49 protein-coding genes (1 of these 49 only partly in view) are annotated in these 55,572 nt (G+C 68.9%); 25 read left to right on the top strand and 24 right to left on the bottom strand.

Going from position 1 to position 55,572, the window contains the following annotated elements; translation table 11 throughout:
• A protein-coding gene (locus BM133_RS10855; protein WP_093433609.1) for a xanthine dehydrogenase family protein molybdopterin-binding subunit crosses the window boundary here: on the top strand, positions 1-526 show its 3' portion. It extends 1,709 nt beyond the left edge of the window; only the last 526 of its 2,235 coding nucleotides appear in the window; the start codon falls outside the window, past its left edge; its stop codon occupies positions 524-526.
• A 6-nt stretch (positions 527-532) separates the two neighbouring features.
• Here the strand turns inward: BM133_RS10855 and BM133_RS10850 are convergent, their stop codons facing one another.
• The 3 genes from BM133_RS10850 to BM133_RS10840 form a co-directional block, all read right to left on the bottom strand.
• Positions 533-892: a hypothetical protein gene (locus tag BM133_RS10850; protein WP_093435253.1), complete on the bottom strand. Its 360-nt coding sequence runs from the start codon at positions 890-892 to the stop codon at positions 533-535.
• 106 nt (positions 893-998) lie between these two features.
• Complete coding sequence (locus BM133_RS10845; protein ID WP_093433608.1) at positions 999-2,408, bottom strand: GTPase/DUF3482 domain-containing protein; 1,410 nt, start codon at positions 2,406-2,408, stop codon at positions 999-1,001.
• Entirely contained in the window at positions 2,405-3,805 is a 1,401-nt protein-coding gene (locus BM133_RS10840; RefSeq protein ID WP_093433606.1) for a DUF2868 domain-containing protein, read from the bottom strand. Before BM133_RS10840 ends, BM133_RS10845 begins: the two co-directional genes overlap by 4 nt.
• Positions 3,806-4,243: 438 nt before the next feature.
• Here BM133_RS10840 and tssE point away from each other — a divergent pair, with 438 nt between their 5' ends.
• Together tssE and tssF are read left to right on the top strand one after the other, a co-directional pair.
• A complete protein-coding gene (gene tssE, locus BM133_RS10830; RefSeq protein WP_093433603.1) occupies positions 4,244-4,831 on the top strand; it encodes a type VI secretion system baseplate subunit TssE in 588 nt (195 codons plus the stop codon).
• Between the two features lie 45 nt (positions 4,832-4,876).
• Positions 4,877-6,757 carry a type VI secretion system baseplate subunit TssF gene (gene tssF / locus BM133_RS10825; RefSeq protein ID WP_093433602.1) on the top strand — a complete coding sequence of 627 codons (1,881 nt, stop codon included), beginning with the start codon at positions 4,877-4,879 and terminating at the stop codon, positions 6,755-6,757.
• Positions 6,758-6,764: 7 nt separating this feature from the next.
• Here tssF and BM133_RS10820 read toward each other — a convergent pair whose 3' ends face one another.
• On the bottom strand, positions 6,765-7,346 hold the full coding sequence (locus BM133_RS10820; RefSeq protein WP_093433600.1) for a TetR/AcrR family transcriptional regulator: 582 nt from the start codon (positions 7,344-7,346) through the stop codon (positions 6,765-6,767).
• A 92-nt stretch (positions 7,347-7,438) separates the two neighbouring features.
• Between BM133_RS10820 and BM133_RS10815 the strand changes: the two genes are divergently transcribed.
• Entirely contained in the window at positions 7,439-7,867 is a 429-nt protein-coding gene (locus tag BM133_RS10815; RefSeq protein WP_093433599.1) for a VOC family protein, read from the top strand.
• A gap of 16 nt (positions 7,868-7,883) precedes the next feature.
• On the opposite strand, the gene BM133_RS10810 is transcribed toward BM133_RS10815, so the two are convergent.
• Positions 7,884-8,849, bottom strand: coding sequence for a GlxA family transcriptional regulator (locus BM133_RS10810; RefSeq protein ID WP_093433597.1), 966 nt, complete (start codon positions 8,847-8,849; stop codon positions 7,884-7,886).
• Positions 8,850-8,919: 70 nt separating this feature from the next.
• On the opposite strand from BM133_RS10810, the gene BM133_RS10805 reads away from it, so the two are divergent.
• Complete coding sequence (locus tag BM133_RS10805) at positions 8,920-9,612, top strand: GNAT family N-acetyltransferase (protein ID WP_093433596.1); 693 nt, start codon at positions 8,920-8,922, stop codon at positions 9,610-9,612.
• Here the strand turns inward: BM133_RS10805 and BM133_RS10800 are convergent.
• Entirely contained in the window at positions 9,609-11,465 is a 1,857-nt protein-coding gene (locus BM133_RS10800) for an ABC transporter ATP-binding protein (RefSeq protein WP_093433594.1), read from the bottom strand. The genes BM133_RS10805 and BM133_RS10800 overlap by 4 nt on opposite strands.
• Before the next feature lie 72 nt (positions 11,466-11,537).
• Positions 11,538-12,473, bottom strand: coding sequence for a LysR family transcriptional regulator (locus tag BM133_RS10795; protein ID WP_093433593.1), 936 nt, complete (start codon positions 12,471-12,473; stop codon positions 11,538-11,540).
• Between the two features lie 100 nt (positions 12,474-12,573).
• On the opposite strand from BM133_RS10795, the gene BM133_RS10790 reads away from it, so the two are divergent.
• Complete coding sequence (locus tag BM133_RS10790; protein WP_093433591.1) at positions 12,574-13,407, top strand: DODA-type extradiol aromatic ring-opening family dioxygenase; 834 nt, start codon at positions 12,574-12,576, stop codon at positions 13,405-13,407.
• Between the two features lie 10 nt (positions 13,408-13,417).
• Here the strand turns inward: BM133_RS10790 and BM133_RS10785 are convergent, their stop codons facing one another.
• Positions 13,418-15,562, bottom strand: a complete 2,145-nt coding sequence (locus BM133_RS10785; protein ID WP_177224780.1) for a prolyl oligopeptidase family serine peptidase — start codon at positions 15,560-15,562, stop codon at positions 13,418-13,420.
• A gap of 164 nt (positions 15,563-15,726) precedes the next feature.
• Here BM133_RS10785 and BM133_RS10780 point away from each other — a divergent pair, with 164 nt between their 5' ends.
• Positions 15,727-16,617 carry an alpha/beta fold hydrolase gene (locus tag BM133_RS10780; RefSeq protein WP_093433588.1) on the top strand — a complete coding sequence of 297 codons (891 nt, stop codon included), beginning with the start codon at positions 15,727-15,729 and terminating at the stop codon, positions 16,615-16,617.
• A gap of 12 nt (positions 16,618-16,629) precedes the next feature.
• Here the strand turns inward: BM133_RS10780 and BM133_RS10775 are convergent, their stop codons facing one another.
• Positions 16,630-17,643: a Bug family tripartite tricarboxylate transporter substrate binding protein gene (locus BM133_RS10775; protein ID WP_093433587.1), complete on the bottom strand. Its 1,014-nt coding sequence runs from the start codon at positions 17,641-17,643 to the stop codon at positions 16,630-16,632.
• A complete protein-coding gene (locus BM133_RS10770; protein WP_093433585.1) occupies positions 17,640-18,635 on the bottom strand; it encodes a Bug family tripartite tricarboxylate transporter substrate binding protein in 996 nt (331 codons plus the stop codon). Before BM133_RS10770 ends, BM133_RS10775 begins: the two co-directional genes overlap by 4 nt.
• Positions 18,636-18,802: 167 nt before the next feature.
• Between BM133_RS10770 and BM133_RS10765 the strand changes: the two genes are divergently transcribed.
• From BM133_RS10765 to BM133_RS10735, 7 genes are all read left to right on the top strand, one after another.
• The gene (locus BM133_RS10765) at positions 18,803-20,260 is read left to right on the top strand and encodes an FAD-dependent oxidoreductase (protein WP_093433584.1); all 1,458 of its coding nucleotides are present in this window, start codon (positions 18,803-18,805) and stop codon (positions 20,258-20,260) included.
• Between the two features lie 82 nt (positions 20,261-20,342).
• Positions 20,343-21,197, top strand: a complete 855-nt coding sequence (locus BM133_RS10760) for an IclR family transcriptional regulator (protein WP_093433582.1) — start codon at positions 20,343-20,345, stop codon at positions 21,195-21,197.
• Positions 21,198-21,249: 52 nt separating this feature from the next.
• Positions 21,250-22,545, top strand: a complete 1,296-nt coding sequence (locus BM133_RS10755) for an aconitase X (RefSeq protein WP_093433581.1) — start codon at positions 21,250-21,252, stop codon at positions 22,543-22,545.
• A 61-nt stretch (positions 22,546-22,606) separates the two neighbouring features.
• Positions 22,607-23,068 carry an aconitase X swivel domain-containing protein gene (locus tag BM133_RS10750; protein ID WP_093433579.1) on the top strand — a complete coding sequence of 154 codons (462 nt, stop codon included), beginning with the start codon at positions 22,607-22,609 and terminating at the stop codon, positions 23,066-23,068.
• Positions 23,065-24,765: a dihydroxy-acid dehydratase gene (locus BM133_RS10745; protein ID WP_093433578.1), complete on the top strand. Its 1,701-nt coding sequence runs from the start codon at positions 23,065-23,067 to the stop codon at positions 24,763-24,765. The genes BM133_RS10750 and BM133_RS10745 overlap by 4 nt, the downstream gene beginning before the upstream one ends.
• 114 nt (positions 24,766-24,879) lie before the next feature.
• Positions 24,880-26,007 (top strand): porin, encoded by a 1,128-nt coding sequence (locus BM133_RS10740; RefSeq protein ID WP_093433576.1) that lies wholly within the window; start codon positions 24,880-24,882, stop codon positions 26,005-26,007.
• A gap of 23 nt (positions 26,008-26,030) precedes the next feature.
• Entirely contained in the window at positions 26,031-27,002 is a 972-nt protein-coding gene (locus BM133_RS10735) for a Bug family tripartite tricarboxylate transporter substrate binding protein (RefSeq protein WP_093433575.1), read from the top strand.
• On the opposite strand, the gene BM133_RS10730 is transcribed toward BM133_RS10735, so the two are convergent.
• Positions 26,989-27,927 carry an aldo/keto reductase gene (locus BM133_RS10730; RefSeq protein ID WP_093433573.1) on the bottom strand — a complete coding sequence of 313 codons (939 nt, stop codon included), beginning with the start codon at positions 27,925-27,927 and terminating at the stop codon, positions 26,989-26,991. The genes BM133_RS10735 and BM133_RS10730 overlap by 14 nt on opposite strands.
• 56 nt (positions 27,928-27,983) lie before the next feature.
• A complete protein-coding gene (locus tag BM133_RS10725) occupies positions 27,984-29,111 on the bottom strand; it encodes an ABC transporter substrate-binding protein (RefSeq protein ID WP_093433572.1) in 1,128 nt (375 codons plus the stop codon).
• A 116-nt stretch (positions 29,112-29,227) separates the two neighbouring features.
• Here BM133_RS10725 and BM133_RS10720 point away from each other — a divergent pair, with 116 nt between their 5' ends.
• A complete protein-coding gene (locus BM133_RS10720; protein ID WP_093433570.1) occupies positions 29,228-30,157 on the top strand; it encodes a LysR substrate-binding domain-containing protein in 930 nt (309 codons plus the stop codon).
• Here BM133_RS10720 and BM133_RS10715 read toward each other — a convergent pair.
• A complete protein-coding gene (locus BM133_RS10715; protein WP_093433569.1) occupies positions 30,128-30,754 on the bottom strand; it encodes a 2-hydroxychromene-2-carboxylate isomerase in 627 nt (208 codons plus the stop codon). The genes BM133_RS10720 and BM133_RS10715 overlap by 30 nt on opposite strands.
• Complete coding sequence (locus tag BM133_RS10710; protein WP_093433567.1) at positions 30,751-31,584, bottom strand: CmcJ/NvfI family oxidoreductase; 834 nt, start codon at positions 31,582-31,584, stop codon at positions 30,751-30,753. The genes BM133_RS10715 and BM133_RS10710 overlap by 4 nt, the downstream gene beginning before the upstream one ends.
• Before the next feature lie 173 nt (positions 31,585-31,757).
• On the opposite strand from BM133_RS10710, the gene imuA reads away from it, so the two are divergent.
• From imuA to BM133_RS10690, 4 genes are all read left to right on the top strand, one after another.
• On the top strand, positions 31,758-32,564 hold the full coding sequence (imuA, locus tag BM133_RS10705; RefSeq protein WP_093433566.1) for a translesion DNA synthesis-associated protein ImuA: 807 nt from the start codon (positions 31,758-31,760) through the stop codon (positions 32,562-32,564).
• A complete protein-coding gene (locus BM133_RS10700; RefSeq protein WP_093433564.1) occupies positions 32,533-33,900 on the top strand; it encodes a Y-family DNA polymerase in 1,368 nt (455 codons plus the stop codon). Before imuA ends, BM133_RS10700 begins: the two co-directional genes overlap by 32 nt.
• Positions 33,893-37,249, top strand: coding sequence for an error-prone DNA polymerase (locus BM133_RS10695; RefSeq protein ID WP_093433563.1), 3,357 nt, complete (start codon positions 33,893-33,895; stop codon positions 37,247-37,249). Before BM133_RS10700 ends, BM133_RS10695 begins: the two co-directional genes overlap by 8 nt.
• 82 nt (positions 37,250-37,331) lie before the next feature.
• Positions 37,332-38,288 carry a hypothetical protein gene (locus BM133_RS10690; RefSeq protein ID WP_093433561.1) on the top strand — a complete coding sequence of 319 codons (957 nt, stop codon included), beginning with the start codon at positions 37,332-37,334 and terminating at the stop codon, positions 38,286-38,288.
• A 4-nt stretch (positions 38,289-38,292) separates the two neighbouring features.
• On the opposite strand, the gene BM133_RS10685 is transcribed toward BM133_RS10690, so the two are convergent.
• From BM133_RS10685 to BM133_RS10670, 4 genes are all read right to left on the bottom strand, one after another.
• Positions 38,293-39,306, bottom strand: a complete 1,014-nt coding sequence (locus BM133_RS10685) for a phosphotransferase (protein ID WP_093433560.1) — start codon at positions 39,304-39,306, stop codon at positions 38,293-38,295.
• Positions 39,307-39,383: 77 nt separating this feature from the next.
• Entirely contained in the window at positions 39,384-39,980 is a 597-nt protein-coding gene (gene thpR, locus BM133_RS10680; RefSeq protein WP_093433558.1) for an RNA 2',3'-cyclic phosphodiesterase, read from the bottom strand.
• 39 nt (positions 39,981-40,019) lie between these two features.
• The gene (locus BM133_RS10675; RefSeq protein WP_093433557.1) at positions 40,020-40,247 is read right to left on the bottom strand and encodes a hypothetical protein; all 228 of its coding nucleotides are present in this window, start codon (positions 40,245-40,247) and stop codon (positions 40,020-40,022) included.
• Between the two features lie 76 nt (positions 40,248-40,323).
• Positions 40,324-41,589: an SGNH/GDSL hydrolase family protein gene (locus BM133_RS10670; protein WP_093433555.1), complete on the bottom strand. Its 1,266-nt coding sequence runs from the start codon at positions 41,587-41,589 to the stop codon at positions 40,324-40,326.
• 104 nt (positions 41,590-41,693) lie between these two features.
• On the opposite strand from BM133_RS10670, the gene BM133_RS10665 reads away from it, so the two are divergent.
• Complete coding sequence (locus BM133_RS10665) at positions 41,694-42,620, top strand: LysR family transcriptional regulator (protein ID WP_093435251.1); 927 nt, start codon at positions 41,694-41,696, stop codon at positions 42,618-42,620.
• Here the strand turns inward: BM133_RS10665 and BM133_RS10660 are convergent.
• A complete protein-coding gene (locus tag BM133_RS10660) occupies positions 42,596-44,839 on the bottom strand; it encodes a DUF6351 family protein (protein WP_143100113.1) in 2,244 nt (747 codons plus the stop codon). The genes BM133_RS10665 and BM133_RS10660 overlap by 25 nt on opposite strands.
• 133 nt (positions 44,840-44,972) lie before the next feature.
• Between BM133_RS10660 and BM133_RS10655 the strand changes: the two genes are divergently transcribed.
• Positions 44,973-45,671, top strand: coding sequence for a Crp/Fnr family transcriptional regulator (locus BM133_RS10655; RefSeq protein WP_256219134.1), 699 nt, complete (start codon positions 44,973-44,975; stop codon positions 45,669-45,671).
• Between the two features lie 18 nt (positions 45,672-45,689).
• Here BM133_RS10655 and BM133_RS10650 read toward each other — a convergent pair whose 3' ends face one another.
• The 4 genes from BM133_RS10650 to BM133_RS10635 are packed head-to-tail and all read right to left on the bottom strand — an operon-like array spanning position 45,690 to position 50,076.
• Positions 45,690-45,974, bottom strand: a complete 285-nt coding sequence (locus BM133_RS10650) for a hypothetical protein (protein ID WP_093433551.1) — start codon at positions 45,972-45,974, stop codon at positions 45,690-45,692.
• 57 nt (positions 45,975-46,031) lie between these two features.
• Entirely contained in the window at positions 46,032-48,302 is a 2,271-nt protein-coding gene (locus BM133_RS10645) for a xanthine dehydrogenase family protein molybdopterin-binding subunit (RefSeq protein WP_093433549.1), read from the bottom strand.
• Positions 48,299-48,775 carry a (2Fe-2S)-binding protein gene (locus tag BM133_RS10640; RefSeq protein WP_093433548.1) on the bottom strand — a complete coding sequence of 159 codons (477 nt, stop codon included), beginning with the start codon at positions 48,773-48,775 and terminating at the stop codon, positions 48,299-48,301. Before BM133_RS10640 ends, BM133_RS10645 begins: the two co-directional genes overlap by 4 nt.
• On the bottom strand, positions 48,772-50,076 hold the full coding sequence (locus BM133_RS10635) for a c-type cytochrome (RefSeq protein ID WP_093433546.1): 1,305 nt from the start codon (positions 50,074-50,076) through the stop codon (positions 48,772-48,774). The genes BM133_RS10640 and BM133_RS10635 overlap by 4 nt, the downstream gene beginning before the upstream one ends.
• Positions 50,077-50,292: 216 nt before the next feature.
• Here BM133_RS10635 and BM133_RS10630 point away from each other — a divergent pair, with 216 nt between their 5' ends.
• From BM133_RS10630 to BM133_RS10615, 4 genes are all read left to right on the top strand, one after another.
• Complete coding sequence (locus BM133_RS10630; protein ID WP_093433545.1) at positions 50,293-51,186, top strand: LysR substrate-binding domain-containing protein; 894 nt, start codon at positions 50,293-50,295, stop codon at positions 51,184-51,186.
• Positions 51,187-51,316: 130 nt separating this feature from the next.
• Entirely contained in the window at positions 51,317-52,525 is a 1,209-nt protein-coding gene (locus BM133_RS10625) for a CaiB/BaiF CoA transferase family protein (RefSeq protein ID WP_093433543.1), read from the top strand.
• The gene (locus BM133_RS10620) at positions 52,522-53,514 is read left to right on the top strand and encodes a hydroxymethylglutaryl-CoA lyase (RefSeq protein ID WP_093433542.1); all 993 of its coding nucleotides are present in this window, start codon (positions 52,522-52,524) and stop codon (positions 53,512-53,514) included. The genes BM133_RS10625 and BM133_RS10620 overlap by 4 nt, the downstream gene beginning before the upstream one ends.
• Positions 53,515-53,557: 43 nt before the next feature.
• Positions 53,558-54,550 (top strand): Bug family tripartite tricarboxylate transporter substrate binding protein, encoded by a 993-nt coding sequence (locus BM133_RS10615; protein WP_093433540.1) that lies wholly within the window; start codon positions 53,558-53,560, stop codon positions 54,548-54,550.
• Between the two features lie 33 nt (positions 54,551-54,583).
• Here BM133_RS10615 and BM133_RS10610 read toward each other — a convergent pair whose 3' ends face one another.
• Positions 54,584-55,540 (bottom strand): LysR family transcriptional regulator, encoded by a 957-nt coding sequence (locus tag BM133_RS10610; RefSeq protein WP_093433539.1) that lies wholly within the window; start codon positions 55,538-55,540, stop codon positions 54,584-54,586.
• Positions 55,541-55,572: the final 32 nt, after the last annotated feature.

Below are 55,572 nucleotides of genomic sequence, written 5' to 3'. Positions count from 1 at the left end.
CCGCGCGCCAGGACAGCCCGAGCAGGTGTTCGGTCGCTTGACCGGCGGGCTGCCGGCAGCGGCGGGGCCGGTGTACCCGGACTTCGTCGGCTTCAGCTTCATCGCCCATTTCGTCGAAGTGCGCATCGAGCCGACCACGCGCCGCATCCGCGTGCCGCGCGTGGTGAGCGTGGCGGACTGCGGTGCCGTGGCGAGCCCGCGCACGGCGCGCAGCCAGGTCGAGGGCGGTGTGGTCTGGGGCATCGGCGCGGCGCTGCGCGAGGTGAGCGAGGTCGATCCGCGCTACGGCGGCTTCCTGAACGCCGACCTCGCGGAGTACGTGATGCCGGTGGCGGCGGACATCGGCCGCATCGAGGTCGATTTCGTCGGCAAGCCCGACCTGCGGCTCAACGCGCTGGGCGTCAAGGGCCTGGGCGAAGTCGCGATGGTGGGCGTGGCGCCGGCCATCGTGAACGCGGTGTTCCACGCAACCGGCAAGCGGCTGCGTCGGCTGCCGCTGATGCTCGAAGACCTGCTGGACAGTTGAGCTTTTTCAGCGGTTGCTGCCGAACGCGTTGACGTGCACCTCCACGAGGTCCACGAACTCGGGCAGCTCCAGCAGGAACTCGGGGTCGCGTGCCAGCGGCGCCACGCGCAGCGGATCGCCGCGGCTGGCGTGCATCGCCTGCATCTCGTCGATCGAGCGCCAGAACGACACGGTGCGGAATTGCGCCACGTTGCCGTTCAGCTTGCGGAAGTACTGCACGCCGAGGCAGTCGGGCTTCTTCGCGATCTCCGCGATGCCGTGCTCGACGCTGTAGCGCAGGTACTCGTCCGCCCGCGCAATCGGCGTGCGGCCTTCCCAGATGCGCCCGATCAACGGGGTGGACAGGAGCTTGCATTCGACGGCCATGAGGTCTCCTTTCGATGTGCCGGTGAACATGCTTGGAACGCTGGACCGCTTGCGGCGGCCGGCGCGTAGGAGCCGGCCAACGCCGGCTGCAAGCCAAGCCCGGGCGTCAGGCCTCGAAGGCGGGTTGCAGGGCGCGCGCGAGGTCGGCAACCAGCGCTTCGCGCTGCGGCGAAGGGCGCCAGAAGCTGCGCGTCGCGATGCCGGTCGATTCCCACTCGGGGTGGTTGCGCGCGGGCTGCGCGCCGCGCACCGCAGCGGCCGCGGCGCGCGTGGGCGCGTCGCCGTCCTGGGGTGTCTCGGCGGCGATGCGCTGCGTCGCCGCATGGCCGCGCCGCTCCAGCGCCTGCGTGAGCTTGAGCTGCCAGGCGACCAGCGTGAAGAGCACGCCGTCTTCGACCGTGACCTCGTGCACGTCGCGCAGCTTGTTGGCCAGCTTGCGGCCCAGCGGCCCCCAGCCCTGCGACACCGCACCGCCGATGGCACCGCCCAGCGCCGCGCCCGCGCCGAGCGAAATGCCCGCCACGGCGAGGTCGGCCACCACGCCCACGGCAGCGCCGATGACGGCGCCCTTGCCCAGACGCAGGCCCGCGTCCTTCATCGCTTCGGGGCTGAAGAAATCGAGCGTCCAGCGGCCTTCGATCGCCTGCAGTGGTGCCTCGTCGGCATCGCCTTGGCGAAAGCCGTACAGCGCGAGCAGGTCGTCGGTGCAGCGCTGGGCCTTGTCGAACACGGTCTTGCGAAGGGCCGAGACGAGGGCTTCGCGCCGCGCGGCGTCGGCGAATTCGGTGGCCGACACGGTGCGGCGGATCGCGGCTGCATCGACCAGCAATCCGGCGATGCGCGTGCAGGCGGCACGGCGGCGCTCGGCGGCCTCGGTGTCCAGGAAATCGGCCACGCCCCGCAGCTGGTCGCGGCGTTCACGCAGCAGCGTGGCAAGGTCGTCGTACAGGTCGCGCTCGGCGCCGACGAAAGGCGCAGCCGCATCGAAGCGCACCTGCACGTGCAGGCCGTAGGCCGAGAGCAGTTCTTTCCACGCGGGCTCGCGGCTGGCTGCATCGCGCACGAAGTTCAGCACCGGCAGCACGGGACGCGCGCAGGAATTGAGCAGCTCGATTTCGTCGCGGAATTTCGGCAGCACCGGCTCGCGCACGTCGATGACGAGAAAGGCCGCATCGATGTCCAGCATGGTGCGCAGCACCTTGGCCTCCTGCTCGAACACGCCGTGGGCTTCGGGCCCTTGAAGGAAGTGGCGGATGCGCTCGGGCGGCGTGGCCTGCGTGTCGAAGCCCGCCAGGTGCTCGCGCAGCGCCACCGCGTCTTCCAGGCCCGGCGTGTCGAAGAAGCGCACGGCGGCTTCGCCGTTCACGTCGAGATCGGCCGATTCGACATGGCGCGTGGTGCCGGGGCGCTGCGAGACCTCGCCGAAGTCGACGCGCCGCGTGAGCGTGCGCAGGAGCGAGGTCTTGCCCGCGTTGGTGTGGCCGACGACGGCGATGCGGATGGCGTCTTGCGTCATGGCGTCGATGTGGAGACCAGTCCCTGCAAGGCGGTGTCGAGCCGGTCGCTGGCGGCGATGCGTTCGAGGCCCGTATCGCGCAGCCAGTCGATCCAGCGGGTGGATGCGCCATCGCCGGCCGCCTCGGCCAGCCAGACGCGGCATTCGCCGCAATGCGCGAGCACTTCGCGCAGGAACCGTTCGGTGCCGCGGTCGGGGCTCGATGCGGCGTGGCACACCAGCAGCACGGCGCGCGGGCGGGCCTGCGCCAGCTGGTCGAGCAGCGTGCGGCGGGCGGGGGCGCTGCCGTCGATGCGCAGCACCTGTGCGGCATCGGGGGGCATGCCGGTGGGCGGCCACGGCGTGTCCGGCGGCAGTTCGAAGCCGATGATGAAGAGCGCGTCCTGCAGTTCGGAGGGCGCCAGCCGGGCGGGCGTGGCGCCGCGGGTGCGCCCCGGGTCCGCATCGACGATGGCGGCCGGCGCGAGCGCGGCGAAGCGTGTCAGCAGCTTGCGGTAGTAGGGCTCGCTCCAGTCGGGCTGCAGCGCCTTGCGGCGGGCGCGCCAGACGGCGGCGCTCAACAGCACCAATGCCAGGCGTGGCAGCAATCCGTAGACCACGATGCAGCCGGTCAGCCACATCGCCCAGGTGCGCTGGCCCGCGGCGCCCGGGGCTGCCGAGAGAACCGTGGCTGCGTCAGGCACCGGAAAGCCCAGCTGCGCCGGCGCCCAGCCCAGCACCTGCACCGCGTGCACGAAGAAGGCCGGATCGAGGATCGTCGTCTCCCAGCTCAGCGTGTAGCTGCGAAAGGCCAGCGCGAACAGCATCGCGGCCAGCACCACGGCGAACGACAGCGACCAGATGCCGTGGCTCACGAGTCCGAAGGCCCAGGGCAGCAACCGGGCGCGGGTCAGCAAGCCGGTGGTCGCACGCACCAGCAACGGCGCCTGGCCGCGCTTGCCGCCCGCCACGCGCGCGGTGAGCGACAGCCAGATCCAGCCGAGCGAGGCCGTGCCGAACGATCCCGCCGGCAGCCACAGGCCGATGAGCCAGAGCAGCAGCGTGAGCGCATGCAGCCCCAGGAGGCTCACGAGCGCGACGATCACGTTGATGTGGCGCTCGCCACCGCCCACCACGTTGCCCGCGAGGCCCAGCCCGGCCATGACGATCAGCGCCACCAGTGCGAGCAAAACCCAGGGCGCCCACTGGCGGGCGCGTGTCATTTCAGATTGAAGCCCGAGGCGCTCGCCGAGGTGAAGGGCGCGTTCGGTGATGCGGCCATGGCCGTCGTTCGCACGCGAGGCGGCGGTGCGCAGGGCCTGCGCGTCGTCGAGCGGACCGGCCTGTTCGGTCCATCGGATCGCCTCGGTGATCACCGCATCCGGAAAGGCAGGTTCGCGCAACGCGGTGTTGATCAACAGGGTCCCTTCGCTTGTCAGGCCCTGCGGAGTGCCGGGGCGCCGGAATTATGCCCGGCGCCTTGCGAGCGCCCATGAGAAACGGGGCCGCGTGCGGCCCCGTTCTCGACGGGATGTCGGATCGAAAAGCGCGGTGCGTTCTCAGCGCAGGCCGAAGAACGACAGCACGGCGACAACGACCACGACCAGACCGACGATATAGATGATGGAATTCACGCGAGGACTCCTCGTTGATTGGGATGAATCAAGGATCGGGCTTAGGCGCGGCGGGCGATGTCGGCGGGAGGCGGTGGGTGCTGTAGGACTCGCAAAGCGCGCTGTCCATGACAAATCCCCGGTTTGGACGGCTTTGTCAGCGTGTGCCGGCAGATGTGACCATTGTTTGCAATGCGCGGCCCGCATCCACGCAAGACTCTGGCCCTTCCAGAAAGGCCAGCCATGCGACCTGCCGAGCAGTCTTCCTTCACAGGCACCCACCCCGCGCACCCTGGCGCCCGTTCGCCCCGACCGGCCGATGCCCCGGCCATGCATCCCAATGCGCAACTGCTCCCCACGCTGTTCGACCGCCTGCGCGACGAAGCCCCGAGCCGCGAGAGCGAACTGCCCGCCGAGTACGCGGTGACGCCCGCGCAGATGCGCGGCATCGTGCAGCGCGACCTGGCCTACCTGCTCAACACCACCAACGCCGAAGACCTGATCGACCGCACGCGCCATGCCGAGGCGGCGTCCTCGACCATCAACTTCGGCGTGCCGCCGCTGGCGGGCAGCTACCTGTCGGAGCGCAAGTGGGCCGACATCGAACGCATCATCCGCCGCGCCATCCAGGACTACGAGCCGCGGCTGATTCCGGAGACGGTGACGGTCGTGCCGCTCATGAAAGAGGGCGGCGCGGCCGGTGACTACAACGTGCTGCTGTTCGAGATTCGCGCGCTGATCCACCTGAGCCCCTACCCGCTGGCATTCACCGTGCAGAGCGCGGTCGATCTGGAAACCAATCGCATGCGCGTGATCTCTTCCGCGCGCTGATCTTCATCACGACAACAAGACTTCATTCAGGGAAAAGACATCGCCATGGACCCGCAACTTCTCGACTACTACAACAAAGAGCTGGTCTACATGCGCGAGGCCGCGAGCGAGTTCGCCGCCTCGCACCCCAAGATCGCGCGGCGCCTGGGCATGCACGGCATCGAGGTGGCCGACCCGTACGTGGAGCGGCTGATCGAGTCGTTCAGCTTTCTCTCGGCGCGCATGCAGATCAAGCTGGACGCGGAGTTCCCGCGCTTCACGCAGCGGCTGCTCGAAGTGCTGTACCCCAATTACCTGAGCCCCACGCCGTCGATGGCGGTGGCGCAGCTGCACCCGAGCGTGAAGGAGGGCGACTTCACCCGCGGCTTCAAGGTGCCGCGCGGCACGGCCTTTCATGCGCGCGTGCCGGCGGGCGAGGAAACGCCGTGCGAGTTCCGCTCCAGCCAGGACGTGACGCTGTGGCCCATCGAGATCGTCGATGCGAAGCTCACCGGCGCGCCGCCCGACATTCCCGCGCTGGAGCGCTACCTGCCGCCGCATGTGCAGGTGACGGGTGCGCTGCGCCTGCGGCTGCGCACCGTGGGCGCAATGGGCTTCGGCGCGCTGGCCGGGCTCGACCGGCTGCCCATCTACCTGCGCGGCAACGAGCACGTGGCCTCGCATCTGTTCGAGCTGCTGCACACCTCGGCGGTCGCCACCTTCGTGGGCGAGCCGGGCACGCTGATGGCGCGGCCGCACGTGGTGACCGAGGGGGCGCTGGTGCATGAAGGGCTGGCGCCGGGGCAAGGGCTTTTGCCGCTGGCATGGAACACCTTTCATGGCCACAACCTGCTGCACGAATACTTCGCGTGTCCCGAGCGCTTCTACTTCTTCACATTGACCCAGCTGGCGCCGGGCCTTGCGCGGGCACAGGGCAAGGAGGTCGAGATCCTCGTGCTGTTGAGCAAACCGCCGGGGCCGTTGGGCGCGCTGGTCGATGCGGGGCAGTTCGCGCTCTTCAGCACGCCGGTGGTCAACCTCTTCGAGCGGCGCACCGACCGCGTCGAACTCAACGCGGCGCAGCCCGAGTTCCACCTGGTGCCCGACCGCTCGCGGCCGCTCGACTTCGAGGTCTATTCGGTCCAGCGCATCGCGGGCCAGCAGGCGCAGACCACCGCCGAGATGGAGTTCCGCCCGCTCTACCAGACGCTGAACGACGACGAGGGCAACCACGGCCGCTATTTCTCGGTGCGCCGCGAGCCGCGGCTCGTGTCCGGCACGGCGCGCAAATACGGCACGCGCACGCCGTACATCGGCACCGAGGTGTTTCTCTCGCTGGTCGACCAGCACGAGGCGCCGTATCCGGAGAGCCTGCGCTACCTGTCGGTGAAGGCGATGCTCACGAACCGCGACCTGCCGTGCCTGGTGCCGCGCAACGGGCATTCCGATCTCGCGGTGTCCGATTCGATCCCGGTGTCGGCGGTGGGCCTGATCCGCCCGCCGAGCACGCCGAAGTCGCCGTTCGCGCAGCGCGAAATCGCCTGGCGGCTGATCCGCCAGCTGGGCTTCAACCACCTGCCGCTGGCCGACATGCCGCACCGCGAGGGCGCGCAGGCGCTGCGCGACATGCTGCGGCTGTTCGTGTCGGCCGACAGCGACGTGCTGCGCCGGCAGATCGACAGCCTCGTGGGCTCGCGCATCGAGCCGGTGACGCGGCGCCTGCCGGGCTCGGGCCCGTTGATCTACGGGCGCGGCGTGCAGTGCACCCTGAGCGTGGACGAAGAGGGCTTCTCGGGCACGAGCCCGTACCTGCTGGGCGTGGTGCTGGAGCACTACCTTGCGCGGCACGTGAGCATCAACGTGTTCACGCAGACGACGCTCGAATCGATGCAGCGCGGCACGGTCGCCAAGTGGCCCGTGCGTATGGGCGGGCGCGGGATCGTCTGAGGGCCGGTCAGCGTTTCCTGACGGGTCCCAGCGCCTGCTCGACCAGCCAGCGCATGGCCGCGCGGACCTCCCTGGGGTCTGCGCCCGCGTCGATCTCCAGCGCGGCGCGGTCGAAGGCGGCCGACAGCAGTTGCGACAGCGCATCGACGGAGACTTCGCCGCGCCCCATGCCGGCGCGCCTGAGGCCCTCGCGCAGCGACTGCGCCGCGTTGGCATCGTCGATCGCCATGGCCTCGGCCATGCCCAGCACGGCCGGGCCGTCGACCAGCAGGAGCCGCGTGCGGCCCGGCACGGTCATGGCGTCCAGGTAGGCCTCGCTGCCCTGGAGCAGCGCCGCGCGCGGGCCGAGCCGCTCGGGCGTGGCGGCCTCGATGTCGGCCGCGACCGCCATCGCCTCGCGTGCCAGCACCTGGCGGAACAGGTCGCGCTTGTCCGCGAAGTGGTGGTACAGCGCGCCACGGGTGATGCCCGCGGCCAGCGCGATTTCGGGGGTGGAGGTGTCGCCGTAGCCCTTGCTGACGAAGAGCGCGCGGGCGGCTTCGATCAGTGCGAGCTGGGTGCTTTCGGTGCGTTCGCGATTGGTGGCCATGGGAGGTAATTTACATGCAGGCTGTCTGTAGGTTAATATTTGATTTGCATGCAGTCTGTATGTTTTATGAAAGGACCTGTCCCATGCTTCCCATGAAAGTCACGAGCTACTACCCCGTCGTCATGACCGAAGACGTGGCCGGCACCGCCGCCTTCTACCAATCGCACTTCGGTTTCGTGCCGCTCTTCACCAGCGACTGGTACGTGCACCTGCAGCTGGAGGGCGAGCCTTCGGTGAACCTGGCCGTGCTCGACGGCCGCCACGAGACCATTCCCGCGCCGGCGCGCAGCCAGGTGGTGGGCGGGCTGCTGCTGAACTTCGAGGTGGACGACCCCGACGCCGTTCACGACCGGCTGAAGGCGGCGGGCCTGCCGATTCTTCTGCCGCTGCGCGACGAGGCCTTCGGCCAACGCCACTTCATCACGCGCGACCCGAACGGGGTGCTGATCGACATCATCAAGCCGATCCCGCCGAGCGGGGAGTTCGCAGCGCAGTACGAGGCCGGCGCGCTGCCCGCGTGATGCGCAAGCGCGGGCGCTACCTCATCATCTCCGCGCGAAGCTCCCGCACGCCGCGCCCGAGCTTGCGGCGCAGGAGGTTCCTCAAGGTCGAGGCATCGGCATAGCCGACCTCCTGCGCAATGCCGTCCAGGTCGCCGCCGGACGACACGAGCTGCTTGGCGTGCTCGATCCTCAGGTCCTGGAAGAACGCGAGGGGCGACTTGCCCAGCACCGCTTCCATCCGGCGCTGCAGGGTGCGCGGGTGAACATGCAATGCATCCGCCGAAGCCTGCAGCGAGAACCCTTGCGCGAGATGTTCGCGCGACCAGCGTTCGAACCTTGCGATCAACGGATCGGCGTGGGCCACGAAGTCCGGGATGATGTACTGCGCTTGCGACGAGCGGCTGTCCACGAGCATCAGCCGCGCCACGCGCGCCGCCAGCTCGGGGCTGGCCTGCCGCACCAGCCAGAGCGCCAGGTCGAGGTGGCCCATCATGGCGCCCGCCGTCACCACGCCTCGCGATGTGATGACCATGCGCGAATCGTCCAGCTTCACCGCCGGATAACGCTGGCGAAAGAGGGGGGCGAGCGACCATGTCGTGGTCGCTTCCCCGTGGTCCAGCAGCCCCGCGTCCGCGAGCAGGAACGTGCCGATGCAGGCCGCCGCGATGCCGATGCCTTCCGCATGCCAGGCACGAAGGTGGTCCTTGGCTTCGCACACATCGCGGCGCCCCAATGCTTCTACGAGGCTCGCGGGCTGCTTGGCATTCAGGGCCGGTACCACGACCCAGTCGGGCCGTCCGAGCGCGCTCGCCGGCTCGACCGTGGTGGAGAACCCCATGGCCGTGCGGATGCGCCTTCTGACGCCGACGAGCCGCACGTCGAACGGCTGTGACGCCGCGCCCTGGAGCAGGGCCAGTTCGTTCGCCGTGGCAAAGGTGTCCAACAGGGCGGTGATGCCGGTGTCGAACGCGCCGTCGAGGGCAAGGACGCAAAGCTTCATGTCGTGAATCGCATCAAAGATGTCGTTTGCGACTGTAGCCCAGCGCGGGCCCGCTGCCTAAACTGAGCGCATGACCAAACATCCCGACGAAAACCGGCTCGACAACCCGCCATGGTTCGCCCTCGCCACGAAGCAGGCGCATCTGGGACAGCGCGGAGAACTCGCCGCCCGCTACCACCCCGATGTCGCCGCGTTCGCCGGCGTGGCGAACACGACGCCCGAGGCCTTCCGGCAGCTCGGCCTGCTCCTCGCGGCGGGCGAGCATGTGCTTCTCACGGCCGTCGAGCCGCTGCCGCCAGTGGAAGGGATGCACGCGGAGCGCCTGTTCGCGGTGTGCCAGATGGTGGACACCGCCGAGGCGGCGAGCGCCCCGCAAGAGGACGTGCGCCGGCTGGGCGCCGTCGACGCCCCCGCGATGCTGGCACTGGCCCTGGAGACCAAGCCCGGCCCCTTCGGCACGCGGACGCACGAGATGGGCAACTACATCGGCATCCGGGACGGCGGGCGCCTCGTCGCGATGGCCGGCGAACGGATGCGGTTCGACGGATACACCGAGATCAGCGCGGTCTGCGTGAACGATGCGAACCGCGGCAAGGGGATCGCAGGCCGCCTCATGAACGTCCTTCGCCGCGAGATACGCGGGCGCGGCGAAACGCCGTTCCTGCACGTCCGCGACGACAACGCGACGGCCATCGGGCTCTACGAACGCCTCGGGTTCCGGACCCGGCAGACGTTTCATCTGTACCGGGTCGGGTTCGGCTAGGCCCTGAGCGCTTCTTCTCCGTCGAGCGAATCGCCCAGGAAGCCGCCGCTCTGGTGCGCCCACAGCCGCGCATAGAGGCCGCCCTGCGCCATCAGCGTGCGGTGGTCGCCTTCTTCCACCACGCGGCCTTCGTCCAGCACGATGAGCCGGTCCATCGCCGCGATGGTCGAGAGCCGGTGCGCGATGGCGATCACGGTCTTGCCTTCCATCAGCGTGTACAGGCTCTGCTGGATCGCGGCTTCCACTTCGGAGTCGAGCGCGCTGGTCGCCTCGTCGAGCAAGAGGATCGGCGCGTCCTTGAGCATCACGCGCGCAATGGCCACGCGCTGGCGCTGGCCGCCCGAGAGCTTCACGCCGCGTTCGCCCACGTGCGCCTCGTAGCCGCGCCGGCCGCTCGCGTCGCCCAGCGTCTGGATGAAGTCGTGCGCTTCGGCGCGCTTGGCCGCCGCCTCGATCTGCGCGTGCGTCGCATCGGGCCGGCCGTAGGCGATGTTGTCGGCCACCGAGCGGTGCATGAGCGAGGTGTCCTGCGTGACCATGCCGATGTGGCTGCGCAGCGAATCCTGCGTGACGTGCGCGATGTCCTGCCCGTCGATGAGGATGCGGCCGCTCTCCAGGTCATGAAAGCGCAGCAGCAGGTTCACCAGCGTCGACTTGCCCGCGCCCGATCGGCCGACCAGGCCGATCTTCTCGCCGGGCTTGACGACGAGGTTCAGGTCGTCGATCACGCGGCGGCCCGCGTCGGCGTAGCGAAAGCTCGCATGGTCGAAGCGCACTTCGCCGCGCGGCACGTCGAGCACGCTGGCGTCGGCCGCATCCAGCACCGTGCGCGGGCGCGACAGCGTCTTCATGCCGTCCTGCACCGTGCCGATGTTCTCGAACAGGCTGGTCATCTCCCACATGATCCAGTGCGACATGCCCTGCAGCCGCAGCGCCATCGCGGTGGCGGCGGCCACCGTGCCCACGCCCACCGTGCCGTTCGACCAGAGCCACAGCGCCGTGCCCGCCATGCCGGCCGTGAGGCCCATGCTCAGCGTGTGGTTGACGATCTCGAAGGCGCTTACCAGGCGCATCTGGCCGTAGCCCGTGTGCATGAAGTCGCGCATCGCATCGCGCGCGAAGCCCGCCTCGCGCTGCGTGTGCGAGAAGAGCTTGACGGTCGCGATGTTGGTATAGGCATCGGTCACGCGGCCGGTCATGAGCGCGCGCGCATCGGCCTGCGCCTTGCCGACCTTGCCCAGGCGCGGCACGAAGTACACGAGCGAGCCGACGTACAGCGCCAGCCAGATGACGAAGGGCCACACCAGCTGCGCGTCGAGCACGCCCACCAGGATGATCATGGTCGCGACGTACACGCCCATGGCCACCAGCACGTCGGCCAGCACGAAGATGGTGTCGCGCACCGCAAGCGCGGTCTGCATCACCTTGGCCGTGATGCGGCCCGCGAACTCGTCCTGGTAGAAGGCCATGCTCTGGCCCAGCATCAGCCGGTGGAAGTTCCAGCGCAGGCGCATCGGCAGGTTCACCGCCAGCGTCTGGTGCTTGACGATGGTCTGCAGCGCCACCACCAGGATGCTGGCCACCAGCACCGCGGACATCCACAGCAGCATGTCGCCGCGCTCGGCCCACAACCGCGACGGCACCTGGCCGCCGAGCCAGTCGACGATGCGCCCGAGGATCGCGAACAGGGCCGCCTCGAAGATCGACATGACGGCCGTGAGCGCCGCCATGACGGCGATCTTGCCGCGCACGCCGTGCGTGCAGGCCCACAGGAAGGCGAAGAAGCCTTGGGGCGGCAGCGGCGGTTCGGCGGCGGGGTAGGGGTGGAGGAGTTTTTCGAAGAAGCGGAACAAGGACACGGTCTCCCAGAGAGCCTTGGACTTTAGCCGCGCCCGCAAACCCTTGCCCTGAAAAGGTGCGTTGTTCTAGCGCTTGCGTGGCTTCGCGCCGACGTGCGCCGTTGCCTTTGGTTCCAGCGCGCCGAGCCGCTCGCCGAGGAAGTCGATGAAAGTACGCAGCTTGGGCGCCATGTACTGGCGGCTGGTGTACACCGCGAAGAGCGTGACGGGCTCGGCCGCGTACTCCGGCAGCAGCCGCACGAGCCGGCCCTCGGCGAGGTCGTCGTCGATGAGCCACAGCGGCATGAACGCGATGCCCATGCCCGCATGCACCGCGTGCAGCGTGAGCGTGGTGTCGTCCGAGCGCATCGCCGGCGTGAGGCGCAGCGGCAGCATCCGCCCGCCAGGTCCCTTGAGCGCGAGGTTGTCCAGGTTCACATAGCTCGGCACGATCGCGCCGAGCCGCGACAGGTCGGCGGGCAGCGCGGGGCAGCCGCCCATGCGCTTCAGATAGTCGGGCGTGCCCGCGAGGTGAAAGGGCACGCGGCACAGTGGCCGCGCGATCAGCGCGGGCGAGGGCTCCTGCGTGGCGCGCAACGCGAGGTCGTAGCCGTCGGCCGCGAGATCGACCTTGCGGTTCTCCAGGTGCATGTCGATCAGCACTTCGGGAAAGCGCTCGCGGTAATCGGCGAGCACGCGCGCAAAACGCGGCGTGGCACACCACACCGGCGCGCTCACCTTGAGCTGGCCGCGCGGCGCTTCGCTGGTCTGGCCGATCGCGGCCTCGGCCGCATCGAGCAGGTCGAGCGCGCGGCGGCTCTGCTCGTACCAGGCGGTGCCGGCTTCGGTCAGGCTCAGGTGGCGGCTGGAGCGGTGCAGAAGGCGCGCGCCGAGCGACTTCTCCAGCTGCGCCACGTGCTTGCTCGCCATGGGCGGCGACATCGAAAGCCGCCCGGCCGCGGCCGTGAAGCTGCCGGCCTCGACGACCTCGCGGAACACGCGCAGGCTGGTCATGCGGTCCATCGATGGTTTCCTCCGGAGAAATGATTCGATGCATCGTAGCCTGTCGATTTCTTTTCAGGAAATGTCTACAGTCGGTCCAACGCTTTCAAGGAGCATCGACTTGACCCACGACAACAACGCATCCGCCACTTCGCGCCTCCCCACGTACTTCATCTCCCACGGCGGCGGCCCGTGGCCCTGGATGAAGAAGGAGATGGGCCCCACCTACGACCAGCTGGCCGCCTCGCTCGCCGACATGCCGCGCCAGATCGGCCGCACGCCCAAGGCCATCCTCATGGTGTCGGCGCATTGGGAAGCCCCGGCTTTCACGGTGCAGGGCAATCCCAAGCCGCCCATGATCTACGACTACGGCGGCTTCCCGCCCCACACCTACGAAGTGCGCTACGACGCGCCCGGTTCGCCCGAGCTCGCGCAGCGCGTGCAGTCGCTCATCGCGGCGGCGGGCCTTCCGGTGCAGATCGACCCCGAGCGCGGCTACGACCACGGCATGTTCTCGCCGATGGCCGCGATCTATCCGAAGGCCGACGTGCCGGTGGTGCAGCTGTCGCTGCGCCGCGGACTCGATCCGGCGGAGCACCTGGCGCTGGGCCGTGCGCTCGCACCGCTGCGGGACGAAGACGTGCTGATCGTCGGCAGCGGATTGAGCTATCACAACCTGCGCAACTTCGGCCCGCAGGCGCATGGCGTGTCGAAGGCCTTCGACGACTGGCTCGATGCGGCGGTGGTGAAGGGCGCTCCGGCCGAGCGCGCCGCGCATCTGCAGAACTGGGAAACGGCGCCCGCCGCGCGCATCGCGCACCCGCGCGAGGAGCACCTGATTCCGCTGATGGTCGCGGTCGGCGCGGCCGAGGCGGATGCCGGCGAGCGCGTCTACCACGAGGACGCCTTCATGGGCGGGCTCGTGGTGTCGAGCTACCGCTTCGGCGGCGCCTGAGCGAGGCGGTTCAGGCCGCCGGCTCGTCCGCCTTGCGCTGCAGCATGCCCATGAGGAAGGTGTGCAGCAGCGCCTCGCGCGTGGCGAGCAGCTGCGGCGTCGCACGGCCCAGGTGGCCGCCGCTGGTTTCCTCGTACAGCCACGCCTGTGCATGGCCCAGCGCCCGCATGCGCGCCACCATCTTGCGTGCATGCGACGGGTGCACGCGGTCGTCGTTGCGGTTGCCGATGAACAGCGTGGGCGGGTAGGCCGCGCCGTCACGCGCGCTCTTCAGGTTCTGCAGCGGCGACCAGCGCGCGAGCACCGCGCGGTCCGCCGCCACCGCCGGGTCGCCGTACTCCTCGATCCAGGAGGGCCCCGCCGTGAAGCGCGTGAACTCGAGCATGTCGGTCAGCGGCACGCGCGCGACCGCGGCGCCGAAGAGCTCGGGCCGCTGCACCAGCACGGCCGACACCAGCGCGCCGCCGTTGCTCGCGCCGTAGATGCCGAGCCGCCGGGGGCGCGTGATGCCGCGCCGCACCAGGTCTTCGGCGACCGCGATGAAGTCGTCGAACGCGGCCTGCCGGCGCGCTCCCTTCGCCGCTTCGTACCAACTGGAGCCGAACTCGCCGCCGCCGCGGATGTGCGCCAGCACGTAGACGCCGCCGTAGCGCAGCCAGTTGATGCCGGGCATGCGCTGGTAGTCCAGTTCGAGCGCGATGCCGAAGCCGCCGTATCCGTAGAGCAGCGTCGGCGCATGGCCGTCCGTGGCCAGCGCGGCGGGCGCGATCACCGTGTAGGGGATGAGCGTTCCGTCGGCCGAGCGCGCCTCCAGCCGCTGCGCCTTGAGGCCCGCGGCATCGAAGAAGGTGGCCTGCCGCTTGAGGGGCGCCCAGGGCTTGGGCTCGGCGACATCCATCAGCCCGAAGGTCTGGGGCACGAGCGGTGCCTGCGTGGTGAGCCACACCAGGTCGTTCTGGTCGGAGCGGTCGGCGCGGATGCCGACCACGCCGGTGTCGGGCAGCGTCACTTCGCGGGGCTCGAAGGTCTCGCCGGTCCAGCGCAGGTACAGCAGGCGCGGCTGCAGATTGTCGGACCAGGCAATGGCGAAGCCGTCGCGCACGCGTTCCCATCGGATCAGGCGCTGGCGCGATGCCGTGGACAGCAGCACGTGGAAGCGGCGCTGCGGTTGCGTGGCGGTGGCGATGGGCGTGGCGAGCACGCTGCCCGCGGCGTGGCGCGCGGTGCCGTCGTCGAAGTCGCTGCGCAGCCAGAGCACCAGCCAGCCTTCGCTCAGCCAGGTGGTCGCATCGAGCGGGAGGTCCAGCAGCGGCGAGAGCGTGTCGCCCTGCAAGAGCTGGTAGCGGTTCTGGAAGAAGCTCAGGCGCCGTCCGACCAGCGCGGCGGCGGGCCGTCCGTCCTTGGGGTCGAGGGTGTCGATCGACATGCTCATGTCGGCCGCTTCGCCGCGCACCAGCTCGGGCGCTTCGGCCAGCGCGCTGCCGCGGCGCCAGCGGCGGATCGTCAGGGGGTAGCCGCTGCGGCTGAGCGCGCCGCCGGCGGACTCGGTGGCCACCAGCACTTCGTCGTCGCCATACCAGTCGGCCCACTGCTTGGCCAGCGGCAAGCGGAACCCGGCCGCCACGAACTGCCGGGAGGGCAGGTCGAACTCGCGCATCTCGGTGCGGTCCGCGCCGCCGGGCGAGAGGTAGACCAGCGCGCGTTCGCCGTTCGGGCTCAGCACGTAGGAGGCGAAGGTCCAGGCGCGGCCTTCCTGTTGCCCGAGCTTGTCCAGGTCGATCAGCACCTGCCAGTAGGGCCGCTCCTTGCGGTATTCCTCCAGCGTGGTGCGGCGCCAGACGCCGCTCGGCTGGCCGGCGGTGCTGTAGAAGTTGTAGAGGTGGCCGCGGTGCGGGCGCACGAACTGGATGTTGCTGTCGCGCGCGGACACGGCGGACAGCGTCTCCTCGTAGCGGCGCGTGTAGTCGGGCAGGCCGGTGATCAGCTGCCGGGCCTCGGCCGTGCGCGCCTGCACCCAGGCCAGCGCCTCGGCGCCGTCGGGCTGTTCGAGTGCGGTGGAAAGATCGGTGGTGTCCTGCGCCCAGGCGGCGAGCGGTTGGACGAGGGGCTGGGACAGGGCGAGCAGCGCGAGCTGGCGGCGATTCAACAGGGTCATGGATGGGGCGGCCTGCGCCACGCATCGTGGGCAGGCCGGTGGCCTCTCTGCTTTTTTATTCGTTGAAGGGCGGGCGACCTGTTCGGCGGGCGCTGCGGCGGATTCTATGCAGGGCATCCCGGCCGTCCGCTGCGGCGCGGAAGGCCGCGCGGCAAAATCGGGGGATGCCTCTGACCCTCGACAGCCCAGACACCCCTGAAAGCCCTGAAGCGTCCGCAGCGCGCAGCGAAATCGCGCGCATCGATGCGCTCTCCACCCACCACGACCCCGTGCACGACGGCGTGCGCGTGCGCTGGCGCCGCTTCGGCACCGACACCACGCAGCCGCCCATCGTGCTGCTGCACGGCGGCCATGGCAGCTGGATGCATTGGCTGCGCAATGCCCAGGCGCTCTCGGCCGAACGCACGCTGCTCCTGCCCGACATGCCGGGCTTCCACGATTCCGATGCGCTGCCGCGCGTGGCACCCGGCGAAGACTCGCTGCCGCCCTTGCTGAAGGCGCTCGGCGGCACGCTCGATGCGCTGGTCGGCGCGGGCACGCCCATCGACCTGGGCGGCTTCTCCTTCGGCGGCCTCACCGCCGCGCGCTTCGCCGTGCAACGCGGCGCGGTGCGCAAGCTCGCGCTGCTGGGCAGCGGCGGCCACGGCACGCTGCGCCGCATGACGGCGCAGATGATCAACTGGCGCGCCGCGCCCGACCGCGAAGCCGAGCGTGCCGCGCTGCTGCACAACCTGGGCGCGCTGATGCTGCACGACACCTCGACCATCGACCCGCTGGCCTTCGAGATCCATGACATCTCGTGCCACTGCACGCGCTTTCGCAGCAAGGAGGTGTCGCAGGCAGGCGGCCTTCGCAAGGCGATCGACGCGCTGGGCGTGTCGACGCTGCTGCTCTGGGGCGAGTACGACGTCACGGCCGATCCGCGCCCGCTGGTGGCGCAACTCGCGAGCGAAGGCCCGCACCGCGAAGGCGTGGTGATCGACGGCGCGGGACACTGGGTGCAATACGAACGCGCCGCCGAGACCAATGCGCAGCTCTTGAAGTTCTTCGGCTGAACCTCGCAGCCGTTACTGCTTGGTGAGGCCGAGCTTGCGGATGGTCTCGGCCCACTGGTCGTAGGTCGTGCGCGTCAGCTCGGCCAGCTGCTGCGGGGTCGACGATTCGGTTTCGTAGGCGCCCTGGCGGAAGAAGTCGCGCGTGGCCGGCATCGCGAGCACCTGCGAGAGCGCCGCGTTGAGCTTGGCGACCACCGGCGCCGGCATGCGCGCCGGACCGTAGAAGCCGAGCCAGCTCGCCATGTCGACGCCGCTCACGCCCTGCTCGGTCATCGTGGGCACGTCGGGCAGCATCGGGCTCCGCCTGGGCGCCGCCACCGCCAGCATGCGCACCTTGCCGGTGGCCGTGTTCTGGATGGCGTTGGGCGCCGCGTCGAAGTAGTACTGCACGCGGCCCGCCAGAAAGTCTTTCGCGGCATCCGCGCCGCCCTTGTAGGGCACGTGCACCACGTCCAGGCCGGCCTGCCGCGCGAAGGCCTCGCCGTAGATGTGCGACGAGGTGCCGGTGCCGAACGAGGCATAGCTCATCTTCCCGGGATTGGCCTTGATGTAGGCGATCAACTCCTGCACGTTGCGCGCCGGCACGCTGGTGTGCACCGTCAGCACCAGCGGGCCGCGCGCGCCGAGCGAGATGGGCGTCAGGTCCTTGAACGGGTCGTAGCGCACCTGCGCCAGCGTCTGCGGGTTCTGCGCCACCACGGAAGAGGGTGCGTACATGAAGGTGTAGCCGTCGGGCGCAGCGCGGATCACTTCCTCGGTCGCGAGGATGAAGCTCGCGCCCGGCCGGTTCTCCACGATCACCGGCGTCTGCAGCACCTCGCCGAGCTTGTTGGCAACGAAGCGCGCCTGCGAGTCGGAAGCGCCACCCGCCGCCAGGCCGAGCACGATGCGGATGGTGCGGCCCTTTTCGGGAAAGGCCGCGGGCGAGGCGGCGAGCGAATGGAGCGGCAAGGCCGCCGCGCCCAGCGCGAGCCATGCGGCGGCGCTGCGTCGGGTGATGAAGGAAGAGAACAAGGAGGAGCTCATTGCTTGGCCAAGCCTACCTGCTGCACCATCGCGCCCCAGCGCTCGTAGGTCGAGCGCGTGATGCCGGCGAATTCTTCCGGCGTCGTCGCACCCGCTTCGTAGCCGCCCGTGCGATAGAACTCGCGCACCTGCGGCATCGCCAGCACCTGCGTGAGCGCCGCGTTGAGCTTGGCGACGACTGGCGCCGGCATGTGCGCCGGACCGTAGAAACCGAGCCAGCTCGGCAGGTCGAGCCCGGCGATGCCCTGCTCGGCGAAGGTGGGCACGTCGGGCAGCGCCGAGATGCGCGCGTTCGCCGCGATCGCGAGGATCTTCACCTTGCCCGAGGCCGAGGTGATGACGGCCGAGGAGGCCGAGTCGAACATGTACTGCACGCGGCCGCCGATCAGGTCCTTCGCCGCGTCGGAGCCGCCCTTGTAGGGGATGTGCACCGCATCGACGCCGGTCTTCTTCACGAAGGCCTCGCCGTAGATGTGCGAGGAGGTGCCCGCGCCGAACGAGGCGTAGCTCACCTTGCCGGGGTTGGCCTTCACGTAGGCCACGAGCTCCTTCACGTTGTTGGCGGGCACCGTGGTGCTCACCGACAGCACCAGCGGCCCGCGCCCGCCCATCGAGATGGCTGTGAAGTCCTTGAACGGGTCGTAGGGCACCTGCGCGAAGGTGTGCGGGTTCTGCGCCATCGTGGAAGAGGGCGCGTAGAGCAGCGTGTAGCCGTCGGGCAGCGCGCGCGACACCTCGTTGGCCGCGAGCATGGTGCTCGCGCCGGGGCGGTTGTCCACGATCACGCTGGTGCCCAGCACCTCGCCGAGCTTCTGCGCCACGATGCGCGCCTGCGCGTCGGTGCCGCCGCCGGCCGTGAAGCCCACGACGATGCGGATCGGCTTGCTGCGCGACGGGAAGTCCTGCGCCATGGCCAGTGGCACCAGGCCCAGCAAGGCCGCGGCGCCCAGGGCCCAGCCGAATGCACGGCGGGTGCCGTCGAGTTTCTTCATCGATATGTCTCCGTTGGAATCTCCTCTTATATTGATTTAGAAAATCATAAAAATCCACATTGACTAGGGAATACCCCGAACAAATGGCTTTTTTCGGTCTTTTGTATTTGACAAAATGAACATTGAAATCAAAATACGACGAAACAGCCCATCCAAGACACCATTCCATGAAAACTGTCGTCCGCACCGACGAGCGCATCCTGTCCTCCGACATCTTCGACCGCGACAGCCGCGTCAAGCGCCCTGACCACGGCAGCTGGGCAGAGCCCGGCAAGAACATTCCCGTCTACCACCGCTGCGGCGTGCTGGTGGTCGGCGGCGGCCCCTCGGGCACCGCGGCAGCCGCAGCCGCGGCCCGCGCCGGCGCCGACGTGGCGCTGCTCGAGCGCTACAACCACCTGGGCGGCCTCTCGACCGGCGGCCTCGTGATCTGGATCGACCGCATGACCGACTGGGAAGGCAAGCTGGTGATCCGCGGCTTCGCCGAAGAGCTGTTCGATCGCCTCCCCGCCGACGCCATCGCCGGCCCGCAGCGCGAGGACTGGGGCTCGCAGGACACGGCCAAGGCCGCGCACTGGTCGCAGCGCACCGCCGCCTATCACGGCGTGGTCACCTGGTCGCCCACCATCGACCCCGAGCGCCTGAAGCTGCTCTCGCAGGAGATCGTGCTGGAGCGCAAGGTCAAGCTCATCTACCACTCGTGGGCCGCGATTCCGATCGTGCAGGACGGCGCCGTCAAGGGCGTGGTGTTCGAGAGCAAGGAAGGCCGCATGGCGATCATGGCCGACGTGGTGGTCGATGCCACCGGCGACGGCGACCTGTTCGCCCGCGCCGGCGCCGCCTACGTGAACGACATCGAAGAGGCGGACGTGCACCACTGCATGAACACCTCGTGGCTCTTCGGCGGCGTGGACATGAACCGCTGGATCGAATTCAAGGCCGGCCAGCCCGACGCCTTCGCCGGCTTCATGGCGCGCGGGCGCGAACAGCTCGGCCTCTTCGAGCGGCCCTTCGTCTCGTGGCGCAACGACGTGGCGCTTTTCATGGGGCCGCGCCAGTCGGGTTATTCGGCGCTCGACGTGGACGACCTCACGGCGGTCGAAGTGCGCTCGCACCGCGCGATGGCCGCGCACCTGGACTACTTCAAGGCGCACGCGCCGGGCTTCGAGGATGCGTACCTGATGCTGAGCGCGCCGCAGATCGGCGTGCGCCATGCGCGGCGCCTCTCGGGTGTCGGCTCGGTGCTGCGCAGCCAGTGGCCGGATGGCGTGGCGCTGGCCGACGAGATCGGCGTGTCGCCCGCGGTGTCGCCGAAATTCCCGAACATCTCCATCCCCTACGGTGCGCTGGTGCCGCAGCAACTCGACGGCCTCGTGGCCTGCGGGCGCCACATCTCGTGCGACCGCAACTCGCACGGCTTCATGCGCGAGATTCCGCAGTGCTGGATCACCGGCCAGGCCGCGGGCGTGGCGGCGGCGCTGGCGTCGCGCGGCGGCATCGCGCCGCGCTTCGTGGACACCGGCGCGCTGCAGTCCGAACTGCTGGCGCAGGGCGTGTACCTGCGCACCGGGGCCGAAGCCGCGCAGGGCGCGGGCGCATCCATCGCCACCGAAGCCAGCGCCTGATCGTTTCGCCATGAACCCGGCCGATCTCCTTTCGCAAGCCTCTACATTGCAGAGTCTTGCAAAGCGTTCAAAGGGTCCCTCCATGTCCAACGACAAAAACGACAGCTCTCTTTCTGCAGCCGACGCCGCCGATGCGCGCGGCGAACGTTCCGACACCGTGAGCGCGCTGGAGCGCGGCATCTCGGTGCTGCGCTGCTTCAGCGAAGAGCGCCCGGTGCTGGGCCATGCAGACGTGGCGCGCATCACCGGCATTCCGCGCCCCACGGTCAACCGGCTGGTCGCGACGCTGCTCACGCTGGGCATGCTCAAGCCCGCGCAGGTGGCCGACCGCTTCATGCTCGGGCCGGGCGTGGTGTCGCTCTCGCGCGTGTTCCTCGGGAGCCTGGACGTGCGCGCCGCCGCGCGGCCCAGCATGCAGGCCATGGCGGAAGAAGTCGGTGCCTCGGTCTACCTGGCCATACGCGACGGCATGGAGATGGTGCTGATCGAAGCCTGCCGGCCGCGCTCGTCGATGCTTTCCGCACGGCTGGACGTGGGCTCGCGCGCGCCGTTGCCGAACTCGGCACTCGGTCGCGCGTACCTCTCGGCCTTGCCCGATGCGCAGCGCAACCAGCTGGTCGATTCGATGCGCCTCCTGCGCGGCCCCGAATGGGACGGCATCGCCGCGCCCATGACGCGCGCCATCGGCGAGGCCAGGCGCCTGGGCTACTGCCTCTCGCTCGGTGAATTCCACCGCGAGATCAACTCGGTGTCGGTGCCGCTCGTCGGTCCCGACGGCGAGGTGATGGCGCTCAACGGCGGCGGCGCCGCCTTCGTGTTCACCGAAGACAGATTGCGCAACGAACTCGCACCGCGCCTGCACGACATCGCGCTCACCATCGCGCGCGACATCGGCGGCCACGTGCCTGCACCCACGCTCACGCCCTCGCCGGGCTAGCAACCCGGCCGGGGACCCTTCCCCACGATGACAGAAGAACGGAGACACAGGCATGCACCTGAGCAACGAAGAAAAAGCCATGTACGACGGCCGCGACGGACCGGCCGTGCAGAAGGCGATGGACCTGCTGATGCGCTACGGCGAAGCCCTGGGCGCCGAGCGACTGGTCGAGACGCGCAACGTCTGCGCCACCATCACCTCGACCACGCCCTTCCAGCGCGACTTCGCGCTCGCCAAGGGCGGCGGCATGGATGCGGTGTTCTCCGAATTCAGCCTCGACAGCCAGGAGACGGTCGAGATCCCCAAGTTCAAGGTCTTCACCAGCCACCTGCAGCTGGGCTTCGACCCCGGCCAGCCCGAGCGCATGGGCGTGAGCGAGGAGATCGTGCAGTTCTACAACCGCAGCGAGCGCCATGCGGCCGGCCTCGGCGCGCAGATCATGAACACCTGCACGCCCTACCAGGTGGGCAACATCCCCACGCGCGGCGAGCACTGCGCGTGGATGGAGTCGTCGGCGGTGGTGTATTGCAACTCGGTGCTGGGCGCGCGCACCAACACCGAAGGCCGCGAGAGCACGGGCGCGGCGATGCTCACCGGGCGCATTCCGTACTGGGGCTACCACCTGGACGAGAACCGCCGCGCGACGCATGTGATCGAGCTCGACATCGAGGTCGAGTCGGTGCAGGACTGGGGGCTGCTGGGCTACTACATCGGCGAGCACGTGCAGGAGCGCGTGCCGGTGGTGCACAGCAAGCGCGGCATCGGCCGCGTGCCGAATTTGCCGCGGCTCAAGCACTTCGGCGCGGCCGCGTCGTCCTCGGGCGGCGTGGAGATGTATCACATCGCCGGCATCACGCCCGAGGCGCTGACGCTGGAGCAGGCGCTCGGCGGCAAGGCGCCCGTCGAGGTGCTGCGCTACGGCGAGGCCGAGCGCCGCGCGACCTACGAGAAGATCAACGTCACCGGCAAGGACAGTGAAGTCCAGTACGTGATGCTGGGCTGCCCGCACTACACCATCGAGCAGATCTGGGAGGCCGCGCAGCTCATCGAAGGGCGCAAGGTGCACCCCGATTGCGAGCTGTGGATCTTCACGCCGCGCGCCATCAAGTCGCTGGCCGATCGCAACGGCTACACCAAGATCATCGAAGATGCCGGCGGCATCCTCATGACCGACAGCTGCTCGGCCATGAGCCGCGCCGTGCCCAAGGGCACGAAGACGGTGGCGCTCGATTCCGCCAAGCAGGCGCACTACCTGCCCGCCATCCTCGGCGTGCAGGCCTGGTTCGGCAGCACGGCCGAATGCGTGGATGCGGCCTGCACCGGTCGTTGGAACGGAGGCTACGCATGAGCGCCGCGCCGGGCCGCCCCAAGCAAGCTCGCACCGCAGTGCGAAGCACGGAGGTATTCCAATGAGCGACGCAGTCATCACCGAAGAAAAAACCATCGTCATCCGCGGCCGCAAGGTGGTGGGCGGCGTCGCGGAAGGCGAGGCGCTGGTCACGCGCGACCGCATCTCGGGCTGGGGCGGCATCGACCCGCGCACCGGCACCGTCATCGAGACGCGCCACGAACTGCGCGGCCAGAGCTTCGCGGGCAAGGTGCTGGTGTTCCCGGGGGCCAAGGGGTCGTCGGGCTGGTCGGCGATGTTCCACATGACGCGGCTCATGAACTCCGCGCCCGCGGCGTTCCTGTTCAACGAGATGACCACCAAGATGGCGCTGGGCGCCGTGGTCACGCACTCGCCTTCGATGACCGATTTCGAGCGCGACCCGCTCGCCTGCATCGAGACCGGCGACTGGGTGTGCGTGGACGCCGACCGCGGCGTGATCGAGATCACCAGGAAGAACAACAGAACCGGAGACCGCTCATGACCCGCCCCCTGCGCAGCAACTTCCCGCGCGGCTCTTACCTTTGGTCGGTGCGCAATGCGCACTGGCGCGCGCTCGGCATTCCCGAAGAGGATTGCGAAAAGCCCAAGATCGCCATCGTCAACAGCTCCTCGGAACTGGCCGCGTGCTTCAGCCACCTGGACAAGGTGGCGGCGGAAATCAAGACCGCGATCCGCGCGGCGGGCGGCGTGCCGTTCGAGATTCGCACCGCGGCGCCCAGCGACTTCATCACCGGCGCGGGCGCGCGCGGCGCCTACATGCTCGGCGCGCGGGACCTGGTAACCAACGACATCGAAGTCGCGGTCGAAGGCGCGCAGCTGGACGGCATGGTCTGTCTCACCTCGTGCGACAAGACCGTGCCGGGGCAGCTCATGGCGGCCGCGCGGCTCAACATCCCGACGCTGCTCGTTCCCTGCGGCTACCAGCCCAGCGGCGAGTACCGCGGCAAGCACATGGACATCGAAGAAGTGTTCATCGGCGCGATGCACGCGGTCACCGGCAACCTGCCCATCGAAGAACTCGTAGGCATGAGCCGAGAAGCTATTCGCGGACCGGGCGTGTGCTCGGGCCTGGGCACGGCCAACTCGATGCACATCGTCTGCGAGGCGCTCGGCATGGCCTTGCCCGGCAGCGCGCCCGTGGCCGCGCTGAGCCCGAAGATGATGGCCGACGTGCGCGCGGCCGGCACGCGCATCGTGCAGATGGTGCTGGACGATTTGAAGCCGCGCGACATCCTCTCGCCCGGCGCCTTCGCCAACGCGGTGCGCGCGGTGCTGTCCGTCGGTGGCTCGCTCAACACGGCCAAGCACCTGCAGGCGATATCGACCGAAGGCGAGTGCGGCGTCGACGTGTACGGCCTCTTCGAAAGCCTGGGCCCCACGACGCCGGTGCTGGCCGGCGTGCGGCCCATCGGTGAGCATTCGATCGAGGCCTTCGAGGCGGCGGGCGGTTGCCGTGCGCTGATGAAGCAGCTCGCGCCCCTGCTCGACACGGGCGCACTCACGGTGACCGGCGGCACCGTCGCCGACAACCTGCGCCACGCCGAAGTGATGGACGCCGAGGTGATCCGCCCCATCGACCGCCCGGTCGCGCCGCTGCCGGCCATCGTGCTCCTGCGCGGCAACCTCGCGCCCGAGTCGGGTCTCATCAAGACCGGCATCGCCGAGCGCAAGGTGCGCCGCTTCACCGGGCCGGCCGTGTGCTTCTGGACTTCCGACGCGGCCATCGCCGCGCTGAAGAACAAGGAGATCGTCCCCGGCCAGGTGGTCGTGATGCGCGGCGCCGGCGCATGCGGCGGCCCGGCCATGGGCGGCGGCGCATCGCGCGTGGTCTTCGCGGTCGATGGCGCGGGGCTCGACGACCAGGTCGCGCTGCTGACCGACGGGCATCTCTCGGGCCTCGTGTGCAAGGGGCTCGTGGTGGCGGAGGTGTCGCCGGAGGCCGCGCTCGGCGGGCCGCTCGGCCTCGTGCGCGACGGCGACGTGATCACCATCGACCTCGATGCGCGCCGCCTGGACATCGCATTGACCGATGAAGAGCTTGCCGCCCGCCGCGCCGACTGGCAGGCGCCGCCGCCGGCGTTCGACACCGGCTGGCTGCAGCAGTACCGGCGCAACGTGAGCCCGCTGTCCAAGGGCGCCGTGCTCGTGCGCACCGAGCGCCCGCAGCCCGCCAGCTAGGCCTTTTTCACCCCCGGCTTCGCCAACCGGTGCGCACCCCCGTGCGCACCCGGTGGCGCAGCCCTGCGCGCGATCCAAGTTTTCAACCAAGAAAAGAGCAGGAGACAAGAAACCATGAAGAGACTTTTGATGTGGTCGGCCATCGGCCTTGCCAGCAGCGGCGCGGCGCACGCGCAATCGAGCGTCACGCTGTTCGGCGTGATGGACCTGGGCGTGCAGTACACGAAAGGCGAGGGCGGCGGCTCGGTCAAGGCGCTGTCGAACGGCGGGCTCTCGACCAGCCGGATCGGCTTTCGCGGCACCGAGGATCTGGGCGGCGGCCTGCGCGCAGGGTTCTGGCTCGAAGGCAGCCTGAACCCCGACCTGGGCACCGGCCGGCCGAGCAACAGCAACAACCAGACGAGCGGCGCGGGTGCGGCGGGGCCGATCAGCTTCGACCGCATGTCCTTCGTGAGCCTTTCGCACGATTCGCTGGGCGAGGTGCGGCTGGGCCACGACTTCATTCCGACGCACTACAACAGCATCTACTTCGACCCCTTCAACGCCAACGGCGTGGCGCGCGCGGGCAACCTCACGTTCGCGGGCGCGGGCACCGGGCCGCTGCCCACCGCCATCACCGGCAGCAACACGGTGAGCTACTGGCTGCCGGCCAAGCTGGGCGGTTTCTACGGCATGGCGATGGTCGGCACCGGCGAGAACGACTCCACGGCGCCGAACCGCGACGACGGCAACTTCGGCGGCGCGCGCTTCGGGTTTGCCTCGGGCGCGTTCGACATCGCGGCGGCCGTGACGCGCTCGCACTTCAACGCTACCTCCACCATCGGCAACTACACGCACGCCAACATCGGCGGCTCGTGGGACGCGGGTTTTGCGAAGTTCTTCGCGCTCTACAACAAGGTGACGGTGAAGATCGCCGGCGGCACGGTGCGCAAGAACACCGCTGAGATCGGCGCGCACATCCCGGCCTTCGAGGTCGGCCGCATCCGCGTGAGCTACGCCTACCTGGACGACCGCAGCGACGAGAGCCTGCGCAACGCCAACGGCATGCCGCGCAACCGCGACGATGCGCGCCAGTTCGGCATCGGCTACGTGCACAACCTCTCCAAGCGCACCGCGCTCTACGGCACCTACGCGCGGCTGATGAACAGCGGGCAGGCGCGCTACGTGGTGAGCGGCGGCGTGGCGCCGGCGGGCGGGCGGCGCTCGTCGGGGTGGGAGTTCGGTGTGCGGCACCTCTTCTGATCTTCTGAACCAAGGAGCCTTTCATGCGACGCAGAGACCTGGCCCTCGCGGCCGTTGCCGCCCTCACAACGACGGTGCTGCCCGGCACGGCAGCGTGGAGCGCCGACGCCTATCCGAACAAGCCCTTGCGGCTGATCGTCGGCTTCGCGCCCGGCGGCGGCGCCGATTCGCTCACGCGGATCATCGCGGAGGGGTTGTCCAAACAGCTCGGCCAGCAGGTGATCGTGGAGAACCGACCGGGCGCCGACGGTGTGCTCGCGGCGCAGGCCACGTCATCGGCAAAACCCGACGGCTACACGCTGCTGATGGGCACCAACACCGCGATGGTGGCCGCGCCCACGCTGCGGCCGACCTCGCCCTACGACCCGTTCAAGGCCTTCACGCCGATCAGCTCGGCGGGGCAGTTCTCGATGTTCCTCGTGGTGCCGTCGAGTCTGCCCGTCAAAAGCGTGAACGAGTTGCTGGCGATGGTGGCGGCCAAGCCCGGCGCCTACAACTCGGCATCGAGCAACAGCGCTTCGGAGTTGGCGATGTTGCAACTGCTGGGCGACCGCAAGGTGGTCAACGCGCGCTACAAGGGCGACATGCAGGCCATGACCGACCTGCTGGGCGGGCAGATCCACATGATGTTCACCACCGGCACACTGGCGCCGGGCTTCGTGAAGGAGGGGCGCATCCGCGCGCTGGTCACGCTGCTGCCGCAGCGCAGCGGCCTCTTGCCCGACGTGCCGACGGGCGGCGAGCTCGGGCTGGGCAAGCTCACGATCACGCCGTGGGCCGGCTTCTTCGGGCCGCCGGGGCTGCCGCAGGCGATCACCGACAGGCTTTCGCTGGAGTTGCAGAACACGCTCAAGCGGCCCGACGTGCATGCGCAACTGGTGCAGCAGGGTTTCGAGGGCTACGGCATGAGCTCCGCGAAGTTCGCCGAGTTCTTCCGCACGCAGTACGACGCCTTCGGCGCGACGGTGCGGGAGCACAACGTCAAGTTCGAATAGCGGCGGCCTCGCGGCGCCAGAAGGCCGCATCGGGGAAAGTGCCTGCCCCGGCCGCGGCGTTGTCCGCCATGTGCTCGGCGCGGCTCGTGCCGGGGATCGTGCAGGTCACGGCAGGGTGGCTCAGCACGAACTTCAGCAGCACCTGGGCCCAGCTCGTGCAGCCGATGTCGCCGGCCCACGCAGGCAACGGCTTGTCGCGCAAGCGGCGCAGCAATCCGCCGCCACCGAAGGGCATGTTGACGATCACCGCCACGCCGCGCTCGGCCGCGAGCGGCAGCAGGCGCTGTTCGGCATCGCGCGCGTCGAGCGAGTAGTTGATCTGCAAGAAATCGAGCTTCTCGGCGCGCAGCACGGCCTCGACCTCGTCGTAGGCCGAGGCGGTGTAGTGCGTGATGCCGATGTAGCGCACACGGCCTTTGTCCTTCCAGCCACGGAGGGTGGCCAGGTGCGTGCGCCAGTCGACGAGGTTGTGCACCTGCATCAGGTCCATCTGTTTGGTGCGAAGGCGCGTGAACGACTGCTCCATCTGCGCGATGCCGGCTTCGCGGCCCGAGGTCCAGACCTTGGTGGCGAGGAAGGGCTTGTCGCGCTGTTTCGCGGCCAGCAACTCGCCGGTGGTTTCCTCCGAGCGGCCGTACATCGGCGAGCTGTCGACGAGCTTGCCGCCGGCTACGAAGAGCGCGTCGAGCACGCCTGGAAGGCGCTGGTATTCGTCGGTGCCGGGGCGCTGGTCGAAGCCGATCCAGGTGCCGCAGCCGATCACGGGCAAGGCCTCTTTGGTGGAGGGGATGGGGCGGGTGGTCATCTGCATCGCGGGCCTGCCTTGTTGCTGGGCGAACGAGGGGAGCGCGGCACCCGCGCAGAGTGCGGCGCCCAGGCGAAGCAACCGGGCGCGCGTTACTGCGGGAAGGTGGGGCTCGTTCATGGAGGGCGTCGTCACGAACGAAATTCTGCGCCCGCGAGGCCGCCGGCCGGAAGGCCTCAGCGCAGGTAGCGCCCGTCGGCCTTGAGCATCGAGAGCTCCGAGAACGTCAGCCCGCGGTGCTCGCCGGGCCGGTACGACACGGCGATGCCGCCGATGTCCAGCGTCTTGAACGACTCCAGGCCCTTCTGCAGCGACTCGGGCGTCGGGTTCGCGCCCGCGCGCTTCAAGCCCTCGACCATGACCTTGGCCGTGACGTAGCCCTCCAGGCTGGCATAGCTGAACTCGTTCACGCCGATCTTCTTCATGGCCGCCTGGTACTCGGCAATCACCGGCATCGCGCTGTTCCACGGATAAGGCACGACCTGCGAGATGACCACGCCGGCCGCGTTCTTCTTGATGTCCTGGAAGAGCTTCTGCCCATTGAGGAACGAGAACGAATAGAACGCCGTCTCGCCGCCCGCCGCGCGGTAGGCGGTGATGAACTTGGCCGCCACGTCGTTGGTGGCCGACAGCACCACGGCCTTGGGCTTGAGCTTGGCCAGTTCGGCGGCGCGCTCGGCGGCGTCGGAGCCGTCGTTCTTGATGGCGACGCTGCCCACCATCTTCTCGCCGCGCTCCGCGATGAACTTCTGCGTGCTCTCCATCGCCGAGCGCGCGCCGGGGTTGTCGTTGTGCGCAAAGGCAATGCGCGAGAGGCCGATGGTGAACAGGTGGTTCACGATGCGGCTGTACTCCTCGTCGAAGCTGATGCGCACCGGAAAGCCGTACTCGGTGAACTTCACCACCGGGCCCGCGCCCGTGTAGGGGCCGACGACGGGAATCTTCAGTTCGTTGGCCGCCTTGATCGCGCCGACCGACGACGAGGTGCCGATGGGCATCAGCACGCCGATGGCGCCGTCTTTCGCGAAGGCCTTGACGTTCTCGGCGCCCTTGGCGGGGTCGTAGGCGTCGTCCAGCTGGCGCAACTCGACCGGCCGGCCGTTGATGCCGCCGTTCGCATTCAGCGTGGTGAACATGGCACGGATGCCGACCAGCGGCTCGGTCGAGAGCGATGCGAGCGGGCCGGTCTGCACGTAGGTCTGGCCGATCAGGATCGGCTTGGTCTGCGCCTGCGCCGCGGGCGACAGGCCCAGTACGAAGGCGGTAAGGGCAGAAGCCAGCAGATGAATCTTTTCGTGTTTCATGGTCACAAACTGTTAATGAAAGTCATCTTAAAGCGCGAAGCCTTTCGGGTAAATCGCTCTTTGGTTGCGGTGCAGCACGCGCGGGATCAGAATTCGCTCTCATATTCACCATGGGAATGCCACTCTCGCTCCTCCGACTGTCCTCGCTGGACCTGGTGCGGGGCTTCGTCGCGGTGGGCCGTCGCATGAGCATCTCGCTCGCGGCCGAGGACCTGTGCCTCACCCAATCGGCTGTCAGCAAGCAGGTCCATGCGCTCGAAGCGCAACTGGGCGTGAAGCTGCTGGTGCGCGGCCATCGGTCGATTTCCTTCACCGCCGAGGGCGAGCGGCTCTTTCGCAGCGCGGACGGCGCGGTGCAGCAACTGCAGGACGTGATGGGCGGCATCCGCCAGGCGGGCGAGCAGCGCCCCGTGACGCTCAGCGCCAGCATCGGCATGACGGGGCTCTGGCTGCTGCCGCGGCTCAGCCGGGTGCAGAAGCTGCATCCGGGGGTGGACGTTCGCGTCTCGGCCAACAACCGCCTGGCCGACCTGCGCCGCGAGGGCATCGACCTCGCGATCCGCTACACCACGCCCGCGCTGGCGCCGGCCGGGGCGCTGCGGCTCTTCGGGGAAACGGTGGCGCCCGTGGCGCATCCTTCGCTGCGCCTGAAGACGCTGCGCGCGGCCGAGACCGTGTCGCGCCTGTGCCTGCTCGATTTCGACGATCCGCAGCACCCGTGGCTGCAGTGGCACGGCTGGCTGGCCTCCGTCGGCTGGGCCGATGCGAAACCTCAGGCCGTGTTGCACTTCAACCAGTACGACCAGTTGATCCAGGCCGCGCTGGCCGGGCAGGGCGTGGCGCTGGGCCGGCTCGAGCTGATCCAGCCGCTGCTCGACGAAAAGCGCCTGGTGCGCTTGGATTCGCCGGCGCCCGCGCAGGCCTCGGGGCATGCGTACTGGTTGATCCAGGCTGAAGACGAACCGCGCGAAGAGGTGCGCCATGTGGCGGCCTGGCTGGTGGCCGAGGCGCAGCAGTCACGCGATGCCGTGGATGCCGGTCCCTGAGCAGAAGGCCATCGCCTCGTCGAGGCGGTCGTTGCCCCAGAACATTTCGTCGCCGGCAAGGAAGGTGGGTGCGCCGAAGATGCCCTTTTCGGCGGCGATTTCCGTCTGGCGCCGCAGCCGCGCCTTGTTCGCATCGGAAAGCGCCTCTTCGATGATCCGGTGCGCCGGAAGATCGAGCGCTGCCAACAGCTCGCGCATGGCCTGCGGCGAATCGATGTCGCGGTCTTCGGCGAAGTTCATGACCATCGTGCGGCGGCAGAACTCCCCCATCCAGGGCTGCGCCGCACCGACGAGCGCGATGCGAAGCGGCAGCACGGTCGCCCTCGGAAACTGCGTGGGCCGCCGCCACGGCAGGCCGTAGCGGCGGCACTGGCGGGCCATGTCCTTCCACGTGTAGTCGCCTTTTTCCTTCTGCAGCACGAAGGGCGACGAGGCCCAGCCGAAGGACCGGAAGATCGGCCCGAGCAGAAAGGGCTGCCAGCGGATGCGCACGTGATGGCGGGCCGCTTCGTCCTCGATGCGCATCATGCCGAGATAGCTGTAGTTGCTGCCGAAATCGAACCAGAAGTCGAGCACGGGGAGCGCGCGCGGCGTCATTCGAACACCACCAGGCAGCGGGCCTCGATGCTCTCGCGCAGTGGCGCGTCGGCGGGCGAATCGGGGTGATCGAAGGCCGCGTGCGGCGTGTAGCGCGAGACGCCGCCCAGTTGCGAGTCGTACTGCTTGAAGACCAGCGCCTCGTGCCGGTCCATCGCTGAAAAGTAAGACCAGCGGTGCGCGGGCGAATGCGTGGCCAGGTAGATCTCGCCGGTGCGGCGCGGATAGCGGACCTCGGCATTCACCAGGTCCTTCGCCATCACCGAGCGCGCATCGCAGACGGCCAGCGGCGTGTCGAGCACCGGCCCCCTGATCGAGCGCCAGATGTTGACGATGCAATAACGCCGCACGGCCGCGGCTTCGTCGGGGTCGGTCAGCACCATGCCCAGCCGGCGGCGGCCGGAGTCTTCGGTGTAGTCGTTGTGGATGCGGCCGTTGGCGGCCGTCTTGCCATTGGTGGCGCGGCGGCCGAAGCTCAGCGCGGTGCGATCGGCCTCGCGCTGGCGCACCAGATGATCGAACACATGGGCCCGCGTGCCGCCCGTGACCGCGAGCGCCAGCTCGGCCACCTCGCGGTGGTAGATGGCGGTGACCTGGGCGTCGTCCAGGAAATCGGAGACCGCCGTGGGCGCATCGCGCAGCACGAAGCCTTCGTGCTCGATGTGGGCCGGCGTCGCGGCCGCGCGGGCATCCGCGATCGGCATGGGGCGCACTTCGTAGGTGCCGCTTTCCCAGGGCGTGCCGGGCGGCGGCGCAAAGGTATAGCTGAAGGGGCGCAGCGCGGAAGGCTGCAGGTAATTCAGGCCGGCGGTGACGGTGGGGTGGTTCATGCGGGGCTCCTTGGTCCGAGGGGCATTGGAGCGAAAGCGCGGCGCCGGCTCAAACGACTTCTGCGCGCCTTGGCATGAGCCAAAGGAATATGAAAAGGCCTGCCGGGAAGAAAGCCTTCTTCCTTCTTGCGAGCCATGGAATACTGTATAAAAATACAGTTAACAGTTCAATCATGGGCCTCCCTTTCCTCGACTCCTTTTCCGCCGCCGCGGGCCGTGGCGTCTGGCATGCCGACGAACTCGGCCTGGCCGACGCGCAGGTCGTCGCGACCGGCCACGCCGCGCTCGATGCGGAGTTGCCCGGCGGCGGCTGGCCGGTCGGCGCGATGACGGAATTGCTGCAAAGCGCGCCGGAAGCGCATGTCTGGCGATTGCTGCTGCCCGCGCTGGCGCAGGCAGTCGAGGCGCGCGGCGGGCCGGTGGTGCTGATCGGCGCGCCTTACGAGCCCTGCGGCCCGTCGCTCGCGGCGCAGGGCCTGCCGGTGGAGGCGCTGATGTGGGTCCGAAGCGATGCGCCGGCCGCACGCCTGTGGGCCTGCGAGCAGGCGCTGCGCTGCGCGGACGTGTCCGCCGTGCTGGCCTGGCTGCCGCAAGCGCGGGTGGGCGAGTTGCGGCGGTTGCAATTGGCCGCCGCGCAGCACGACGTGCTGCTCTTCGTGTGCCGGCCCCAATCGGCTGCGCAGGGCGCTTCGCCCGCGCGGCTTCGTCTGCAGGTGGAAAGCTGCGAGACGGATGCATCGCAGATCGAACTGCGCATCCTCAAGCGCCGCGGTCCGCCGCTGGCTTCGCCGGTGATGCTGCCGGCGCGCAACGAACGCATGACCGCATTGCTGGCCGCCGCCCGGCTGCGCCGCAAGCTGCGCCTGCAGCAGCACGGCACGGTGCCGGTTGGCGACACGGCAACGTCCGCGACCGTGGTGCGCATCGACGCGTGGAAAGGAGGCCCCAATGCACTGGATCGCATTGCGGTGGTCGCTTGAAGCCGACGCACCCGACGCACCGCAACTGCCCACGCCCGAAGCCCTCGGCTGGTGGGCGCTGGAATACACGCCGCACGTTGCTTGGCAGGACGAGGCGCTCATGCTTGAAGTCTCGGCCTGCGAGCGCCTGTGGGGTGGGCGGCTGCAACTGATGCGGCAACTGGTCCATGCAAACCCCGCGGCCGACGTGCGCATGCTCGGCGCCCAGGGCGCCACGAGCCTGATCGCGCTCGCGCGGCTGCGCCTGTTCGAGCGGCAGGAAGAGCGCCCGAAGGCCATACCGGTCGGCCTGCCGCTGGACACGCTGACCGCGGCGCGCCCCCATCTCGACCTGCTCGCCCGCCTGGGCTGCCGCACCTGGGGCGAGGTGGCCGCCTTGCCGCGCGGCGGCCTCACGCGGCGCTTCGGCACCGAGTTGCGCACGGCGCTCGACACGGCCTGGGGCCTTTGCCCCGAAAGCCACGACTGGCTCACGCTGCCCGACGTGTTCGAGCAGAAACTGGAACTGCCCGCGCTCGCCGAGACTGCACCCGAACTCATGTGGTCGGCCAACCGCCTGCTCTCGGCACTGCAGATCTGGCTGCGCGCCCGCCAGCGCGGTGCGCGCGCGCTCGAATTGCAGTGGACGCTCGACCTCAAGCGCTTCAACGGCGTGAACCTGCCGCCGCACCAGCAGGTCACCGTGCGCACGGCCGAGCCCACGCAGGACCTGGCGCACCTGCGCCGCCTGCTGTCGGAAAAGCTCGCCCTCACCACGCTCGCGGCGCCCGCGAGCTGGCTCAGGCTGCGCACGCTGGAGACCGATCCGTGGGCCGGCGCCAGCACCAGCTTCCTGCCCGAGGACAACCGCAAGGGCGACAAGCTGCACGAGATGGTCGAGCGCCTCAGCGTGCGGCTCGGAGCGCACCAAGTGGTGGTGCCGTGCGCAGAGGCCGATCACCGGCCCGAGCGCAAGCAGGCATGGCGGCCCGCGCTGCACAAGGACCAGGCCGTGCCCGACAAGACCCACAAGCAATCGAAGGCCGCGAAGGCTGCGGCTTCGCAGTCGCAGCAGCCTGATGCGATCTATCCGCCGTGGCTGCTGCCCGAACCCCTGTTGCTAGAGATGGACGGCGAGCGCCCGTGCTACCGCGGCCCGCTCGGCAAGCTCGTCGGGCCGCAGCGCATCGAGGCCGGCTGGTGGGGCGGCAAGGAGGACGGCGGCCAGCCGGCGATGCGCGATTACTACGTGGCGGAAAGTCCCGAAGCCGGGCTGGTGTGGATCTTTCGCGAGCGGCCCTCGGCCCGGTTTTCTTCGGGCGAGGTGCGCTGGTACCTGCAGGGGTTCTATGCCTGACCTGAGCGCCAAGGAGGAACGCAAGCGCCAGCCGGCCAAGGTGCATGCGCTGCCGGTGCCGCTGCGCAAGAGGCCGGTGGCGGCATTGCCGGGCTATGCAGAGCTGCACTGCCTGACCAACTTCAGCTTCCAGCGCGGCGCCTCGACGCCCGAGGAAGTGGTCGAGCGCGCGTATCAGCTGGGGTATGCGGCGTTGGCGATCACCGACGAGTGCTCGGTGGCCGGCATCGTGCGGGCCTACGTCTGCAGGCGCGACATGGAACGCACGCTCGACGAATACGAACGCGAGAACCCCAACGAGCCGCCGATCCCGCGCAACCTCGATTTCCGCATGCTGTTCGGCAGCGAGTTCCGCTTCGAGCGCTTCAAGCTCGTGGTGATCGCGAACGACACCGAGGGGTGGGGCAACCTCTGCGAGTTCATCACCGCCGCGCGCAACACCGAGTTGCCCAAGGGCGAGTACCGCGTGAGTTGGGAAGGCAGCGACGTGGCTTCGTTGCAGCGCTGCCAGATTCTTTTCGTGCCGCGGCGTAACCCAGGTGGCGCGATGGACACGGCCACACTGCACGAAGACCTGATGGCCGCCAAGGCGCTCTACGCGGACAACCTCTGGCTGGCCGTGGAAATGCTCAACGAACTCGATGACGACCTGTGGTTCGTCACGTTGATTCAGGCGGGCGAGCAGACGGGCGTGCCGCTGGTGGCGGCGGGCGATGTGCACATGCATGCGCGCGCCCGCAAGCCATTGCACGACGTGTTGACGGCGGTGCGCGAAGGCAAGACCGTCGCCGAGTGCGGCTTTGCGCTGCAGTCGAATGCCGAGCGGCATCTGCGGCAACGGGTTCGCCTCGCCGAGCTCTACTTGCCCGGGATGCTGGCGAATACGCTCGTGGTGGCCGGACGGTGCAGGTTCGATCCGGCGGTGATCCGGGACAACTACAAATATCCGCTGGAAACCGTGGGCAGCAGCGAGACGCCCTTGCAGACGCTGGTGCGCAAGACCTGGGAGGGTGCGGCAGTGCGCTACCCGAATGGCATTACCGACAAGGTGCGCGAGCAGGTAGAGAAAGAGCTCGTGCTGATCGCCGAACTCAAGTACGAGATGTTTTTTCTCACGGTGGAGGACATCGTGCGTTTCGCGCGTTCGCAGCAGATCCTCTGCCAGGGGCGCGGCTCTTCGGCCAACTCAGCGGTGTGCTATTGCCTTGGCATCACTGCCGTCAACCCCGACAAGGCCACCTTGCTGTTCGAGCGCTTTCTGAGCCGCCATCGCAATGAGCCACCCGACATCGACGTCGACTTCGAACACCAGCGCCGCGAAGAAGTCATCCAGTACATCTACAAGAAATACGGCCGTGAACGCGCCGCCATCGCCGCCGTCGTCATCTGCTATCGCTCCCGCAGCGCGTTGCGCGACGTGGGCAAGGCCATCGGCATCGACGAGCGGCTGGTCGATGAATTCGCCAAGGACCACTACTGGTTCGACGACGCCGTGCTCGGCGAACAGTTGAATGCCGCATGCGCGCGCGTCGGCGTGAAGGAAGACGAACTCAAGCTCGTCCAGTGGATCGAGATGACGCAGCGCCTCAAGGGCTTTCCGCGCCACCTGAGCCAGCACGTCGGCGGCTTCGTGCTCACGCACACCAAGCTCACGCGGCTGGTGCCGGTCGAGAAGGCGTCGATGAAAGACCGCTCCGTCATCCAGTGGGAAAAGGACGACCTTGAAGCCATGGGCATGCTCAAGGTCGACGTGCTCGCGCTCGGCATGCTCAGCGCGATCCGCCGCGGGCTCGATCACATGAATCGGTGGCGCAACTCGATGGTGCAGATGCACGACGTTCCTAGCGACGACCAGAAAGTGTTCGACATGATCTGCGACGCCGACACCGTCGGCGTGTTCCAGATCGAGAGCCGGGCGCAGATGTCGATGCTGCCGCGCCTGAAGCCGCGCACCTATGAGGACCTGGTGATAGAGGTGGCGATCGTGCGGCCGGGGCCCATTCAGGGCGGCATGGTGCATCCGTATCTCAAGCAGCGCGAGCGGGTGCGAAAGGGCTTGCCGATCCTCTATGAGAAAGATGAACTGAAGCCTGCGCTCGAACGCACGCTGGGCATCCCGATCTTCCAGGAGCAGGTGATGCAGATCGCCATGATCGCGGCCAGGTTCTCGGCCGACGAGGCCGATCAGCTGCGCCGCGCCATGGCGGCGTGGAAGCGCAAGGGCGGGCTCGAAAAATTCCACGAGAAGCTCGTCAAAGGCATGACCGACAACGGCTACAAAGCCGAGTTCGCCGAAGCCATCTTCAAGCAGATCCTGGGCTTCGGCGACTACGGCTTTCCCGAGAGCCACGCCGCGAGCTTCGCGCTGCTGGTCACCATCAGCAGTTGGCTCAAGAACTACGAGCCCGCGTGCTTTCTCGCCGCGCTGCTCGACTCGCAGCCCATGGGCTTCTACAGCCCCTCCCAACTGGTACAGGACGCGCGCCGCCATGGCGTCGAGGTGCGTCCCGTCGATGTCACGTGCAGCGACCTGGACACCACGCTAGAACCGCGCGCCCCCGATGCGCCGCGCATGCCGCCAGGCACCGACGCGCGCTACGCCGAGCGCCTGGGCAACGAGAACCAGCCCGCGGTGCGGCTCGGCCTGAACCGCATTTCAAGCCTCGGCAAGGGCGGCGTCGAACGCCTGCTGAAAGCGCGCGAACAGGCGCCATTCACCAGCACCGAGGACCTCGCCCTGCGCGCTGAACTCGACGGCAAGGACATGGCCGCGCTCGCCGCGGCCGATGCGCTGATGTCGCTCTCTGGCCATCGCCGCCAGCAGGTGTGGGACGCCACCGCGCAGCATCGCTCGCCGGCCCTGCTCAAGGGCGTGCCCATCAACGAGCAGGTGCTGCTGCTGCCCGCGGCGCCCGAGGGCGAGGAGATCGTCGGCGACTATGCCGCGCTCGGCCTCACGCTGCGCCGCCATCCGCTCGCGCTGCTGCGCCCGCGTCTGGCGCGCATGAAGCTCATGAGCGCGGAGGAACTGCGCGCGCAGCCCACCGGCCGCACCGTGCGCGCCTGCGGCATCGTCAAGGGACGCCAGCGCCCCGGAACGGCCAACGGCACGATCTTCGTCACGCTGGAGGACGAGACCGGCAACGTCAACGTGATCGTCTGGAACCACGTCATCGAGGCCTGGCGCGAGCCGCTTTTGAAATCGCACCTGCTCGCGGTGCAGGGCACCTGGCAGCGCGACGACGACAGCGGCGGCAAGGTGCAGCACCTGATCGCCACCGGCTTCAAGGACCTGACGCCGCTCATGGGCCGGCTCGCGCAGAGCAACACCAGCCGGGATTTCCATTGAACGGGCGAGCGCGAGGGGCGATGGATGCAACCGATCGTTCCACGCCTCGCGCCTCCCACGACTTTTCGCTAATCTGTTCATCATGTCCGCACTAGCCATCGACCCCCTCGTCGCCACGCCGATCGGTCCGCCGCCACCGGCGCCCGATGTGCCGATTCCCGTGACACCGCCACCGCCGCCGCCCGAAGGCGATCCGCCACCGGTCGTGCCGCCGGTTACCGACCCGGGATTTCCGCCACCCGTGGTGGAGCCGCCGCCGATGCAGACAGCGGCAGCAGCAGCAGCGACCGCGACGGTGCCCTTCGGCAAGCTGCACGCGCGCCGCCTGCGCGAGATCTACCGCTCGGCCGGCTGGCCGTGCTGCGACGGCATCGAAGTCGAGCTGCTGGCCGGCGGCTTTCTCGAACGCGTGCGTACCGCGCACGGCCACGAGACCCTGCGCGTGACCGACGCCGGCATCGCCCGCATCGCGACCACGCTCACCCTCAACCGCGCGGCGCTCACGCCGCACGAGGCGCTGGTCGAACGCGTGGCGCGCGAGATGACGCGCGGCGGCCGCATCGCATGGCGCGGCCTGGGCCTGCGCGCGCGCCTGCCGCCGCTGGAAGATGAAAAGGGAGAGGGAAAGGCAGAGGGAGAGGGCGGCAAGCCGCGCTGGTGCATGGCGCGGCCCGATGTGTTTTCGATCCGCAACACCAGCGTCGAGGCCTATGCGCACCCGATCGTCCATGAGGTGAAGGTGAGCCGTGCCGACCTGCTGGGCGACCTGCGCAAGCCCGACAAGCGCGCGGCTTATCTCGACCTGGGCGGCGAGTGCTGGTACGTGCTGGGCAACGATGCGCGCGGACGCTGCATCGCCACGCCCGAGGAGATTCCGGCGGAGTGCGGCGTGCTGGTGCTCGAAGGCGAGCGCCTCGTGGTGGCGCGCGCCGCGGTGCATCGCCCGATCGAGCGCATTCCGTTCGCGGTGTGGCTGGCGCTGGCCAAGGCGCAGCCGATTGCGGGCTTCGACGAAGACGTGCAGGACATGCTGATCTAGCGGATCAGGTGACGGCTTCGTAGCTTTGGTGCGCGATGGCGACCACGTCGCCGGGCTGGAACTGGCTCGCCATCTGGCGCATGGCTTCTTCGCGGTCCTCGGTGCTCGCGGACGCATCGAAGACCTGGTCGCTGATCTCCAGGATGTCGCGCACGATGCGCTCGTGGCGGTAGTACGCGAGCGCGACCGGGTCGATGTCCGCAGCGCCGTAGCCTTGGTAGAACTGCGCCTCTTCGTGCGGCTGGTTCCACACTTGGCCGACGCCGCCGCCGACGAACATCAGGTCGCGCTCCTTGGGCGCGAGGACCAGCGTGTCCCAGTCGACGATGGCCAATCGGTCGTCGTCTCCCAGCAGCACATTGCCGGCGTGGATGTCCGCATGGCACACGACCTGCGGCAATGCCTTCTCCAGCAGGATCGAGGCGAGCTGCTCGCTGCGATAGACGATGGTGTCGATCTCCTCGTCGTGCTGCTCCCAGAAGGCGTGGAACCGCTGGATGATCGCGTCGCCCACGAAGCCATTGATGAAGCGGCGCTGGTAGCGCCTGACGCCTTCGCGCCCATGGTGCGCGTAGGTTTCCTTGGGGATGCTTGCGAGCAGAGCGGGCGGCAAATCGGTGCGATGAATGGCGCCCAGCGCTGCGCCGAGGGCGGTCCATTGCGCGGCCGTCAGGGCACGTTCGAAGCCGTTGCGGCCTTCGAAGAAGGGATAGAGCATCCAGTCGAAGCCGTGGCGCTGCACGCTGAGTTGACGGTCCGTTGTCGGCAACGGTGCCATCACCGCGGCGATGCCTTTGTCGTGATGGAGAAAGGCCGGCACGGCAACGGCCGTCTTGTCGAAATCGCCGCTGCGCAGCTTCAGGAAGTACGCCGTGCCGTCGTCCGCCTGCACGCGGAAAACCGCGGAATGGACGTCAGCGCCCAGAGGGAGAAATTCGGTGTGCGTCGCCTGGAGGCCGTAGGTTTCGGCGAGGCACTTTGAAATGGTGTCGTGGGCGATATCGGGTGGTGTCAGCATGCGGCGGGCGTGGCGTTGATCGATGGATGCCGAAAATTGTCTCACCCGATAAGGCCACGAAAGCTGACTGCCTCGTGTCAGACGTCGTCTTCTTCGTCGGTCTCGTAGGTGGCCAGCACCTGGTGCTCCACCGGATGCGAAGTGAACGAGCGCACGAGCAGGAATTTCCTCACGCGCCACGGGATCGGCGGCAGGCTCATCGGATAGGCCGCGCCCTCGGTCCGCCGGGCGATGGTGATGTGCGGTGTGAACGTCGGCGTTTCGGTGACGATGCCCGCCTTCTGCACGGCGCGGCCGATGTCTGCATGCAGGGTGCGCAGCGCGCCGTGCTCTGAGGGTTGCAGCACCGCGATGTCGTTGCGCCATGTGCGTGAGCTGTCCAGCACGAGGTTCATGGGCTGCACCCGAACCTGGGCGAGCGCCTCGCACAGGCGTTTCTCGACAGCCTTGGGCTGGTCGCCGAAGCAGTGGAGCGTCAGGTGCAGTCGCGGGCCGCGAGGAAAGTAGTGGCCCTTGGGCCAGATCCAGTCCTTGCGGTGCGCTTCGATGGCCGCCTGCACGTCGGGCTCGGGAAACAGCGCGATGAGCAGGTGCCGCTGCCGCTCGAAAGAGGGGGAGTCCCAGTCGGGTTCCGGATCGTTCGGAAAAACATCGCCACGGTAGAAATCGTCCATTGCAGTTCTCCTTGAGAAAGATAGATGAAGAGGCGGGGCTCAGGTCTCCGACGGCCACCAATGCTCGGCCGTCGTGCGGATGACGCGCGCCGCCTGAACGCGGACGTCATCCCTCTCATTGCTGTCGCCGTGGCCGTGTTCCCGGACCACGCGGAAGGGCCAGGTGGAGATCCGGCCTGCGCGTTGCCGCGGCTGCATCGGATGCCGCCGGGCGGAAGAGAAAAAAAGAACCTGTGCGGAGGGCGCAGGCGGATTGGCGGTGGTCATGGAGTCGCCTCGAAGTTGTTCTTGGAGACGATCGATTCTAGAGAAAAGACTGTATTTATGTACAGTATATTTGCGCCTATTTTGGATCGTTACCCAGCAGGGCGTCCAGGTCGATCGCGGCCGCCATCGCCTTGTAGCCGGCGTCGCCCGGATGCAGGTGGTCGCCCGAATCCATCGCCGCCTTCAGGCGCGTCGGGCGCGCCGGATCGCGCAGCAGCGCATCGAAGTCGACCACCGCATCGAAGGCGCCGCTCTCGCGGATCCAGCGGTTCACGGCCTGCCGCACCTTCTCCTTCTCGGGCGAGTGATGGCCTTCGAGCGGCGTGCCTTCCAGTGCGCGTTCGTTGGGCGTGACCGTGCCGGCCACGATGCGCACGTTGTGGGCGCGGGCCATCGCGATCAGCTGGCGGAATCCCTGGATCAGGTCTTCCGCGCGCATCGCCGGCTCCTGCGGCGCGAAGGGGCCGCCGGGCCAGCCGATGTCGTTGGTGCCCAGCAGCACGATCACGGCGCGCACGCCCGGCTGCGCGAACGCGTCGCGACCGGCGCGTTCCAGGCCGGCGCGCCCCATGCCGTCCTTCATCAGCCGGCCACCGGAGATGCCGGCGTTGAGCACGCCGACGCCGCGCGGGGCCAGGCGCTCGGCCAGCGCATCGGGCCAGCGCGTGTTGGCGCCGGGCGTAGAGCCGTTGCCGTCGGTGATCGAATCGCCCAGCGCGACGACGGTGGTCGGCGGCGTGGGCGTCTCGACGACCAGGCCGCTGACGTAGACGCGCGTGTTCCATTGCGAGGCCGCGGCCGGCAGGCGGGCCGCGCCGGTCAGCTCGCCACCCGCGACATACGCCGTTTCGCGCGCATCGAAATGAAAGCCCGCGGGCTGGCTGGGCTTCGGCAAATAAAGCGATACGGCGACTTCACCGAGCGCGGGCAGCGGCAGGTCGACCGGATCGCTGACGAGGCGCGCACCGGGCGGCACGGTCACTTCGGCGTGCCCGCCGAAGCGCAATGCGCGGTCCGTGCCGTCGACGATGGCCGAGCCTTCGCCATGCCGCGCCACGCGCGCCGCGCCGATGTACAGCGGCGCCGTGCCGCCTTCGTTGCTGATCACCACGCGCAGCTTCGCACCGCCGATGCTCAAGCGCACCACCTGGCGGATGGTCTGCTGGTTGAACTGGAAGGGCAGGCCGTTCGGCAGCACGAAGTCGCCGCCCCAGATCGGCTGGGTGCTGGCCATCCAGCTGGGGCTCCAATAGGCCGGCGCCGCCGATGCGGCAGCCATGCCCGCGAGGGTCAGCGCCGCGGCCCCGTGCTTGAGGATCGATCCGAGGGTCGATGCGTTCATGTTCGTGTCCTTGAAAGTGAAGCGAGGCCCCGACTTTCTGCCATGCGAGTTCGGATGGGTAGATGGCAAAATTGCATCCGACACATTCCGAAATCGAATACACCATGGACACCTTGCGCGCACTCTCGGCTTTCGTGCACAGCGTCGAACTCGGGAGCCTCTCGGGCGCGGCCCGCGCGCTCGACACCACGCAGCCCACCATCAGCAAGCTGGTCGCGGGACTGGAGCGGTCGCTCGGCGTTCGGCTGCTGCGCCGCGCCGCCACGGGCCTGAGCCTCACCGAGGAAGGGCAGCGCTTTCACGAGCGCGCGCGTCGCGTGCTGGAGGACTACGGCGATGCGGTCGCCGATGCGCGCGAGCAGGTGCAGCAACCGCAGGGCCTGTTGCGCGTGAGCGCGCCGGTCACCATGGGGCAGCGACACCTCAACGCGATGGCGATGGAGTTCCTGCGGCTCTACCCGGACATCGAACTCGAACTGGTGCTCGACGACCGCTTCGTCGATCCGCGCGAAGAGCGCATCGACGTGTCGCTGCGCGTCGGCGGCGCGCTGCCGCCGGACCTCGTCGCCAGGCACCTGGGCTCCTGGCCGCGCGTGCTCGTCGCCTCACCGGACTACGTGGCCGCGCGCGGCAAACCCAGGAAGCCCCAGGATCTGCTGTCGCACGACTACATCCGCTATGCCGCGGGCGACGACGGCGTCCTGCTGCAAGGGCCGGAAGGCGCCGTGACCGTGCCGGTGCGCAGCCGCTACCGCGTGAACAACGCGGTGGCGATGCTCGACAGCGTGCTCGGCGGCGCCGGCATTTCGCTGCAACCCACGTGGATGGTGGCCGACCACCTGGCCGATGGCAGCCTGGTGCGCGTGCTCGCGCGCCACACGGGCCCGGCGCAGGAAGTGCACCTGCTCTATGCCCCGCGCCGCCACCAGCCGCTGCGCGTGCGCGTGCTGGTGGACTTCCTGGCAGAGCGCGTGGCGCAACTGCCAGGGGCTGCGCGCAAGCCGACTCAGTTGAGCGGCAAGCGCAGGTAGGTGCCGCGCAGCGGTTCCTGGCTCACGCCCGGCTTGCTCCAGTCGCACACCCCGCTCGGGAAGAGCGTCTGCAGCCGCGCGAGGTCGGCGCCGGCGATCGTCACCGAATAGTCGGCGGCGTTGACCGGCTTGAGCTGGCACTTGAGCACATCGTTCACCAGCGGCGAGCCGGCCGCGAGGCGCGGCGTGGTGAAGCGCGGGTACACCGCGTTGCAGCTGGCCGCCGGGTCCAGCGATGCGGCTTCGTCGATGCGCGTGCCGGTCTTGTTCCAGCAGGCGTCGTTGGCGCCGGCCGGTTTGTTGCGCACCACCTTGTCGATCGATGCGGGCGCCGGGTCGGCGGCCATGTTGTCCAGCCACTTGTTCAGGAGGTCGATCGAGCCGCTCATGTAGTCGTAGCCCGAGGTGGAACCCAGCGTCCAGATGATCTGGTTGTCGCTGCGGCCGTTGGCGCGCTGCAGGCGGGCCCGGATGATCAGGTCCTGCGTCGTGTCGTGGATGTCGCCCACCGCATCGGCGTTGCCGCGCTGCGTGATGATCGGGATGTTCGCCAGGCCCGGTCCCCTGAAGCCGTTCTTGAAGCCGCCCGCGTAGGTGAGCTTGAGCGCATCGGGGTCGGCCTCGGAGCGCGCGGCCTGCGGGTTGCCGTCGCCGTCGTAGCCGCCGACCTTCTCGTTGAGGTCGAGGAACTCCTTCACCGAGATCGTGCCGCCGTTCAGCGCCGCCAGGCCGTACTGCAAGCCGATGTTGTCCAGGGGCCGGCGCGCCTCCTGCGTGCCGGGACGCTTGCCCAGCAGGTTCACGTTGGTCTGGAACAGGTCGCAGCGGATGCCTGTCGGGTTCGTTGCGCGGTTGAAGACGTTCGCGATGTTGGCCGGATCGGTGAAGCCGCAGCCGGGTGCGTTGTCCGACTTGATGATGCTTGCGAAGGCCGCGTCCCATGACAGGCAGGTGTTCGTGTTGAAGCCGTTCACCGCGTTCTGCTTGGCGGTCGTCCAGGTGGCGGTGTCCAGCTTGTAGACGTTGTTGAGCAGCCGGCACTCCATCACCTCGGGCATCAGCGTCTCGGGGAAGGAAACGATGGGCTGGATGCCGTCCAGCAGCCCCGGGTAGAGCTGCGCGATCAGGTACTGCTGGATCGCGCCGCCCGAGCCGCCGAAGCCGGCGGTCCACTTGGGCACCTCGCCGAATTCCTCGATGACGTGCTCCTTCATCATCATCAGCGTCTCGCCCTGCAGGTGCGGATTGGCATGCTGGTTGTTCCAGAGCTCGGTCGAATTCATGAAGGCGAAGCCGCGTGAGAGCTGGATGTGGCCGACGTCGCCCAGGATCGTCTCGATGGGATGCACGCCCTGGTTGTATTGCGCCGAGCCGCAGCAGTCGAAGTAGGCGACGAGCTTCTTGTTCCACCCCGGGCCGGGCTTCCACGCGGCGGGCGCATCCTTGCTGGGGTTGTCGAGCACCGCGAGCCGGTACACGCCGCGGTTGATGGTGCCCGACTCCACGCGCACGATGTACGGCACCGTGGTGCCGTCGTTGGTGGTGGTCGTCGCGAGGTCGGCCGGGCGCGCGCCCGTGGGGTCGGCCAGCGGCTTGAAGATGTTCGCGTTGGTGCGGTAGTACCAGACCACCTGCGTCGCGGCCGAGCAGTCGGCATCCAGCGCGGTGCCCAGGCCGTTCTGCACGGTGCGGCATTCGTAGGGCGAGATGTGCGGGCCCGAGAGGATCGGCCCGGTGATCGGGTAGTTGACCAGCTTGGTCTCGGTGCGCTGCGCCGCCACGTCGGCATTGCTCACCACCAGCGTGTTGACGCTGCCGGTGGTGCTGGCCGCATCGGTCGTGAGGCCGGTGACCAGGCCGCGCAGCATGCGGGTCGTGCTGTTGACGACGGGCACCTGCGAGGTCACGTCTTTTCCATTCAGGCTCACGCGCACCTTGTCGAGCGCAACGCCCACGGGCGCGGTCACTTCGATCAACGCGTCGCCGCCGCTCACCATGTCGGGCGCCGAAGAGAGCGTCTTGACCTGGAACGCGGCGGGCGTCTGCGTGGCGGGCGGCGGGCTGGCGCCGGGAATGAACGGAAACACCGAGCCGCCATCGGACCCGCCGCCGCACCCTGCGACGAGCAGCGCGCCGACCATCGCGATGCCTGCGGCGGCGACCTGGACACGGGGCCACGGAGAAACCCGCTTGTGCGGGCGGCGAGGTGTAGCGAGCATGGATGTCTCCTTCTGTTATGTGTATTGGAAGATTAAGGATGGACGTTCCACGCTGCGGTCGTCGCGACGACACATGAGGCGCCAATCGCTAGAGGTAATCCCTGATTCCGCACCGGCGCCGACCGCGCATGCGATGGAAGACATGGTCCGGCACTCGCGCTGGGCGGCGGGCCTCGCGCCCGCCGACGTCGAGCACGTGCTCGGCAGCATGCAGGAGCGCCAGTTCGCGCGCGGCGCCTGCATCGCGCGGGCGGGGCAGATGGTCGAGCACTGGATGGGGCTCATCGACGGCTTCGCCAAGATGTCGGTGGCCTCGGAAGACGGGCGGGTGTCCACGCTCACCGGCGTCTCGGCCGGCGTGTGGTTCGGCGAAGGCTCGCTCTTCAAGCACGAGGCGCGCCGCTACGACGTGTTCGCGCTGCGGCCCACGCGGGTCGCGCTGATGCCGCGCCGCACCTTCGAATGGCTGCGCGGCACCAGCGTGCCGTTCAACCACTACCTGCAGGATCTGCTGAACGCGCGGCTGAGTCTTTTCATCGGCGCGCTCGCGCACGAACGGCTGCTCGATACGGATGCGCGCGTTGCCAATTGCCTGGCGAGCCTTTTCAACCCCGACCTGTATCCGGACGCGCCGCGCTTCCTGGAAGTGGGGCAGGTCGAGATCGGGCTCCTGGCGAACGTGTCGCGGCAGCGCGTGAACGTGGCGCTGCAACGCCTGCAGGCGCTGCAGCTCATTCGCCTGGAGAAGCGCGGCCTCACGGTGCTCGACCTGGGCGGGCTGGTCAACTACAAGGCCATCGAGACCGGCGCGCCGCCCGTGCGCAGCGCCTGAAGCGCAATCGGCGCAGCGTCACTCCACGCGGACTTCGAAGTAGGCCTCGTCGGCCTCGCCGAGCGCGCGGAAGCCCGCCGTCTTCGCCGCTTCGTAGGCCTTGGCCCAGCTCGCGGCCAGGGCGATCTCGTCCTTGGTGAGTTCGTCGGCGCTGGATTCGCTGGCGTTCTCGAACGCCTTCAGGGCCTGCTCGACGTTGTCGCCCAGCAGCTTGTCCAGTTCGCGGCGAAAGCGCGTCTCGGCGGTGGCAATGACGTCGGGCGGTGCGTCGGGGAAGTCGATCAGTTTCACGGTGTAGCTCATGGGCGGCGATGCTACGTGATGCGCGTGACTGCGCATGACTGCGCATGACTGCGCGTGTCAGCCCGTGCGGTATTCCTTGAGCCGGCCCCCGGCCGCCAGCGGCAGCGTGCGCAGGCGCCGCCCGGTGGCATCGGCGATCGCGTTGGCCATCGCTGCCGGCGCCGGCCCCTGCGACGCTTCGCCGGTGCCCAGAAACGGCGCGCCCGGGCGGTCGATGAGGTGCACCTCGACCTTTCGCGGCACCTCCGAGAAACGCATGATCGGGTAGCCGCTCCAGTCGTGGCTGCGGATGCGCTGGCTGTCGTACTGCACCTGCTCGAACAGCGCCCAGCTGGACGATTGCAGGATGCCGCCCTCGACCTGGTTGCGCACGCCATCGGGGTTGACCACCTGCCCGCAATCGATGGCCGCCACCGCGCGCTCGATGCGCACTTCGCCGGTCTCGGGAACGATCGAAATCTCGACCGCGAGCGCCAGATAGCTCATGAGGTTCTTGTACTGCGCGAACGAAAAACCCACGCCGCGGTGGGGCACGCGCTTTCGCTTCGGATCCCAGCCGAAGCGCTGCGCGGCCAGGTTGACCACGTCGCGCGCGCGCGGATCGTCCAGGTGCCTGAGCCGGAACGCGACCGGGTCGGCGCCCGCGGCCGCGGCCAGCTCGTCCATGAAGCTCTCGATGGTGAAGACGTTCATGAATGCGCCCAGGCCCCGCATCGCCGAGACGCGCACCGGCATGTCGGGCAGGAAGTGGTGCTGCACCTCGTAGTTCGCAAAGTTGTACAGCGGCAGGCTGTTGCGGTCGCCGCCGCCCTCGGGCATTGGAATCGGCTTGGGCGGCGCGGGCACGAAGGGCCTGGCCAGGTACTGCGCGGAGATGAAGCGGCCCGCGTTGTCCAGGCGCTGGTTGTGCGAGTTGCTCCAGATCTCGTACTGCCAGTCGACCACGCGGCCTTCTGCGTCGAGCGAGGCCTTCACGTCGGTGACCATCGCGGGGCCGAAGGGCTCCCAGGTGAACTCGTCCTCGCGCATCCATTGCACGCGCACCGGCTTGCCGGGCAGGGCGCGCGCGATGAGCGCGGCCTCGGCGCCCGCATCGTCGGCGGCGTTGTGGCCGTAGCAGCCCGAGCCTTCGACGTGGATGCAGCGGATGTCCTCGGGCTTCATCGACAGCAGCTCGGCCAGCGCCGCGCGCATCGGGAACACGCCCTGCGAATGGGTCCAGACGCTGAGCTTGGCGCCCCCGGCATCGAACTGCGCGACCGCGCACGAAGGGCCGATCGATGCATGCGCGAGATAGGGCTTGGTGAAGCGCGCATGGAGCGTCTTCGCGGCGGGCGCCGCGGTGCCATGCCGGTCGCCGACGTGGATCTCGCGTGCCGGCAGCTTCATCAGCGTGTCGGCGATGGTGGCGGGCGTGGGCAGCGGCGCGGCCTGCGGCTGCCAGCGCGCGGCGCCGGTCAGCGCACGCATCGCCTGGATGGCCTGCCACTCGTCTTCTGCGACCACGGCGACGAAGCTGCCGTCGCGCACGACCTTCAGCACGCCCGGCATCTTCTCGACGGCCGCGCTGTCCAGCGCCGTGAGCGTCGCGCCATACGACGGCGGGCGCACGATGCGCGCATGCACCATGCCCGGCGGGCGCATGTCCTGCACGTAGCTCGCACCGCCCGTGACCTTGCCGGGAATGTCCACGCGGCGCAGCGACTGGCCGATGACGCGGTGCTTCGCGGGCTCGACCAGGTCGGAGCGCGGCTCGGCGCGGCGGTGCAGATCGAGGCCGCTGACCGCATCGCCGTAGCTCAGCGTGCGCCCGTCGGCTGAAGTGATCTTGCCGTCGCGCGCCGTGAGTTGATCGGCCGCGACGCCGAGCTTCGCGGCCGCCGTGCCCAGCAGCAAGGTGCGCACCTGCGCGGCCGCATGCAGGATCGCCGTGCCGCTGTCGGCCGTCGAATGGCTGCCGGCGGTGTAGCCCTCGTTGGGCGTGGCACCGGTGTCGGCGGTGACCATGTGGATCGCTGGCGGCAACACACCGAGTTGCTCGGCGGCGATCTGGATGAACGCGGTGCGGATGCCCGTGCCGAGCTCGGCCTTGCCGGTGAAGACCGTGATGGCGCCTTTCTCGTCGATGCGAATCCACGCATCGAGCATCGGCGAACTGCCCAGGTCGCCCGGCAGCTTGGCCGCGCCGCCATCGACTGCGACCGGCGCTGCGGCTTCGGTGGCCTGCTGCGCCAATGCGGAGGCGGCCGGCCAGAGCGCGAAGCTCACGGTCAGCGAGCCCGCGGCGATGAAGTGGCGGCGCGACGGATCGCGAAGTTCCGAACTCATGCGGCCGCTCCCTTGCCCGCCATCGTCTGCGAGGCCTGCACGATCGCCGCGACGATGCGCATGTGCGTGCCGCATCGGCAGAGGTTGGGCTGCATGTGGCGGCGGATTTCTTCCTCGTTCGCGCCGGGCCGCTCGTCGAGCAGCGCCTGCGCGCGCATCACCATGCCGGCGATGCAGTAGCCGCACTGCGCGGCCTGCTGGTCCATGAAGGCCTTCTGGATCGGCGCGGGCTTCTCGGCGCTGCCCAGGCCCTCGATGGTGCGCACCGCGCGCTGGCCCACGGCCGACACCGGCATGAGGCACGAGAACACCGGACGCTTGTCGACGATGACGGTGCAGGCGCCGCATTGGCCGAGGCCACAGCCGTACTTCGCGCCGTTGAGCTTCAGGTGGTTGCGCAGCGCGTAGAGCAGCGGCATCGACGGGTCGATGTCCAGCGCGTGGTCGGTGCCGTTGACGGTCAGGGTGATCATTTCGGCGATGCCTCGTTGCGGATGTGGGCGACGTCCTTTTCCAGGTCGGGCCAGGCCGGCCGCTGCGTGGAACTGGCGCGCACGTAGGTCAGGACTTCGGCGATCTGCGCATCGCTCAGTGCGTCGGCGAAGGGCGGCATGAAATGCGCCGCCGTGGAGCCGTTCCATGGATTGCCGCCGAGCACCGTGCGGATCGCGTTGCGCGCGCTGTCGGCGTTGATGGCCGTGCTCAGCGCCAGCGAAGGCCGCTCGCTGATCGTGCCCATCGGCGCAGTGGCGGCGTGGCAGCCGGCGCAGGCACCGGCGAACAGGGCGGCGCCGCTGTCGACGCGCTGGCCTGCTGTTGCGACGGCCGGTGCGGGTGCAGGTGCAGATGCGGATGCGGTTGCGGATGACGCCGGTGCCTTGGTGTCCAGCGCGAGGATGTACGTCGCGATCGCGCGCACGTCGGCCTCGGGCACATCGGCCATGTGTTGCGTCACCGGGCGCATCGGACCGGAGGCGGCGCCGTGCTCGCTCGAAAGGCCGGTGCGCAGGTAGGCCACGAGCTGCTCGCGCGTCCATGGCTTGGGCGACTTCGATGCCAGTGCATTGAGCGGCGGCGCTTCCCAGCCGTCGATCAGGTTGCCCGCGAAGGCCTGGCCGCTCTTCTCGGCGCCGAGCATGTTCATCGGCGTGTGGCAGGCTGCGCAATGACCGGCGCCCTCCACGAGGTACTGGCCGCGCAGCCATTCGGCCGACTGCGGCGTGGCCGGTGCCGGCAGTGCCCCGCGTTGCAGGAACAGCAGGTTCCATCCCGCCACCAGCGGCCTGAAGCCGAGCGGGAACACGAGCTCGTTCTCCGGCGGCTTGGATTCGGCGGGCGTGCGCGCCATCAGGTACGCGTAGAGCGCGCCGACGTCCTCCTGCGTCATCCGCGTGAAGTGCGCGTAGGGAAACGCCGGGTACAGCAGGTGCCCGTCGCGCGAGACGCCGGCGTGCATCGCGCGCTCGAAGGCGGCGAGCGACCAGCTGCCGATGCCGGTGGCCGTATCGGGCGTGATGTTGGTGCTGTAGATCGTGCCGAAGGGCGTCTTCAGCGGCAGCCCGCCCGCGTAGGGCTTGCCGTGGGCGCTCGTGTGGCAGACCATGCAGTCGCCCTGCGCCGCGATGCGCGCGCCTTGCGCGAGCAGCGCCTGGTTGTCGGTCGGTACCGGGCGGTCGGGCAGGGCGTCGATGGACGGCTGCCATGCATAGGCGCCGGCGCCGACGGCCGCAGCCGCGATGACGGCCAGCGTTGCCATCCATAACCTGAATTTCATGCGAGCTCTCGTTGCGCCTCGCGGCGTTGGGGCGCGATCTTACGGATCGGCATTGCGCGTGTTTTCGCCTGTTGCAATAACCAGGCAGCGTGCTCGGGTGCTCATTCCGGCCTAACAAACGCAAAGGGGAAAGGGAAACCGTTGAGGGTCCGAAGCGGACCCGGCGCGCACAATGGCCTCCCGCCTTCCCTCCGCATCCAAGCACTGCACGCAGCCGTGAACCTGCATCGCCTCGACCTCGTCTCGCTCTCGCTCTTCAACCTCGTGGTGCGCACCGGCAGCATCAGCAAGGGCGCCGAACTCGCGCACCTGGCGGTGGGCGCGGCCAGCAAGCGCATCTCCGATCTGGAGGCGGCGGTGGGCACCGAGCTCTTCGAGCGCCATTCGCGCGGCGTCACGCTCACCGTCGCGGGCGATGCGTTGCACCGGCATGCGCAGCGCATCCTGAACGACGTCGACCAGCTCGCGGCCGACCTGTCGGACTACGCCTCGGGCGTGGTGGGCGTGGTGCGCCTGTGGGTCAACACCTCGGCCGTGACGCAGTTCCTGCCGCGCGAACTCGCGAGCTTCGTGGCCGCCAACCCCGGCATCCGCATCGAGCTCGAGGAGCAGAACAGCAGCGAGATCGTGCTGGCGGTGCTCGACGGCCGCGCCGACGTCGGCATCTTCGCGGACCGCACGCCCACGCTGGGCCTGGACATCGTGAACTACCGCGAAGACCGCCTGGTGCTGGTCGTGCCGCGCGGCCACCCGTTCGCGCGCCGCAAGAGCGTGCGTTTCGAAGAGGCCTGCGACTTCGACTTCGTGACCCTCTCGGGCGCCACCTCGCTCGCGCAGCGCCTGCAGGCCGCAAGCGAGACGCTGGGGCGGCGCCTGAAGCTGCGCATCCAGGTGCGCAGCTTCGATGCCATGTGCCAGATGGTCGCTGCGGGCATGGGCGTGGCGGTGCTGCCACGCGAGGCGATACAGCCGCACCTGCGCTCGATGAACCTGCGCGAGATCACGCTCGAAGACGACTGGACCCACCGGCGCCTGGTGATCGGCCTGCGCGATGCGGGCGCGGTGCCGCGCCACGTGCGAACGCTCATCGACCACCTCTGCGCGGGTTAACCCCTTCCAGCTTTCGCGATCCGCGAAAGCTGGGTGCGCGCCTTTGTCGTTCCCTCCGAGAGGCCGGCTGCCCAGAATCCGGGCATCGGATGCAGCACCCCGCCTGCACTCCAACGGAGACTTCAAACACATGGCTCTCACGCTACCTACACCCGGCGCCCTGCAAGGCCTGCGCGTCATCGAGATGGGCCAGCTCATCGCCGGTCCCTTCGCCGGCAAGACGCTCGGCGAATTCGGCGCCGACGTCGTCAAGATCGAGCCGCCCGGCAGCGGCGATCCGCTGCGCAACTGGCGGCTGATCCAGGAGGGCACCTCGGTCTGGTGGCAGGTGCAGTCGCGCAACAAGCGCTCCATCGCGCTGGACCTGCGCAGCACCGAAGGCCAGGACATCGCGCGCAAGCTCATCGCCGAGGCCGATGTGCTCATCGAGAACTTCCGCCCCGGCACGCTCGAAGGCTGGGGCATGGGCTACGACGTGCTCTCGGCGCTGAACCCCGGCCTCGTGATGCTGCGTATCTCCGGCTACGGGCAGACCGGCCCCTACCGCGACCTGCCCGGCTTCGGCGCCATCGGCGAGGCGATGGGCGGGCTGCGCCACCTCACCGGCGAGCCGGGCCAGGTGCCGGTGCGCTGCGGCATCTCCATCGGCGACACGCTGGCCGCGCTGCACGGCACCGTCGGCGTGCTCACGGCGCTCTACCACCGCAAGGTGAACGGCGGCAAGGGGCAGGTGATCGACGTCGCGCTCAACGAGGCGGTGTTCAACGTCATGGAGAGCCTGGTGCCCGAGTACAGCGCATTCGGCGCGGTGCGGGAGGCCGCCGGGAGCGCCTTGCCCGGCATCGCACCATCGAACGCCTACCGCTGCAGCGACGGCTTCGTGCTGATCGCGGGCAACGGCGACAGCATCTTCAAGCGGCTGATGCAGACCATCGGGCGCGACGACCTGGGCGCCGACGCGGCACTGGCCGACAACGCGGGCCGCGTGGCGCGCGTGGAAGAACTCGACCGGGCGATCGAGGCCTGGACGCTGGTGCGCCCGGTGGCCGAGGTGCTCGACGTGCTCGGCGCGGCGCGCGTGCCCGCCGGCAAGGTCTACACCGCCAAGGACATCTGCGAAGACCCGCACTACCGCGCGCGCGACATGCTGCTGCAACAACGCACGCGCGACGGCCACGACATCGAGGTGCCCGGCGTGGTGCCCAAGCTCATGGGCACGCCGGGCACGGTGCGCTCCTCGGCGCCGGGCCTGGGAGACGACACGGATTCGGTCCTGGACGAACTCGGCTTCACCGCCGATGACATCGCCGCGTTGCGCGGCAGAAAGGTGGTCGCATGAACAACGCGGACAACGCAGTCTGGAACGGCGCCTCGCGGCGCATCAGGATGTACGAGGTCGGCACGCGCGACGGCCTGCAGGCCGAAGCGGCCTTCGTGCCCACGGAAGACAAGATCGCACTGGTCAACGCGCTCTCGCGCGCGGGCATGGCGAAGATCGAGGTCACGGCCTTCGTCTCGCCGAAGGCGATTCCCGCGCTGTCCGATGCCGAGATCGTGCTGCGCGAGATCGAGCGCGTGCCCGGCGTGGTCTACAGCGCGCTCGTGCCCAACGTGCGCGGCGCCGAACGCGCCATCGATGCACAGGCCAACGAGATGAACCTCGTGATGTCGGCCAGCGAAAGCCACAACCTCGCCAACTTGCGCATGACGCGCGAACAGTCGCTGCGGGGCCTTGCCGAAGTGGCGTCGCTCGCGCGGCAGGCCGGCGTGGCGGTCAACGTGTCGCTCTCGTGCAGCTTCGGCTGCCCGATCGAAGGCGACATCGCGGAGAGCGATGCGTTCGCGTGGTGCGGGCGCTTCGTCGAAGAAGTCGGAGCGACGGGCATCACGTTGTGCGATACGACGGGCATGGCCTACCCGGGGCAGGTCGCGCACATGGTGCGCGAATTCATCGCGCGCTGGCCCGCCACCGCCCTGACCCTGCACTTCCACAACACGCGCGGCATGGGCCTGGCGAACGTGCTCGCGTCCATCGACGCGGGCGCGCGCTGCTTCGACGCCTCGATCGGCGGCATCGGCGGCTGCCCCTATGCGCCGGGCGCATCGGGCAACGTGTGCAGCGAAGACATCGCGCACGCGCTGGAGCTCATGGGCTACGACACCGGCACCGACGTGCAGGCGCTGATGGCCGCCGCGCGCCGCCTGCCGGCGCTCATCGGGCACGACACGCCGAGCCAGATCGCGAAGGCCGGGCGCCGGCTCGACCTGCATCCGCCACCGGCCGATTTCGAGGCCACGCGCGCGCGGGCGCTTGCACGCGAGCACTGATTTCCCATCGAGTTCACTTCCACAGAAACCAGGAGACAAAGACATGAAACAGCATCCGAATCCCTCATCGCCGATACGCCGCAGCCTCTGCGCGCTGACGGCTTTCGCCGCGTTGATCGGCAGCAGCGCCTTCGCGCAGACCTACCCCACGCGCCCCGTCACGATGGTCGTGGGCGCCGCGGCCGGCGGCACGACCGACATCGCGGGGCGCATGCTGGCCGATCCGCTCGGCAAGGCGCTGGGCCAGTCGGTCATCGTGGACAACAAGGCGGGCGCCAGCGGCGTGATCGCCGCCGTGCAGGTCAAGCGCGCCGAGCCCGACGGCCAGACGCTGCTGATGCAGTACTCGGGCTACCACGTCATCTCCCCGCACGTGGTCAAGCAGAAGCAGTGGGCGCCCGAAGACCTGCGCGCGGTGGCCAACGTGCTGAGCGCGCCGCAGGTGGTGGTGGTGCGCGCGGACGTGCCGGTCAAGAACATGGCCGAACTGATCGCCTATGCCAAGGCGCACCCGGGCAAGCTCACCTTCGCATCGTCGGGCCCCGGCTCGCTGCAGCACGTGACCGGCGCCATGCTCGAGCAGCAGGCCGGCATCCGCATCACGCACATTCCCTACAAGGGCACGGGCCCGGCGCTGCAGGACCTGCTGGGCGGCCAGGTCGACATGACCTTCGGCACGCCGCCGCCGTTCATGCCGTTCATCCAGTCGGGCAAGCTGCGCGCCATCGCCGTGACCGGCAAGACGCGCGTCGCGTCGCTGCCGGGCGTGCCGACGGCCGCGGAGGTGGGGCTTCCGAACCTCGACGCGACCTCGTGGTTCGCGGTGTTTGCGCCGGCCAAGACGCCGCAGCCCGTCATCGACCGGCTCAACGCCGAGATCTCCAAGATCGTGGCGACGCCGGCCTTCCAGCAGAAGGCGGCCGAGCTCGGCGCGACGGCCGACTACATGAACGCCAGGCAGCTCGACGAGTTCAGCAAGGCCGAGTTCGTGCGCTGGGGCAAGGTGGTGGAGGCCGCGAAGATCGAGGCCGAGTGACGACTGGGCTGACCGCCGGCTTTGCGCCGCCGGTCAGCATGTGTCGTCGTCTGGCGATCCTGCGTCCGGCGCCATGCCGAGCGGCAGGGCGATCGGCGGCGCAGCGGCTTCGCGCTGCAGCCGCGCCACCAGGAAGTCGATGAAGACGCGCAGCTTGGGCGGCTGCGCATGCCCGCGCGGGAACACGGCATTCAGCGCGGGGCAGCGTCCGACCCAGCCGAGGAGCACGGGCACCACCAGCCCCTCGGCCACGTGCTCGCGCATGATGAGGTCGGTCGCCATCATCAGGCCCGCGCCGGCGAACAGGGGCGCCTTGAGCACCTGCGGGTCGTCGGCCTCGATGACGGGCGTGATTTCAAAGCTCTCGGCCGCACCGCCGTTGCTCATCGGCCAGGCATAGCCGCTGCCGCGGCGCGCCACGCGCGTGACGAGCGCGCTGTGCTGCCGCAGCTCGAGCGGGTGCTTCGGCTCGCCGTGCCGCGCCAGGTAGGCCGCACTCGCATACACCCGGTTGGGAAGCACCGCCAGCTGCCGCGCGGCCATCGAGGAGTCCGGGAGCGTTCCCATGCGCAAGGCGATGTCGATCTCGTCCTCGACGAGATCGAGCGTGCGGTGGGTCAGCACGAGGTCGACGAACAGGTCCGGATAGAGCACGCGGAATTCGCCGAGCAGCGGCGCGATGAGGCTCACCATGACCGAGTACGACGAGGTGACGCGCAGCGTGCCGCGAGGTTGGCCTTGTAGCTGGCCGACAGCCGTTTCGGCATCGGCCAGCGCCTGCGGGATCTTCCTGCAGTGCTCGAAATAGACACCGCCCGCCTCGGTGAGGCCCAGCCGGCGCGTGGTGCGGTGAAGCAGTTGCACGCCAAGCCGCAATTCGAGTTCGCGCACCTTGCGGCTCACGGTTGTCTTGGGCAGCCGCAGGTCGCGCGCCGCCGCGGTGAAGCTTCCGCCCTCGACGACCTTCACAAAGATCAGGGTGTCTTCCATGTCGGCCTCGTGAAAAACCAAGGGTTCGAATT

It is taken from the genome of Variovorax sp. 770b2 (assembly GCF_900115685.1).
GTDB lineage: Bacteria > Pseudomonadota > Gammaproteobacteria > Burkholderiales > Burkholderiaceae_C > Variovorax.
Note: the sequence above shows the minus strand (reverse complement) of the source record. Positions and strands in the feature narration are given on the sequence as shown.

Excerpts from the sequence above, each read along its gene's own strand:
- BM133_RS10695 (WP_093433563.1), top strand. The coding sequence starts at position 33,893 with ATGCCTGACCTGAGCGCCAAGGAGGAACGCAAGCGCCAGCCGGCCAAG.
- BM133_RS10610 (WP_093433539.1), bottom strand. The coding sequence starts at position 55,540 with ATGGAAGACACCCTGATCTTTGTGAAGGTCGTCGAGGGCGGAAGCTTC.
- BM133_RS10740 (WP_093433576.1), top strand. The coding sequence starts at position 24,880 with ATGAAGAGACTTTTGATGTGGTCGGCCATCGGCCTTGCCAGCAGCGGC.
- BM133_RS10655 (WP_256219134.1), top strand. The coding sequence starts at position 44,973 with ATGGAAGACATGGTCCGGCACTCGCGCTGGGCGGCGGGCCTCGCGCCC.
- BM133_RS10820 (WP_093433600.1), bottom strand. The coding sequence starts at position 7,346 with ATGGCCACCAATCGCGAACGCACCGAAAGCACCCAGCTCGCACTGATC.
- BM133_RS10805 (WP_093433596.1), top strand. The coding sequence starts at position 8,920 with ATGACCAAACATCCCGACGAAAACCGGCTCGACAACCCGCCATGGTTC.
- BM133_RS10850 (WP_093435253.1), bottom strand. The coding sequence starts at position 892 with ATGGCCGTCGAATGCAAGCTCCTGTCCACCCCGTTGATCGGGCGCATC.
- BM133_RS10620 (WP_093433542.1), top strand. The coding sequence starts at position 52,522 with ATGAACAACGCGGACAACGCAGTCTGGAACGGCGCCTCGCGGCGCATC.
- BM133_RS10685 (WP_093433560.1), bottom strand. The coding sequence starts at position 39,306 with ATGCTGACACCACCCGATATCGCCCACGACACCATTTCAAAGTGCCTC.
- BM133_RS10815 (WP_093433599.1), top strand. The coding sequence starts at position 7,439 with ATGAAAGTCACGAGCTACTACCCCGTCGTCATGACCGAAGACGTGGCC.
- BM133_RS10780 (WP_093433588.1), top strand. The coding sequence starts at position 15,727 with ATGCCTCTGACCCTCGACAGCCCAGACACCCCTGAAAGCCCTGAAGCG.
- BM133_RS10730 (WP_093433573.1), bottom strand. The coding sequence starts at position 27,927 with ATGAACGAGCCCCACCTTCCCGCAGTAACGCGCGCCCGGTTGCTTCGC.
- BM133_RS10775 (WP_093433587.1), bottom strand. The coding sequence starts at position 17,643 with ATGAGCTCCTCCTTGTTCTCTTCCTTCATCACCCGACGCAGCGCCGCC.
- BM133_RS10690 (WP_093433561.1), top strand. The coding sequence starts at position 37,332 with ATGTCCGCACTAGCCATCGACCCCCTCGTCGCCACGCCGATCGGTCCG.
- BM133_RS10810 (WP_093433597.1), bottom strand. The coding sequence starts at position 8,849 with ATGAAGCTTTGCGTCCTTGCCCTCGACGGCGCGTTCGACACCGGCATC.
- BM133_RS10735 (WP_093433575.1), top strand. The coding sequence starts at position 26,031 with ATGCGACGCAGAGACCTGGCCCTCGCGGCCGTTGCCGCCCTCACAACG.
- thpR (WP_093433558.1), bottom strand. The coding sequence starts at position 39,980 with ATGGACGATTTCTACCGTGGCGATGTTTTTCCGAACGATCCGGAACCC.
- BM133_RS10625 (WP_093433543.1), top strand. The coding sequence starts at position 51,317 with ATGGCTCTCACGCTACCTACACCCGGCGCCCTGCAAGGCCTGCGCGTC.
- imuA (WP_093433566.1), top strand. The coding sequence starts at position 31,758 with ATGGGCCTCCCTTTCCTCGACTCCTTTTCCGCCGCCGCGGGCCGTGGC.
- BM133_RS10770 (WP_093433585.1), bottom strand. The coding sequence starts at position 18,635 with ATGAAGAAACTCGACGGCACCCGCCGTGCATTCGGCTGGGCCCTGGGC.
- tssF (WP_093433602.1), top strand. The coding sequence starts at position 4,877 with ATGGACCCGCAACTTCTCGACTACTACAACAAAGAGCTGGTCTACATG.
- BM133_RS10755 (WP_093433581.1), top strand. The coding sequence starts at position 21,250 with ATGCACCTGAGCAACGAAGAAAAAGCCATGTACGACGGCCGCGACGGA.
- BM133_RS10760 (WP_093433582.1), top strand. The coding sequence starts at position 20,343 with ATGTCCAACGACAAAAACGACAGCTCTCTTTCTGCAGCCGACGCCGCC.
- BM133_RS10615 (WP_093433540.1), top strand. The coding sequence starts at position 53,558 with ATGAAACAGCATCCGAATCCCTCATCGCCGATACGCCGCAGCCTCTGC.
- BM133_RS10700 (WP_093433564.1), top strand. The coding sequence starts at position 32,533 with ATGCACTGGATCGCATTGCGGTGGTCGCTTGAAGCCGACGCACCCGAC.
- BM133_RS10710 (WP_093433567.1), bottom strand. The coding sequence starts at position 31,584 with ATGAACCACCCCACCGTCACCGCCGGCCTGAATTACCTGCAGCCTTCC.
- BM133_RS10640 (WP_093433548.1), bottom strand. The coding sequence starts at position 48,775 with ATGATCACCCTGACCGTCAACGGCACCGACCACGCGCTGGACATCGAC.
- BM133_RS10750 (WP_093433579.1), top strand. The coding sequence starts at position 22,607 with ATGAGCGACGCAGTCATCACCGAAGAAAAAACCATCGTCATCCGCGGC.
- BM133_RS10765 (WP_093433584.1), top strand. The coding sequence starts at position 18,803 with ATGAAAACTGTCGTCCGCACCGACGAGCGCATCCTGTCCTCCGACATC.
- BM133_RS10715 (WP_093433569.1), bottom strand. The coding sequence starts at position 30,754 with ATGACGCCGCGCGCGCTCCCCGTGCTCGACTTCTGGTTCGATTTCGGC.
- BM133_RS10670 (WP_093433555.1), bottom strand. The coding sequence starts at position 41,589 with ATGAACGCATCGACCCTCGGATCGATCCTCAAGCACGGGGCCGCGGCG.
- BM133_RS10660 (WP_143100113.1), bottom strand. The coding sequence starts at position 44,839 with ATGCTCGCTACACCTCGCCGCCCGCACAAGCGGGTTTCTCCGTGGCCC.
- BM133_RS10645 (WP_093433549.1), bottom strand. The coding sequence starts at position 48,302 with ATGAGTTCGGAACTTCGCGATCCGTCGCGCCGCCACTTCATCGCCGCG.
- BM133_RS10795 (WP_093433593.1), bottom strand. The coding sequence starts at position 12,473 with ATGGACCGCATGACCAGCCTGCGCGTGTTCCGCGAGGTCGTCGAGGCC.
- BM133_RS10785 (WP_177224780.1), bottom strand. The coding sequence starts at position 15,562 with ATGACCCTGTTGAATCGCCGCCAGCTCGCGCTGCTCGCCCTGTCCCAG.
- BM133_RS10745 (WP_093433578.1), top strand. The coding sequence starts at position 23,065 with ATGACCCGCCCCCTGCGCAGCAACTTCCCGCGCGGCTCTTACCTTTGG.
- BM133_RS10725 (WP_093433572.1), bottom strand. The coding sequence starts at position 29,111 with ATGAAACACGAAAAGATTCATCTGCTGGCTTCTGCCCTTACCGCCTTC.
- BM133_RS10650 (WP_093433551.1), bottom strand. The coding sequence starts at position 45,974 with ATGAGCTACACCGTGAAACTGATCGACTTCCCCGACGCACCGCCCGAC.
- BM133_RS10665 (WP_093435251.1), top strand. The coding sequence starts at position 41,694 with ATGGACACCTTGCGCGCACTCTCGGCTTTCGTGCACAGCGTCGAACTC.
- tssE (WP_093433603.1), top strand. The coding sequence starts at position 4,244 with ATGCGACCTGCCGAGCAGTCTTCCTTCACAGGCACCCACCCCGCGCAC.
- BM133_RS10845 (WP_093433608.1), bottom strand. The coding sequence starts at position 2,408 with ATGACGCAAGACGCCATCCGCATCGCCGTCGTCGGCCACACCAACGCG.
- BM133_RS10635 (WP_093433546.1), bottom strand. The coding sequence starts at position 50,076 with ATGAAATTCAGGTTATGGATGGCAACGCTGGCCGTCATCGCGGCTGCG.
- BM133_RS10720 (WP_093433570.1), top strand. The coding sequence starts at position 29,228 with ATGCCACTCTCGCTCCTCCGACTGTCCTCGCTGGACCTGGTGCGGGGC.
- BM133_RS10675 (WP_093433557.1), bottom strand. The coding sequence starts at position 40,247 with ATGACCACCGCCAATCCGCCTGCGCCCTCCGCACAGGTTCTTTTTTTC.